The sequence below is a fragment of the Candidatus Venteria ishoeyi genome (assembly GCF_030378065.1).
Classification (GTDB): Bacteria; Pseudomonadota; Gammaproteobacteria; order Beggiatoales; family Beggiatoaceae; genus Venteria; species Venteria ishoeyi.
This window is the reverse complement of the sequence record NZ_JAUCGJ010000037.1, coordinates 1-45365: the sequence shown is the minus strand read 5'-3', so window position 1 is coordinate 45365 and position 45365 is coordinate 1. Positions and strand designations below refer to the sequence as shown.

At 44.7% G+C, this 45365-nt stretch carries 31 protein-coding genes and 1 tRNA gene; 14 read left to right on the top strand and 18 right to left on the bottom strand.

What is annotated here, in order from left to right:
- Positions 1-242 precede the first annotated feature (242 nt).
- From QUF61_RS12760 to QUF61_RS12745, 4 genes are all read left to right on the top strand, one after another.
- On the top strand, positions 243-6074 hold the full coding sequence (locus QUF61_RS12760) for a transporter substrate-binding domain-containing protein (RefSeq protein ID WP_289682021.1): 5832 nt from the start codon (positions 243-245) through the stop codon (positions 6072-6074).
- Positions 6075-6263: 189 nt separating this feature from the next.
- Positions 6264-10547, top strand: a complete 4284-nt coding sequence (locus QUF61_RS12755; protein WP_289682020.1) for an ABC transporter substrate-binding protein — start codon at positions 6264-6266, stop codon at positions 10545-10547.
- A 2-nt stretch (positions 10548-10549) separates the two neighbouring features.
- Positions 10550-12796 (top strand): response regulator, encoded by a 2247-nt coding sequence (locus tag QUF61_RS12750; protein ID WP_103919530.1) that lies wholly within the window; start codon positions 10550-10552, stop codon positions 12794-12796.
- 228 nt (positions 12797-13024) lie between these two features.
- Complete coding sequence (locus QUF61_RS12745) at positions 13025-14623, top strand: ATP-binding response regulator (RefSeq protein WP_289682019.1); 1599 nt, start codon at positions 13025-13027, stop codon at positions 14621-14623.
- 496 nt (positions 14624-15119) lie between these two features.
- Here the strand turns inward: QUF61_RS12745 and QUF61_RS12740 are convergent, their stop codons facing one another.
- The 3 genes from QUF61_RS12740 to QUF61_RS12730 all read right to left on the bottom strand — a co-directional run bounded on the left by QUF61_RS12740 (position 15120) and on the right by QUF61_RS12730 (position 18010).
- Positions 15120-16817 carry a right-handed parallel beta-helix repeat-containing protein gene (locus QUF61_RS12740; RefSeq protein ID WP_103921145.1) on the bottom strand — a complete coding sequence of 566 codons (1698 nt, stop codon included), beginning with the start codon at positions 16815-16817 and terminating at the stop codon, positions 15120-15122.
- Positions 16818-16938: 121 nt separating this feature from the next.
- The gene (gene recX, locus QUF61_RS12735) at positions 16939-17394 is read right to left on the bottom strand and encodes a recombination regulator RecX (RefSeq protein WP_289682017.1); all 456 of its coding nucleotides are present in this window, start codon (positions 17392-17394) and stop codon (positions 16939-16941) included.
- Complete coding sequence (locus QUF61_RS12730; protein WP_103921147.1) at positions 17387-18010, bottom strand: pentapeptide repeat-containing protein; 624 nt, start codon at positions 18008-18010, stop codon at positions 17387-17389. The genes recX and QUF61_RS12730 overlap by 8 nt, the downstream gene beginning before the upstream one ends.
- 322 nt (positions 18011-18332) lie before the next feature.
- On the opposite strand from QUF61_RS12730, the gene QUF61_RS12725 reads away from it, so the two are divergent.
- Together QUF61_RS12725 and QUF61_RS12720 are read left to right on the top strand one after the other, a co-directional pair.
- Complete coding sequence (locus QUF61_RS12725; RefSeq protein WP_103921148.1) at positions 18333-19319, top strand: stage II sporulation protein M; 987 nt, start codon at positions 18333-18335, stop codon at positions 19317-19319.
- The gene (locus tag QUF61_RS12720) at positions 19306-20073 is read left to right on the top strand and encodes a hypothetical protein (RefSeq protein ID WP_289682016.1); all 768 of its coding nucleotides are present in this window, start codon (positions 19306-19308) and stop codon (positions 20071-20073) included. Before QUF61_RS12725 ends, QUF61_RS12720 begins: the two co-directional genes overlap by 14 nt.
- Before the next feature lie 1084 nt (positions 20074-21157).
- Here QUF61_RS12720 and QUF61_RS12715 read toward each other — a convergent pair.
- From QUF61_RS12715 to QUF61_RS12705, 3 genes are read right to left on the bottom strand one after another with little or no spacing between them, the layout of a single operon-like run.
- Positions 21158-21856, bottom strand: coding sequence for a tetratricopeptide repeat protein (locus tag QUF61_RS12715; protein WP_289682015.1), 699 nt, complete (start codon positions 21854-21856; stop codon positions 21158-21160).
- Positions 21790-23736 carry a tetratricopeptide repeat protein gene (locus QUF61_RS12710; RefSeq protein ID WP_289682012.1) on the bottom strand — a complete coding sequence of 649 codons (1947 nt, stop codon included), beginning with the start codon at positions 23734-23736 and terminating at the stop codon, positions 21790-21792. The genes QUF61_RS12715 and QUF61_RS12710 overlap by 67 nt, the downstream gene beginning before the upstream one ends.
- A gap of 2 nt (positions 23737-23738) precedes the next feature.
- On the bottom strand, positions 23739-24191 hold the full coding sequence (locus QUF61_RS12705) for a hypothetical protein (protein ID WP_289682011.1): 453 nt from the start codon (positions 24189-24191) through the stop codon (positions 23739-23741).
- Positions 24192-24771: 580 nt separating this feature from the next.
- Here QUF61_RS12705 and QUF61_RS12700 point away from each other — a divergent pair.
- From QUF61_RS12700 to QUF61_RS12690, 3 genes are all read left to right on the top strand, one after another.
- A tRNA-Asn gene (locus tag QUF61_RS12700) sits at positions 24772-24847 on the top strand.
- A gap of 139 nt (positions 24848-24986) precedes the next feature.
- Complete coding sequence (locus QUF61_RS12695) at positions 24987-25364, top strand: hypothetical protein (protein WP_103921153.1); 378 nt, start codon at positions 24987-24989, stop codon at positions 25362-25364.
- A 17-nt stretch (positions 25365-25381) separates the two neighbouring features.
- On the top strand, positions 25382-26641 hold the full coding sequence (locus tag QUF61_RS12690) for a 6-phosphofructokinase (RefSeq protein WP_103921154.1): 1260 nt from the start codon (positions 25382-25384) through the stop codon (positions 26639-26641).
- 148 nt (positions 26642-26789) lie between these two features.
- Here QUF61_RS12690 and QUF61_RS12685 read toward each other — a convergent pair whose 3' ends face one another.
- From QUF61_RS12685 to glgB, 12 genes are all read right to left on the bottom strand, one after another.
- The gene (locus tag QUF61_RS12685; protein WP_289682010.1) at positions 26790-27251 is read right to left on the bottom strand and encodes a hypothetical protein; all 462 of its coding nucleotides are present in this window, start codon (positions 27249-27251) and stop codon (positions 26790-26792) included.
- Positions 27252-27317: 66 nt separating this feature from the next.
- Positions 27318-27557: a type II toxin-antitoxin system RelE family toxin gene (locus QUF61_RS12680; protein WP_289682009.1), complete on the bottom strand. Its 240-nt coding sequence runs from the start codon at positions 27555-27557 to the stop codon at positions 27318-27320.
- Positions 27554-27775 (bottom strand): hypothetical protein, encoded by a 222-nt coding sequence (locus QUF61_RS12675; protein ID WP_146066728.1) that lies wholly within the window; start codon positions 27773-27775, stop codon positions 27554-27556. The genes QUF61_RS12680 and QUF61_RS12675 overlap by 4 nt, the downstream gene beginning before the upstream one ends.
- A gap of 195 nt (positions 27776-27970) precedes the next feature.
- Positions 27971-28666 carry a GlcG/HbpS family heme-binding protein gene (locus QUF61_RS12670; protein WP_289682023.1) on the bottom strand — a complete coding sequence of 232 codons (696 nt, stop codon included), beginning with the start codon at positions 28664-28666 and terminating at the stop codon, positions 27971-27973.
- Positions 28667-28701: 35 nt separating this feature from the next.
- Positions 28702-29862 (bottom strand): PQQ-dependent sugar dehydrogenase, encoded by a 1161-nt coding sequence (locus QUF61_RS12665; RefSeq protein WP_289682008.1) that lies wholly within the window; start codon positions 29860-29862, stop codon positions 28702-28704.
- A 34-nt stretch (positions 29863-29896) separates the two neighbouring features.
- Positions 29897-31723, bottom strand: coding sequence for an excinuclease ABC subunit UvrC (gene uvrC / locus QUF61_RS12660; protein WP_289682007.1), 1827 nt, complete (start codon positions 31721-31723; stop codon positions 29897-29899).
- A 207-nt stretch (positions 31724-31930) separates the two neighbouring features.
- A complete protein-coding gene (locus QUF61_RS12655) occupies positions 31931-32614 on the bottom strand; it encodes a YiaD family glycine zipper/OmpA-like lipoprotein (protein WP_103920161.1) in 684 nt (227 codons plus the stop codon).
- Between the two features lie 73 nt (positions 32615-32687).
- Positions 32688-33449, bottom strand: a complete 762-nt coding sequence (locus tag QUF61_RS12650) for a class II glutamine amidotransferase (RefSeq protein WP_103920160.1) — start codon at positions 33447-33449, stop codon at positions 32688-32690.
- Between the two features lie 247 nt (positions 33450-33696).
- Complete coding sequence (locus QUF61_RS12645) at positions 33697-34656, bottom strand: ankyrin repeat domain-containing protein (protein WP_289682006.1); 960 nt, start codon at positions 34654-34656, stop codon at positions 33697-33699.
- A gap of 50 nt (positions 34657-34706) precedes the next feature.
- A complete protein-coding gene (locus QUF61_RS12640) occupies positions 34707-35555 on the bottom strand; it encodes a c-type cytochrome (RefSeq protein ID WP_289682004.1) in 849 nt (282 codons plus the stop codon).
- 133 nt (positions 35556-35688) lie between these two features.
- Positions 35689-37656: a cytochrome C gene (locus tag QUF61_RS12635; protein ID WP_103920158.1), complete on the bottom strand. Its 1968-nt coding sequence runs from the start codon at positions 37654-37656 to the stop codon at positions 35689-35691.
- 802 nt (positions 37657-38458) lie between these two features.
- Positions 38459-40627, bottom strand: coding sequence for a 1,4-alpha-glucan branching protein GlgB (gene glgB, locus QUF61_RS12630; RefSeq protein ID WP_289682003.1), 2169 nt, complete (start codon positions 40625-40627; stop codon positions 38459-38461).
- A gap of 266 nt (positions 40628-40893) precedes the next feature.
- Here glgB and QUF61_RS12625 point away from each other — a divergent pair, with 266 nt between their 5' ends.
- The 5 genes from QUF61_RS12625 to QUF61_RS12605 all read left to right on the top strand — a co-directional run bounded on the left by QUF61_RS12625 (position 40894) and on the right by QUF61_RS12605 (position 45343).
- Entirely contained in the window at positions 40894-42051 is a 1158-nt protein-coding gene (locus QUF61_RS12625) for a GGDEF domain-containing protein (RefSeq protein ID WP_289682001.1), read from the top strand.
- 89 nt (positions 42052-42140) lie between these two features.
- Positions 42141-43022, top strand: coding sequence for a protease HtpX (gene htpX / locus QUF61_RS12620; RefSeq protein ID WP_177428442.1), 882 nt, complete (start codon positions 42141-42143; stop codon positions 43020-43022).
- Positions 43019-43717: a 2-C-methyl-D-erythritol 4-phosphate cytidylyltransferase gene (gene ispD, locus QUF61_RS12615; protein ID WP_289682000.1), complete on the top strand. Its 699-nt coding sequence runs from the start codon at positions 43019-43021 to the stop codon at positions 43715-43717. The genes htpX and ispD overlap by 4 nt, the downstream gene beginning before the upstream one ends.
- Positions 43718-44034: 317 nt before the next feature.
- Positions 44035-44457 (top strand): DUF6524 family protein, encoded by a 423-nt coding sequence (locus tag QUF61_RS12610; RefSeq protein WP_289682022.1) that lies wholly within the window; start codon positions 44035-44037, stop codon positions 44455-44457.
- A gap of 214 nt (positions 44458-44671) precedes the next feature.
- Positions 44672-45343: a tubulin-like doman-containing protein gene (locus QUF61_RS12605; RefSeq protein ID WP_289681998.1), complete on the top strand. Its 672-nt coding sequence runs from the start codon at positions 44672-44674 to the stop codon at positions 45341-45343.
- The last annotated feature ends 22 nt before the right edge of the window (positions 45344-45365 follow it).

Below are 45365 nucleotides of genomic sequence, written 5' to 3'. Positions count from 1 at the left end.
GCTATATTAAAATACCCCTTTGGGGTGTTAGCGCTAAAACCCATATTTTAAGTTTTACCGTTAAACATTAGAGATAAATCTGTTCGCCTGAAAGGCGAAGGTTTTAACCTTGTGCATGGAAAATAAATGCTGCCTGATTATTAACTCATAGCGAAAATATCGAGGTTGTTTCATGCGTATTCCTAAGCCTATTACAGTTTTTATTTCCCTCTCATTTTATTGAAGGCATTGTTAAAAACTTTATGTTTATACGCATTATTTTTTCTTTACTTATTTTATTGCTAAGTGCTGCGCTTAAGGCACAAGAGCCACCTTTGCATAAAGTTACCATGCAACTGCAATGGAAGCACCAATTCGAGTTCGCTGGATTTTACGCTGCAATTGCGCAGGGTTTTTATGCACAACGTGGTTTACAGGTGGAATTGCGAGAATATCAAACGGGCATGAATCTTACCGAAGAGGTTCTGTCTGGACGGGCGCAATACGCCACAACCAACAGCAGTATCGTGCGCTCACGGCTGGAGGGTAAGCCAGTCAAGTTGTTAGCAAACTATTTCAAACGGATGCCAATGGTGATTTTGTCTTCACCAGAAATCACTAAATTAGATGATTTACGTGGCAAACGTCTCATGTTATCCCAAAAAGATCTCCAATCCCCACTGCTAAGACTGGTGTTTGAGCATAAGGATTTGAGGCCAGAAGAAAATATCGAAATTATCCCGCATAGCTTCAATGCTGATCCCTTTATAAACGGCGAAGTCGATGCAATGAGTGCATTTATCACCAATGAGCCGTTTTATCTGGAACAACAGGGCATTGATTTCAATGTTCTCGAACTCGCCGACTATATGCGTAGTATCGGTGATGTCTATCTGTTTACCAGTAATGCGCAGGCTGAGCAATACCCACAACAAACCCAAGCATTCATTGATGCCAGCAATGAGGGTTGGCGTTACGCGCTGGATCATCCACAAGAGATCATTGACCTGATTCTTAGTCATTACTCTCAGCGCAAAAGTCGGGAGGCATTATTGTATGAGGCGGAAAAAACCCACGATATGATCATGCCGCTACCGCTGCCCATTGGTGCTGCGTATGAACCCTTAATTGATAAGGTCGCAGCTTTGATTATGCGTCAGGATGGGGTTGGAAACAAAAGTTATTTGCAGGATTTTTTATTTGATACTAAAGAGCAAAAACAGCTTATGCAAACACCTGCTATCGAATTAACGACAGCAGAACGTGCCTGGCTCAAAGCACAGCCGAAAATCAGCATGGCGATTGCCACCAATTATCCCCGCTCCTATTATGGCAAGTCCGGCAAACTGCAAGGAGTGGATGTGGATTATATTGCGCTACTTGAGAAAAAACTGGGGATTCAATTTGAGCACATCACATCGAACTGGCACACGGCATTAGATCGGGCGATGAAGCATGAAGTGGATACCATTCTCAATGCAGATAAAATGGAATACCGAGAGCAGTACCTCAATTTTACCAAAGTCTATTTTGCCGTGCCGCAGGTAGTTATCGCGCCAGAGAATGAAGCGGCGATTTCAGACCTAAATGAATTATGTGGACGCAAGATTGCGGTACACAAAGGTTCTTCTTACTCAGCATTTCTGCAACAGCATCACCCCTGCCTCAAATTGCTGGAAGTGATAGACAAAAAAGAAATTCTCGCCACAATTATTACCGGGCAGGCAGCAGCCGGTTTTGGTGCTTTTGATAACATTATGGGTAATCTTCAGGAAATGGCTCTTCCCGGTCTCAAGGTTATCTATTTAAAATACCAGCAGCCTACTGGTTTTGCCCGGATTGGTGTACGAAAAGACCAGCCCTTACTTCTATCTATCCTGGATAAAGGTATTGCTGCCATCAGTCAAGAAGAAAAAAGCCGCATTGCAAGCAAGTGGTTGGGGGTGGAAATGCCCACAATGGTTGATGAGAATCCCAATATTACGCTATCTGATGAGGAGATCCAGTTTACCAGGCAGCAACCTGTACTAAAAATAGGTGCTGATAACAATTGGAAGCCAATGGACTTTATTAATGAAAAAGGTGAGGCCGACGGTTTTAATGCAGACCTTGTTGAGTTACTAAACAGAAAGCTGAAGCCTTTTAATTTTCAGATTCAGATAGTTTCCGGGCAATGGCAAGATATTCAGGAGCGAGCAAAATCTGGTGAACTGGATGGTTTGATAGGTACATCGAGCGCGTCTTTACGGGGGGAGTACCTGGATTTCTCACCAAAATATATTGAAACTGGAACAGTGGTTATTACTCGCAAGGGTCTTCCCGATATTGGCTCACTTGCAGAGCTGGCAACAAAAAAATTAGCACTTAAAAGAGGTAACTCAGCTACACAGCAGTTTGTACATTTCCACCAACCCAGCAGATTAGAATATTTTGATACGACACTTGAAGCACTTGAAGCAGTCATCATAGGTACTCAGGACTATACCATCGGCTCATTGGTTGAAGTAAGCTACCTAACCAAATCCCACTTGCTAGGCAATCTGAAAATTGCTTTTTCCACCTCGGAATACGCTACTGGTAAACATGTTGGAATACGCAAAGAGATTCCTCAGGCCCTTTCAATTGTCAACAAGGCACTGGCTGAACTCAGCTCTGAAGAGTTTAACCGTCTTAAAACAAAATGGATTAACTTCAAGCCCAAACCATCATTACAACTTACTGATAATGAAAAAGCCTGGATTGAAGCACATCCAACTATTCGTCTTGCCTCGGATGCCAATATGCCACCCTATGAGAGTATTACGAATGAAAAGTATCAAGGCGTTGCAGCGGACTATATCCGGTTGATTGGACAGCGGCTTGGTATTGAGTTTCAACGCTCACCGGTAAAACCCTGGCCTGAAATTATACAAATGGTCAAACAGCGAAAACTTGATATGCTCTCTTTTGCCATGAAAACGGAGCAGCGCAAGGGCTATGCACACTTCACCAAACCCTATATTTCACACCCGATGATGATTATCACCAGTGACAAAGTTGGGTTTGTTGATGGTCTGGATGGACTCAAAGGCAAAATCCTGGCAGTCGAAAAAGGCTATGCTTCCGCAGAGCTGCTTTCTGACCAATATCCTAGCATTGCCGTGCAAACCTATTCTAATTCTGTATCGGCAATGCTGGCCGTTTCCAAAGGAGAAGCTTTTGCCTATATTGGTGATATCGCCATTATGAGTTATATAGCTCGTCATCATGGCATCACCAATCTCAAAGTATCGGGAGAGCTGCAACACCGCTTTGAGATGGGATTTGGTGTGCGCAGTGATTGGCCGGAACTGGTGCCTATCCTGCAAAAAGCACTTGATTCCATTAGTGAGGAAGAAAAGAACAGTATTTTGCAAAAATGGTTTAGCATGGAAGTCACGCCACAAATTGACTACACCCTGTTGCGATATGTACTGGGAATGGCATTATTGATCTTGGGATTGATGTTGCATTGGAACCAGAAGCTGCGCCATGAAATTCTGGCTCGAAAGCAGGCTCAACACTCACACCATGAAAGTGAAGAAAAATACCGACTTTTGTTTGAACATTCTGATGACCCCATGTGGCTTATCCGTGATAGCCTGTTTGTACTTGCCAATGCGGCGGCGGCACGGATTCTCGGCTGCAAATCAGTAGATGAGTTATCGAACCTGCATCCGGCAACACTTTCTCCCCCGTTTCAAGCGACTGGACAAGCTTCCGAGCAATTAGCCGATCAAATGATGCAGTTGGCCTACCGCCAGGGGCATCACCATTTTGAGTGGTTGCATCAAAAGCGTAATGGCACAGTGTTTCCGGTCGAGGTGAGCCTGACTCGTATCCCTTACGAGGGACAGAGCGCCCTGTTTTGTATCTGGCGTGATATTAGTGAACGTAAGCAATCTGAGCAGGCTTTGCAACAAAGTAAAGCCCAATATGATGAATTGGTGCAACGTGTGCCGGTTGGCCTTTTTACAATTCGCAGCATGGCAAAAGGTGAGGGAAAGGTTGATTATATCAGCCCCCGTGCCACACAAATGCTAGGTATCAGACTCACTGATGCATGGCAAACACTGTCAGTGGTCGTTAGCAATATCCATCCTGATGATAGAGCAGATTTCTTCGCAAAAAATACAGCGAATATTGCAGCTAAAACAGATTTTTTCTGGGAAGGCCGTTTTATCGTGACAGGAAAAACCCGCTGGTGTCGTATCGAATCCAATGCGACTTTGCAAGAGGATGAAACTTGTGTATGGCAAGGGGTGATCACCGATATTACCGCACAGAAAGAAATGCGACAGAATTTGCATATGCTGAATTTGGCTGTTACCCAAATTGCTGAAGGGATTGCTATCGCTGATATGGATGGCAATAATCAATTTGTAAACAAAGCTTGGGCAGACATGCATGGTTATACACAAGAAGAGTTATCAGGAACGCACTTAAGTCTCTTTCATTCAAAAGAGCAAATAGAAAAAGAAGTTCAACCATTCTTCGAGCAGCTTATGCAAACCGGGCATCTTGAGGGAGAAGATACACATATAAAAAAAGATGGCACAATTTTTAATACCTGGATGTCGGTAAATGTAGTAAAAGATGATAGGGAAAATCCTGTAGCCTTTGTCGGTGCCTGTCGTGATATTACTGAGCGTATAAAAGCTCAGCAAGTCTTACAAAAAGCTAAAGAAGAGGCTGAGGCTGCCAATCGAGCTAAATCCATATTTTTGGCAAATATGAGCCACGAATTACGCACTCCACTCAATGCAATTATGGGCTTTGCACAAATTCTGGCACAATCTCCACGCTTAGCTGACTCAGACAAGCAACAGGCAAACAGCATTTATCGCGGTGGAGAATACTTGCTGACCTTAATTAACGACATTCTGGATCTAGCCAAAGTTGAGGCAGGGCGTATTGAACTGTTTCCAACCGCAATCAATATTCAGTTGTTTGTTCAGGAACTGGCAGATATGTTTAGGTTACGAGCCAGGAAAAAAAATATTAGTTTCAAATACCACACCGACACCTCACTACCTGCTGGCATTCATGCAGATGCAACGCGCCTGCGTCAAGTATTGGTTAATCTGTTGGGAAATGCGGTGAAATTTACCGAACAAGGCCATGTTTGCTTACAGATAAGCTATGATAACGAGGTTCTACATATCCACGTCGAAGATACAGGAATTGGTATTGCTCCAGAACAACACGAAGAAATTTTCCAACCCTTTTCACAAACCAGCGAGAATCGTTACAAGGCACAGGGTACCGGGTTGGGACTGTCGATTACTCGGAAAATTGTTGAACTGATGGGGGGGACTCTCAGCCTTGAAAGTCATTTAGGACAAGGCAGTTGTTTTTATGTACAGGTTCCGGTTAAAGCGGTTCTCAAAAGCTTTAGCAGCCCCCAGAAGACACTTTCTCAAAATACAATTATCAACTATCACCGCCGCCAGGGAGAAGCCCCCTTACGTATTTTGATCACTGATGATGTTGCCGACAATCGGGAAGTGGTGTGCAAAATATTGCGTTCGCTGAATTTCGACACACAGGAAGCTGATAATGGTGAAAATTGCTTACAACTCATACCAACTTATCATCCACATCTGGTGCTAATGGATTTGCGTATGCCGGGTTTAGATGGTTTGGAAACCACCCGACGCTTGCATGAACTACCAGGGTTTGAAAAACTGCCTGTCATCGTAATATCCGCCGGTGCTTATGGAAAAGATGAGAAAAACAGCCGTGCTGCTGGTTGTGTGGATTATCTGGCCAAACCCATAGAACGAACATTATTATTACAAACATTGCAAAAATATCTGCCATTGCAATGGATCTATGCTGAACAGCAGGCAACTTCCACAGCCAGCGCAGACCCTGCTATAAAAGTAAATCTCTCTACAGAATGGCTGGAGGCGTTGGAGCAGGCAGTCGTTGAGGCTAACCTGAAGCAAGCAAACAGTCTGCTGGAAAAAATCAAGGCAGAAGATACTGGACTGGTTGCTCAGTTAACAGAATGGCTTGAAACTTATGAATATCAACAACTATTAGATTGGATTGAAACACATAAACAGGTTTAATAATGGACAATATCCAAAGCTCATAGCGGAGATATCGAGGTTGTTTAATGCGTATTCCTAAGCCTATTACAGTTTTTATTTCCCTCTCATTTTATTGGAAGCATTGTTAAAAGCTTTATGTTTATACGTGTTATTTTTTCTCTACTTATTTTATTGCTAAGTGCTGTGCTTAAAGCACAAGAGCTACCTTTGCATAAAATCACCCTGCAACTGCAATGGAAGCACCAATTCGAGTTCGCTGGGTTTTACGCTGCAATTGCGCAGGGTTTTTATGCACAACGTGGTTTGCAGGTGGAATTGCGAGAATACCAGACCGACATGGACATTATCGAAGAGGTTCTGTCTGGACGGGTGCAATACGCCACAACCAACAGCAGTATCGTGCGCTCACGGCTGGAGGGTAAGCCGGTCAAGTTGTTGGCAAACTATTTCAAACGGATGCCAATGGTGATTTTGTCTTCACCAGAAATTACCAAATTAGATGATTTACGTGGCAAACGTCTAATGTTATCCCAAAAAGATCTCCAATCTCCATTACTGAAACTGGTATTTGAGCGTAAAGATCTGAAGCCTGGAGAAAATATTGAGATTATTCCTCATAGCTTCAATGCAGATCCCTTCATAAATGGTGAAGTTGATGCAATGAGTGCATTTATCACCAATGAGCCGTTTTATCTGGAGCAACATGGTATAAAATTTAATGTTCTCGAACTCGCTGACTATATGCGTAGTATTGGTGATGTCTATCTATTTACCAGCGATACACAAACTGAGCAATATCCACAACAGACCAAGGATTTTATCGAAGCAAGCAATGAAGGCTGGCGTTATGCACTGGATCATCCACAAGAAATTATTGAGCTGATTCTTAGTGATTATTCCCAGCGCAAAAGTCGGGAGGCATTAGTATATGAGGCGGAAAAGACTCACGATATGATCATGCCCTTACCATTGCCTATCGGGGTTGCTTTTGAACCATTGATTGATGAGGTCGCCGCAATGATTATGCGTCAGGATGGGATTGGCGATAAAAACTATTTACAGCGTTTTTTATTTGATACTGAAGAGAAAAAGCAGCTTGAGCGAACACCTGTTATCAAATTAACGACAGCAGAACGCGCCTGGCTGGATGCTCATCCAAAAATTGTATTAGGTTATACCAATCAGTTTCAGCCGGATATCATTCGTAACCCAGACGGTACTTACTCTGGTACACTCATAGAACATATTAATCTGATTAATCAGTACCTGGATAATCGTCTTCATCTACATATAGAAAATACATGGGCTGTGGTGACGGATAAGGCTGTCAAACTTGAAATTGATGGTTTGGCGGCATCCACTCCCAACTCAGTATGGGATCAGCATTTTATTTATGCGGAACCCTATACCTTCTCTTATTTTTATCTCTATACCCACGCCAGCGAACCCAACCCCCCTCTTACACTGGGCGAACTGGAAGGTAAATCCGTAGGCTATCTAAGTGGGGTGAAAAAAATTGAACAATTGTTGCGTACTTTACCGGATATTCAACTGAAGGGGTTCAATAGCAATGAAGCGATGGCGAATGCTTTGCTCAATAATCAAGTTGCAGCACTGGTCAGTTCTTCCAATTTAGAATGGTGGCGCACCCAACACAATAATTTTTCTTTCAAAATCAGTGGTCTTATAGAAGAAAGTCGGTTTCCGGTAGTTATGTCCATCCGTAAAGATTGGCCACTGCTTAAAAGTATTGTGGATAAGGCGTTGAAAATAATTCCCATCGCAGAATTCGAGCGTATTCAGCAAAGCTGGCAGGGACACCATCAAGAAACAAAAAAAACCGGCTTATCTCTAACCCCGGAACAGCGAGTTTGGCTCAAGCAACACCCCAGCTTACGTTATTGTTTCAATCCGCTCTGGAAGCCATACGATTTCTTTGAAAATGATCAACATCAAGGGGTTTTTGCTGATTATCTGCACCTGCTTACGAACAAGCTAGGTGTAGAATTTATACCTGTTCCTACCATTGTGCAGGGAGATGCTGGTAAAAGCTGGAAAAAAGCCCTGGATTTTACTCGCCAAAGGCACTGTGATTTTATTTCCGGTGCGGTAAAAACCACTGAACGGGAAGCTTATCTGGGTTTTACTCAGCCTTATTTCAACATCACCCAAGTGTTTATTGCTAAACCTGACAAACCCTTTGCCAGCGGACTCGAAGTATTTCATGATGAAACCATTGGTGTGTTGGCTCATTCTGCGCTAAAAAGTTTTTTGCAGCACGATTACCCCAACCTCAAGCTGCTTAGCCTCAATATCAATGAAATGGTGGTACGCCTGGAAGCGGATGAGATTTATGCCTTTGCTGTTCCTTTAGAACATGCGACTCAATTGCTGCAAGAACGGGTACATAACCTTAAAATCATCAGCAAGCTGGATTACTCCTACCCCATTTCTATCGCAGTACGTAATGATTGGCCCATACTGGCAGACATCATGAATCAAGCTGTGGCCTCCTTGAGTCAGCTAGAGCATACTCAAGTCCAGCGTAAATGGACCACTCATACTCTTAAAGAAACGCTAGACTATACTTTATTGTGGCAAGTTTTGGGGACTGCATTACTGATTCTGGTATTGATGCTGTATTGGAATCATAAGCTACGGCATGAAATCCTAGAGCGTAAAAAGGCCGAGTATTCTCTCTATGAAAGTGAGGAAAAATATAGACGATTGTTTGAATTGTCTGATGATCCTATGTGGCTTATTTGTGACCATCAACTTATACTTGCCAATACCGCAGCCGTAAGGATTCTCGGTTACAATTCAGCACTAGAATTATCAAACCAGCATCCCGCAGCCCACTCCCCTCCTTATCAACACAGTGGGCAAGCTTCCAAGCAATTAGCTGATAAAATGATGCAGTTGGCCTATCACCATGGGCATCACCATTTTGAGTGGTTGCATCAAAAGCGCAATGGTAGCGTATTCCCAGTTGAGGTCAGTTTAACCCGTATTCCTTACGAGGGTGAAAATGCCCTGTTTTGTATTTGGCGTGATATTACTGATCGCATAAAAACTCAGCACGCCTTACAAAAAGCTAAAGAAGAGGCTGAGGCCGCCAACCGTGCCAAATCCGCATTTCTGGCAAATATGAGCCACGAATTACGCACCCCACTTAATGCAATTATGGGCTTTGCGCAAATTCTGGCACAATCTCCACGATTAGGCGATTCAGACAAGCGACAAGTAAATAGTATTTATCGTGGTGGAGAATACTTGCTGATCTTAATTAACGATATTCTGGATCTAGCCAAAGTTGAGGCAGGACGTATCGAACTGTTTCCAACAGCAATCAATATTCAGTTGTTTGTTCAGGAACTGGTAGATATGTTTAGGTTACGAGCCAAGAAAAAAAATATTAACTTCAAATACCACACCGACATCTCACTACCAAATGGAATTTATGCAGATGCAACGCGCCTGCGTCAAATATTGGTAAATCTGCTGGGAAATGCGGTGAAATTTACCGAACAAGGCCATGTTTGCTTGCAGATAAGCTATGATGACGATACTCTACATATCCACGTCGAAGATACAGGAATTGGTATTGCTCCAGAACAACACGAAGAAATTTTTCAACCCTTTTCACAAACCAGCGAGAATCGTTACAAAGCGCAAGGTACTGGATTAGGACTGTCAATTACCCGACAGATTATTGAACTGATGGGAGGGACTCTCAGCCTTGAAAGTCAGTTGGGACAAGGCAGTTGTTTTTATGTACAGGTTCCGGCTAAAGCCATTCTCAAAAGCTTTAGCAGCTCCCAGAAAAAACTGCCTCAAGAAACAATTATAGGTTATCACCACCGCAAGGGAGAAGCCCCCTTACGTATTTTGGTCACTGATGATATTGCCGACAATCGGGAAGTGTTGTGCCAAATATTGCGTCCACTAAATTTTGATACTCAGGAAGCGGATAGTGGTGAAAATTGTTTACAACTCATAGCAGCTTATCGTCCGCATCTGGTGCTGATGGATTTGCGTATGCCGGGTTTAGATGGTTTGGAAACCACCCGACGCTTGCATGAACTACCAGGGTTTGAAAAACTGCCTGTCATCGTAATATCCGCCGGTGCTTATGGAAAAGATGAGAAAAACAGCCGTGCTGCTGGTTGTGTGGATTATCTGGCCAAACCCATAGAACGAACATTATTATTACAAACATTGCAAAAATATCTGCCATTGCAATGGATCTATGATAAGCAGCAGACAACTTCCACAGTCAGCACGGACTCCGGTACAATAGTGGAACTCTCTGCAAAATGGCTGGAGGCGTTAGAGCAGGCAGTAATTGAGGCCAACCTGAAGCAAGTAAAGAGTCTGCTAGAAGAAATCAAGGCAGAGGATAGTAAATTGGCTGCACAGTTGACAGATTGGCTAGAAGCTTATGAATACCAACAACTGTTAGATTGGATTGAAACACATAAACAGGTTTAATAATGGACAATATCCAAGCCCCAAATATCCTGGTGGTAGATGACACCCCGGAAAACTTGAATGTTTTAACCAATATTCTTATCACCAAATCCTATGAAATTCGCCCGGTTCCAAGCGGTGCTCTGGCACTGCAAGCCGCTTTTGCCAGACCACCGGATTTGGTATTGCTTGATATCATGATGCCAGATATGGATGGCTATGAGGTATGTACGCAACTTAAAGCCGATCCGCGCACCCGTGATATACCCGTCATTTTTATCAGTGCTCTGGAGGAAATTGAGGACAAAATACGTGCCTTCGAAGTAGGCGGCGTAGATTACCTGACCAAACCTTTTCAAGCCGAGGAAGTGCTGGCACGGGTTGCTGCTCATTTGGCACTGGTACGCACACAACAAGAACTACATAACAGTCGCCTACAACTGCAAGCAGTCATCAATAATGCCGCTGTGTGTATCGGTATGCTGGATGTTAATGGCTATTATCAACAAGTCAACGGCAAATGCGCTGAAATTTTTGGTTATCCGCAAGCAGAGTTAATTGGCATGCGCTGCCTGGAACTCAATCACCCAGATTATCGGCCTCCAACTGAGAAAGCTTTGCAAGCACTGCGTGCCGGAGAGCTGGATACTTTCCAGATGGACAAACAGTTTATCCGCAAGGACGGCAGCCTGATTTGGGCTAGTCACTGGCTAAATCCCTTATCCAATGCGGATGGTGTATGTGAGGGTTTTGTTTGTGTTATCGTTGACCTGACAGAACGTAAACAGGCTGAAGAAACCGTGCGTAAATTGTCCCGTGCCGTGGAACAAAGCCATAATACCATCGTGATTACAAACACCCGCGGTATGATAGAATTTACCAATCCGGCCTTTAGCCACATTACCGGTTATAGTGCCGAGGAAGCGCTTGGGAAAACCCCGAGTATCCTCAAGTCTGGAAAACAAGATTCCGATGTGTACAAAGCCTTATGGGACACCTTGAAACAGGGAAACACCTGGAACGGTGAAATGTGCAACAAACGTAAGGATGGTTCTTTGTATTGGGAACAAGCCTGTATTACCCCGGTCAAGGACGAACAAGGTAAAACCACCAGTTATATTGCTATCAAGGAAGACATCACTGCACGCAAGGCAGCGGAAGATGCACTGAAGGAAAAAAATGAAGCACTTGTACAGCTCAACCAGGAAAAAAATGAATTTCTTGGCATGGCCGCCCATGATTTAAAAAATCCACTGGCCAGTATTCGGGGCATAGCGCAGTTAATTAAAATAAAAGCAGGCGCGGACACAACTAGAAACATACCTATCAGGCACTATGCCGATGAAATTGAAACCAGCGCACAAAAAATGTTTACCTTGATTACCAATCTGCTGGATGTAAATGCCATTGAATCAGGAAAACTGGCAATCAACTTTGAACATATAGAATGCACTGAAGTATTACAAGCTATCACCGAACACTACAAGTTGCCCGCTGCCGATAAAAATACTCACTTGCACCTTACCATGCCGCCTCAGCCGCCCCCGGTATTGAGCAATGCCGATACACTCCGACAAGTTTTAGACAACCTGATTTCCAATGCAGTGAAATATTCACCACCAGACTCACAAGTTAATATCAGTCTGCATGTCAAGCCGGACAAGCTCCAAATCCATGTCCAGGATCAAGGGCCGGGATTCACGCAAGCGGACAAAGCTAAATTATTCGGCAAATTTTCCCGTCTCAGCGCTCAGCCTACTGGCGGCGAACACTCCACCGGCTTGGGTTTGTTTATTGTTAAAAAATTGACGGAGGCGCTGAATGCTAAGGTTTGGTGTGAGAGCGAAGCAGGTCAGGGGGCGTGTTTCATCCTCGAATTACCCGTTGTTAAATCCAAGCGGCATACACTGGATCCTAATCTGCGTATTCTGCTTGCTGAAGATAATCTGGTCAATCAAAAAATCGGGTTAATTATTTTAAAAAAACTGGGTTTACAGGCGGATGTGGCAGCTACCGGGCAAGAGGTTCTGGAAGCACTGACCCGGCAAAGTTACGACATTATATTGATGGATATTCAAATGCCCGATATGGATGGCATACAGGCCACTGCTGCCATCCATCGTCAATATGGTACGCAACGCCCCCGTATCATTGCTCTCACCGCTAATGCCACCGGGCGTGAAGAATGCCTGAATGCAGGCATGGACGGCTACTTGCTCAAACCTTTTAACATGGAAAATCTGGTACAGGCTTTGACGGGCGTGATTTGACTAAGGAGCGAGGATGAAATAAGTGCAGGAACTGGGCGCAGGATTTTTATTCATTTTCAAGGCGTGAAAACAGGCGCATAGCAAGCTATGTAACTGCCTAAGTCCAAACAGGCATAACGCAGAAAATGGAGAAAAAGACCAGCTCAATTTCTGAAGTTATAAAATTCTTGCTCCTAACCCCGTAGAGTAAACCTTAGATTGGATTGAAACACATAAACAGGTTTAATAATGGACAAAACCCAAACCCAAGCCCAAGATATTCTGGTAGTAGATGATACACTGGAAAATTTGTATGTTTTAAGCAATATCCTCATTACCGAATCCTATCTAGTCCGTCCGGTTCCAAATGGCAGTCTGGCACTGCGCGCAGCTTTTGCCAAACCACCTAATCTGGTGTTGCTCGACATCATGATGCCGGATATGGACGGCTATGAAGTATGCACGCGACTTAAAGCCGATCCACGCACCTGCGATATACCGGTGATTTTTATCAGCGCCTTGACAGAAACTGAGGACAAAATACGAGCTTTTGCTGCGGGTGGTGTGGATTATGTCACCAAACCCTTCCAAACAGAAGAAGTGCTTGCCCGCGTACGTACCCACCTTGCCCTGCGTGACTTGCAAAAAAAGCTGGAGTATCGCACTGTACAAGCCGAAGCTGCCAACCACGCCAAAAGCGCATTTCTTGCCAACATGAGTCATGAGTTGCGCACCCCGCTGAATGCGATTCTGGGTTTTGCACAAATTCTGCAATACTCCCCCCAATTGACAGAAGAAGATAAAGAATCGGTAGAAAGTATCTACAAAGGTGGGCATTATTTGTTGACGCTCATCAACGATATTCTTGATTTAGCCAAAGTAGAGGCCGGTCACATTGAACTATTCCCGGAAGAAGTAGATATCCAGTCATTTTTCTGGGAAGTGGTAAAGATATTTCGTTTTCGTGCAGAAAAAAAATGTGTTGCTTTCAACTATCAAGCTGAAAAATCCTTGCCTGACTATATATCCATCGATCCTAAACGCTTGCACCAGGTTGTCATAAATCTGCTGGGTAATGCAGTGAAGTTCACCGAGCAAGGGCATGTGAGCTTAACTGTAAATTACCACGATGCCCAATTGCATATCCGCATAACAGATACCGGCCCTGGCATAGCACCCGAACAATACGAAGAAATTTTTCAACCCTTCTCACAGATTGGCGACAGGCAACATAAACGCCAGGGTACTGGCCTGGGCTTGTCGATTACCCGCAGGATTATCGAGTTGATGGGGGGACACATTGAACTTGAAAGTCAATTGGGGGAAGGCAGTTGTTTTCATGCACGAATTCCCGTTGCAGTGCTTTTTAAAAATACATCCACACAACAACAGACATTGAAAGTACAAAAAAAGATCATCGGCTACCATAGAACTGCCAGTCCTCAAAATACTGACAATCCTGAGCCATTTCGCATTTTGATTGTTGATGACATCCTCCTCAACTGTGCAGTGCTGCGCCTGATGCTGCAACCCTTGAACTTTACAATACAGGAAACCAACAGCAGTGAAGCCTGTTTGCAAGTTGCTCCGGACTGGCGACCACATTTGGTGCTAATGGATTTGCGTTTGCCAGGTGATTTGGACGGCCTGGAAATTACACGGCAATTACACGCTCTACCAGGATTTGAAAAATTGCCTGTTATTGCCATATCTGCCAGCGCATATGAGGATGTTCAGAAAAATGCTTATGATGCAGGCTGCATAGATTTTTTAAGCAAACCCATAGAACGTAATCTTTTACTGCAAACCTTACAAAAACATTTACCACTGGAATGGGAATATAATTAGGCCACTGCACCACAAGAACTTCAAATACAGGACATTAGGTAACTCACAGCGAATAACATCCCCTATTTCGCTGGTCTTTTTACCCGTTTTCCGCATTGTAAAAACCGTTACATAGCTTACTATGTGCTGGTTTTCACGCCTTGAAAACGGATAAAAATCCTGCGTGCTACGGGGGGGTATTTCTTGCAAGTTACCTAAGCTGTTTTCTATTATTAATGCACTGAAATCAGGATTAAGATAGACCACATCGATGGGGGGATAAATTCCTGGTTTCCCGTTCATTCCAACGCTCAGGGTATTGTCGTTTTGCTTAGGAGTGAGAATTTTATAACTTCAGCAACTTGGCTGGTCTTTTTCTCCATTTTCTACGTTGTGCCTGTTTGGACTTAGGCAGTTACATAGCTTGCTATGCGCCTGTTTTCACGCCTTGAAAATGAATAAAAATCCTGCACCCAGTTTCTGCATTTATTTCATCCTCACTCCTTAGCAATATTTTTTAGCGCACCTGCCCATCAAAATCATCTACCGGTACGGTTGCCGCGCTACCCTGAGCAATGGCAGGACTACCCGCCTGCAAGCGCAAATCAAGCTGATTGGCATTGACGAACAAGGGATCGGCGAGGATAAAGTTATCCCCGTGCATTTCACCATTGCTGCTGGTTTTATCCTCATGGCTGAATAAATTATGCTCTACAGTTAAACGACTGGCATCACGCAGCTTTTGCAATTGCACATCATCGCTGGCCATCAGGTTATTGCGTACCACCACCTGATTCGCTTCACTGTTGCGCAGTACAATCGAACCGCCATAGACATTGCCCGGCCCATTATCATAAAAAGTATTATTATAAATCTGAATATTCTCCATGGGTGAAGTATAACCATTACCCAGATGCAGACCGTAATTATTCTGATAAATCAGATTATTATAAATAGAGATATTGCTCACTGTGCCGCCACGCTCGCCTGCCAGGGCAATGCCGTGATAATGACAGTCATGCAGACGATTCTGGTAAATCGAGATATTGTCCACCAGCGCATTCCAGGCATCCAGATAAAGACAACTGTTATTGGGGATGTCGGTAATTTCATTATGATGTATGAGGCCATTACGGCTGCCATCTTTAATGGATAAAGCATTATGACCGCGCACACCGCCGCCTTCATGAATTTTGTTATAGCGAATCTCAAAATCCTGCGCATCTTCACCAATGGATATATTTTCCTGCTCGGTGCCGCTGCCATTGTTTGCCAATTGGACTTCATTACCGTCAACACTAAAATTCTGACTGCGCCATACGGCAATGCCCGCATCGTGGCTGTCATACACATAATTGTCTTGTAGCAGAATATTGTTGCTGTTATAGACCAGAATGCCAGCATCCTGGGAGCCTTGCACTTTTAACCCCATCAGCCAGATATGACTTAAGTTATTAACCAGTATCAGACTGGAAAATGGCGCACCTGGCCCTTTCACCAGATTAACGCTATTGCCATTAAATACCGCTGTTTCCCCTGGGTGTGAGGCAAAAATAATCGGATAGGCTGCGTTGCCGCTGTTGACTGGCGTTAGCTGGCTGCGATAAGTGCCGCCGCGAAACAATATTAAGTCCCCTGCCTGCGCGGTTTGTGCGGCCTTTTCCGGGCTGCGCCAGGGCTGCGCCAGCGTACCAGGATGATTATCATCCCCTTGTGGTGAGACATAAAAAATTCTTTGCAGCGCCTGAATGTTCATTTCCAGGGTGCTAAAACGCAACGAACCACTGAGTTGACCATCCGCTTCGGTATCCAGGCCAAAGTATAAGCGGAAATCCCCGGCTGGCAAGGACAAGGGTATTAAAGGCGTGCGGGGAAAACTCTGTAATGGGGTTTGTGCCAGTGCATGTACGCCTTCACGCCAGTAGAACTGTTGTAATTGCGTATCAAACTGATAAGAAAAGAGCAGTTCTCCCACTTGTGCCACCAGCCACCAGTCAACAGGAACCCCGCTTTGTGTATTGGCTTCAACTTTTACATTCAGCGTGAAGTTTTGAAATGCATAACCCTGAATGCGCTCATAGCGACCATCGACATCCATTTGCAGTGTTGGCAACGGCGTGTAATGGTGAGCGCCAATATCCACAGCCCATGTCACAGGGCTGTGCAAGAAAATAAAACATAAAAATAACAGGTGAAATGGTTTCATGGTTTTCATATAACGTCCTACCGCGTGATGAAAAGTGATAATGGATATGAAGAGATAATAAGATTGGGGTTGGTTTGGGTTTAATAAAACATGACCAATGGTGGAAAAAACCTTGTCAACGTATCAGGCTTTAGTCTTCTGACAAAACAGCGCGAATTTGCTCACTGCTAAAACCCCGATAACTTAAAAAGCGCATTTGCTTGGCCCGCTGTTTCATCGACTCTGGCAGTTGCTGCCCAAAGCGTTTTTCCCGGACTTGATGTGCTTGCTGCCACCAGTCTACTGTCTGCTGCTCAAGTGCTGTTGTTATCAAGTCTTCATCAATACCACGATGGCGTAATTCCTGGCGTATTCTTTGTGGGCCATAACCCTGGTTACAGCGGGTTTGAATAAAGTTTTCGACAAAGCGGGATTCATCCAGATAATGCTGTTCCTGAAGTTTTTCTAAGGCATTGGTGATAGCTTCTGCCGCTAAGCCTTTAGCCGCCAGTTTACGCTGCAATTCCACCTTAGCGTAATCACGGCGGCTCAGTGCAGCAAGTCCGGCATTATAAGCGGCCTTATATGCGACTTCATCATCACTCATTGCGTTTAACTTTACTCAGATCGGCATTGGTAAAATCGGTTTCAACGATATTGGCATTAATTAAAATGGCGCTGGTCAGATCGGCCCCGGTGAAATTAGCCTTAAATAAATCGGCATTAGACAAATACACTTCAATAAGATTGGCATCAGTCAGATTGGCCTTAAATAAATTCGATCCTGTCATATTGGCACGAAACATATCCGATTCAAACAAATTGGCGCGAAACAGATTCGCCTCGCTGAGATTAACGCCAGAGAGAAAGCAGCGTATCAAATAGGCTTTGGATAAGTTAGCCTCGCTCAGCGTAGCATCTGTCAGGGTGGTATCTGACATATAGGCCTCACTGAGATTGGCTTCATTAAGGTTTGCGCGGGTCAGGTTGGCTTTAGACAAGTTAGCTTCAGTTAGGTTTGCGCCATTGAGGTTGGCACCGCTCAGGTTTGCCTTGGTTAAATCAACCCGGGACAAGTTCGCTCTGAAAAACTCACCCTTAGATAAATTTAGGCCCGACAAATCGCTCCCGGACAAGTCGGCCCAGGTCGAGGCGTTCTCTCTCCAACTGTTCCAAGCTTTGATGCCTTGCATTAACACCGCCAAGTGTTCTGAATCGGCCATAATTGTTCTTTATTTTGGGCTGGGTTGCAAAAAATACTCATAGCATACCATTGGAAGCCTTCTGAACAAACCTGATTCATTACTGATTTACGCTGGAAACAGGGAAATTTTAAGATTAGGCTATTTTCCCGTATCATTTATTCTGGTTTTTAGAACGATAAAGGTGTACAGATATGTCAGATTGCCGTTCAACCTCCTGCACCTCGGACACTTCTTCCAAGCGGCATAGATGTCCCGTTAATGGCAAAGCATACAAAGTCTGTGAAACGCAAAACCCATCAGGCAAATATTGTTTGAAAGACTTTCCTAAGTGTGATCAAATATGAAACAACAACAATTTGAACAAATGCATCAGCAGCAATGGAAGCAACTGGAGCGTTGGCTAAATGAGCAAGATAAACCGATGCGTCAACGCCTGCCTGACATGAAAGGTCTTATACAAAACTTCCCCACCCTCTATCGCCAGGTGTGTCAACATCTGGCGCTGGCACGGGAACGGCATTATTCCCCCTATTTACAAAACCGCTTAAACCAACTGGTATTACGCGGACAACAGCAGTTATACCAACCGGCAGACGGATTCTGGCGCAATCTCTGGGAATTTCTCAGCACAGGCCTTCCACAACGGGTACGCAGCGAAAAACGCCTGTTTTTAGCCGCTTCCTTATTGTTTTACGGGCCGCTGCTGGCCTTCTGGATGCTGGCGCAATGGCAGGAAGATTTAATTTATGATGTGATGGGCAGCGAACAAGTCGCGGAATATGAAGCCATGTACGAACCCTCATTCTCGCGTATCGGGCGCGAGCGGGAATCTGACACCGATATGATGATGTTTGGTTTTTATATTCAAAATAATATCAGTATTGGCTTTAAAACCTTTGCCACAGGTCTGCTGCTGGGGCTTGGCAGCTTATTTTTTCTCATCTATAACGGCATGGTCATTGGCATTATCGCCGGACACATGTTTAAGGTGGGTTACAGCGAAACCTTTTACACCTTTGTTGCCGGACACAGCGCCTTTGAACTCACTGGTATTGTGCTGTCAGGCGCGGCAGGCTTAAAATTGGGTATTGCTCTAATCGCACCGGGACGCTATTCGCGTAAAGCCTCCCTGCGCCGTGCCGCTGCTCAAGCCATGCCGCTGGTTTATGGCATGATATTATTACTGGCGCTGGCGGCAGTGGTGGAAGCATTCTGGTCATCCAACGCGCTGATACCCGCACCGATTAAATATAGCGTTGGCTTGTTTTTCTGGTTGTTTATTGCCGCTTATTTCATCCGCGCAGGACGTACTCATGCAACTGGATAAAATTCGTGCGATTGTACGTCCACGCGCACCCTGGGAAGCCATCGATCTGGGGCTGGTTTTAATCCAGCACGATGCGCTCAAACTCTATCGATTCTGGTTATTGTTATTCCTGCCATCGGGCCTGCTGGTTTATTTCTTCCTGGCACAATGGCCTTATCTGGCAGCGCTGGTAGTCTGGTTACTCAAACCCCTATGGGATATTTTATTATTACATTTTTTCAGTCACGCCTTATTCGGTGAATACCCCGCGATTTTGCCCAGCCTGCGCGCTTTTATACATGCCATCTTTAAAAAAGGTTTATGGTTGGGCGTGTTTTTATTACGTTTATCCCTCTCACGTAGTTTTCGCCTACCCATCTGGCAATTGGAAAACCTGGGTTTTAGGCTACGCCACAAACGTCAGCGATTATTACTCAAAAACCAAATGGGTATTGCACGTTCTTTAAGCATTGCCTGCTTTTTATTTGAATGGGTGATTTATGGCTCTCTCATTCTATTATTTTTATTTTTTCTACCGGAAAGCGCAGACTATTGGGCTGATGAAATATTATCCGCGACTGTGCATGATGAATATGCCGATACTTGGGCTTACTGGCTGCTTGCCAGTTTTAACCTGCTTGCCATTGCTGTGATTGAACCCTTTTATATCGCGGGTGGTTTCAGTTTATACCTGAATCGCCGCACCCATCTGGAAGCTTGGGATATTGAACTGCGTTTTCGGCATATGGGGAAGCGCCTGCAAGCAGATATGTAATAAACCCCGTCTAAGCTGAAAACCACAGTTTTTGTCATTCCCGTGTAGACGGGAATCTAGTACAGCGAACACTAAGTTCACATAATAACTTTGAGCGTAGGACTGGCAGTCCTTTAAGGACTGCCAGTCCTGAAGTTATTATTTCCCTTGTTACCAAGCTCCAGCTTAGTAACGCTTGCCGAAATGGATACGGGAAGCTGGAGCTTCCAGGTCTGCATTCCCAACGAGGACGTTGGGAACGAGGGAAAGAGTGGTTGATGTTTAAGATAATTTCCCTTGTTACCAAGCTCCAGCTTGGTAACGCCTGCCTTGCAAGCTCCAGCTTGGTAACGCCTGCCTTGCAAGCTCCAGCTTGCCGAAATGAATACGGGAAGCTGGAGCTTCCAGGTCTGCATTCCCAACGAGGACGTTGGGAACAAGGGAATTTGAGTATGAATTTTTAGACAAAATTTCAGTGATTGAAATCAATATGTATTGCTCAAGATTGATTCAAGATTGATTCAAAATGTATTGGTCAATGGCTTATTCAAAATGTATCATTCAATATATATTAAGTAACTTGCACGGATAAAAATCCTGCGTGCTATGGGGATGTTATTTCTTGCGAGTTACCTTAGCAACCTTTAAACGGCGAAACGCCGCACAGTCCAAGTAGTTTCCCGACCATTGGAGTGCACAGCGTTTCATTTTCTAATCTGCTTCATTAGAGGAGTTAATTATGAAGCGAAAAAAGTCATCTGGCAATAAGTGGATGTTAAGTTTATATCTAAACATCAAAGAGTGGTTGATGTTTAAGATAATCTTCAAAAAACTGAAGTAATAAACGGAAAGCCCACTAAATAGTGGGCTTATTTTTTTGCGTGGGAAAGCCGCAGTGCCAAAACCCCCACACCCTGCCTGGGAATCTGTTTAAAGGGTTATGTGGCGGCCTGGAATTCTATTTCTTGCTTTGAAAGCCCCGTTTACTCAGTGTTCTTCTCTTAGTTAAACACCGAGGCAACCCGAAAAAGCTGCGGGGGGCGTGCTGGGCGCGGCGGGGGCTGGGGCTTGGTTTTGAGGTTGCTGGGACTTAACGCTGGCGCGTTTAGTTGGTTTGTTTGCTGGGGTTATTGGTATCGAGGTCTTTGAGCCATTGCCGTACTGTTTCGGCAGTGGGAGATTTGATTTCCTCAAAAATTTGCAGGGATTGTTGCCAGAGCTCCCGTGCTTTCTCAACCTGGCCCAGGTCGCTGTAGGCGTTGCCCAGGTTGCCCAATGTATTGCCTTCTAGTTGTTTATTCCCAATCTCCCGGCTGATAAGCAAAGCCTGTTCATGATAGTCGATGGCTTTCTCAACCTGGCCCAGGTCGCTGTAGGCTAAGCCCAGGTTGCCCAATGTATTGCCTATTCCCTGCTTGTTTCCAATTTCTCGCTTAATAGCCAAAGCCTGTTCATAATAGTCGATGGCTTTCTCAACCTGGCCCAGGTTGCTGTAGGCTAAGCCCAGGTTGCCCAACTGGTTGCCTTCGCTGTTTCTGTTACCAATCTCCCGGCTGATAAGCAAAGCCTGTTCATGATAGGCTATGGCTTTCTCAACCTGGCCTAGGGCGCTGTAGGCTAAGCCCAAGTTGCCCAACTGGTTGCCTTCACTGTTTCTGTTACCAATCTCCCGGCTGATAAGCAAAGCCTGTTCATGATAGGCTATGGCTTTCTCAACCTGGCCCAGGGCGCGGTAGGCTAAGCCCAGGTTGCCCAACTGGTTGCCTTCACTGCTTCTGTTACCAATCTCCCGGCTGATAAGCAAAGCCTGTTCTCATGATAGTCGATGGCTTTCTCAACCTGGCCCAGGGCGCTGTAGGCGTTGCCCAGGTTGCCCAAGTCTGCACCTTCTCCTGATTTATCCCCAATCTCCCGGCTGATAAGCAAAGCCTGTTCATGATAGTCGATGGCTTTCTCAACCTGGCCCAGGGCGCTGTAGGCGTTGCCCAGGTTGCCCAAGTCTGCACCTTCTCCTGATTTATCCCCAATCTCCCGGCTGATAAGCAAAGCCTGTTCATGATAGGCTATGGCTTTCTCAACCTGGCCCAGGGCGCTGTAGGCGTTGCCCAGGTTGCCTAGCCATGCCCCTTCGTTGCGCCTGTCCCCAATCTCCCGGCTGATAAGCAAAGCCTGTTCATGATAGGCTATGGCTTTCTCAACCTGGCCCAGGACGTAGTAGGCGTTGCCCAGGTTGCCCAACTGGTTGCCTTCATTACTTTTATCCCCAATCTCCCGGCTGATAAGCAAAGCCTGTTCTTGATAGGCTATGGCTTTCTCAACCTGGCCCAGGGCGCGGTAGGTGTTGCCCAGGTTGCCCAGCCATACCCCTTCGTTGCGCTTGTTTTCCAGTTTGCAGGCCGCTTCCAGTCCTGTTTGCTGGACGATAATCAACTCTGCCCAGTAGCCTTGAATATCCAGGTAATTTTCTATTGCCCTGCTGATATTTTCAGCCAGTTGCCAGGCTTGACGCTGCATACAGTTGTCCAGCAAATACAACAAATGCGGGCGTTCCGGGTGCAGTCCTTGATAACCTGCTAGTCCTTTGGCGCTTTCGGTTTTAGCGAAGTCGATATACCAGTTCACCAGGTTTTCAAACACGGCATCGGCAAGTGGCAGGGATTCGCGGGTGTAGGTGTGGATTAAAGCATGGCTGACCTGGTAGCGACCATCTTCACGTTGCAGCAGGCCGTAGCCGATTAAATCCCGCATGGCCTTGCGTAAATCACCCTCAGATAGTTGCAGACTGTGGCGGATGATTTCCTGATCGAATGGCGACATGGCAAGTAAACCCACCAGCGCCAACACATCCCGCGCAGTTTCACTGACTTGCGCCAGACTGCGCTCCAGTAAATACGGCACCGAGGCATGACGGTGGTGTTCGTTGTCAGGATCAAGGGCTTCCAGGGGCATTTTTTCCAGCCATGCCAGGTATTCCGTGCTGGTTTCTTCGGTTTCGTTAAGATAGCGCCCCACCAGGCGTACCGCCAGCGGCAGGCCGCCGAGCAGTTGGCAAATCTGTTGCGCTGTTTGTTCGTTGTCTATTTGACGATCTGCCCATTCATGCAGCAGTTTAAGCGCATCTTTTTGTTTCAAGGGCTGCATATCCTGACGCTGGTCGATAGCATCTTGACGTTTGCGACTGGTGACCAGCACCCCGCAGTTTCCCGCTACGCTTTGAACCTTGCGTAAATCATCGGCATCTTCGGCACCGTCCAGCACCAGCAGGGCATGACGACCACTCAGGGCGTGACGCGCCGCCTGTTCCGCCATGCCTTGTGAATCCACATCATAAGCACGGGCTATCCATTCCAGCGCCACGTCCGCTGAGGGTTCGTTGTAAAAGCTGTGGAAGAAAATGCCGTCAGGGAATAATTCAGGGGCTTTATTATCCGGTGCCAGTGTCCAGATGGCTTCGGTGGCCAGCGCGGTTTTGCCGATGCCGCCGGGGCCGCACAGGGTAGCTGTGTTGCCGGGGCGGAGGTCTTGCAGTAGTTTTGCTAAAGCTTCTACCCGGTCGGTAAAATGTGCCGCTCTTGGTGGGCGGTGGAGAGGGATAGCGCGTTCTGTTGTAACGCCATTAACAGTAGATTTTATGTAAACTGTAGCACCACGAAAATCACCCGGTAAATCCATTTTATCGCCCATAGTCATACTCCGGTGATTTTACCGACAACAGCCACAATCTGTGTAGCGACTTTCAAGGCTGTGGGCATAATGTCTGCCACGGCTTTGCTGGCTTCCAACAGTCCCTTGCCAGTAATCTCCAACAGGGTTTTATTCGGCTTTTCCGCCGCGCTGGTCTGTACCAGAACTTCAGCGGTTTTTGCCACTGCCTCGGCTGCTTCAGCTTTTTCTGCGGGTGCTTGTTGCAGAGTATCATTGAGTTGCTGGATTAGCTTACTCAGTTCTTCTTTGAGGGAATCATCTGCATTAGACAGTGCGCCAATTGTTTGCGTAACATTATTCAAGGTGGATTTGATATTAACATTGGCCCCGCGAAAATCACCGGACATGTTGAAGGTATCGCCTTCATTCCTGGTTTCATTGACAATATTATTTTGAGTACCTACATGCTGGTTGGTTTGGTTAAATACGCTCATTGTTGATTCCTTAAGCTTTTGTTTGTCAGTGTTTATGCCATCAGTTTACTATGAAGCAATACAAATTCCAGGGTTGTTTTATGTTCCGGGGTGATGAGCCACCTACATGATCGTTAGCTGGAAATGGTAGCCTTTTTCCAGAAAGAAGCCTTTGCGTAACACCCGTTAGGTAATAAACAGAAAAACCAGCGTGAAGCAAAGGCGGTTTTTTTATATTTCAAAACTTCAAAACCTGTGAAAAAGAAGCCTTTGCGTAACACCCGTTAGGTAATAAACAGAAAAATCAGCGTGAAGCAAAGGCGGTTTTTTTACATTTCAAATACTTCAAAACCTGTGAAAAAGAAGCCTTTGTGTAACACCAGTTAGGTAATAAACAGAAAAACCAGCGTGAAGCAAAGGCGGTTTTTTTATATTTCAAAACTTCAAAACCTGTGAAAAAGAAGCCTTTGCGTAACACCAAACTAAATATTTTTAATTTCCCGCTTGACAAAGTGTCTGTTTTTGTCTAGTATTCGCGGGCTGATTTTATTTAGCGGAGGCAATAAATAAGGATTTATTGTTCTCTGTTTATTTAGCATTTTCCCCGATAGCTCAGCAGGTAGAGCAAGTGACTGTTAATCACTGGGTCGGCGGTTCGAATCCGTCTCGGGGAGCCATTTCTCAAATCATATACTGAATCAATGTCCCGCATTTATTCAGCTCATAGTCAAAAGCGCCAATAGCGCCAATAACAATCCCCCCGATTGTTTTTTAAAAACCAGGCACTTCGCTTGACTTACCAATACAGACTTTAATATGTCCGATTCAATAGCAGATTTCGGTAACTCAGAACTCTGGGTTATCCAAAGTACCCTGAAAGAGCGTTATAACCGCGATATTCCCTTTGAAATCGGTGACAGCGAAATTCGTTTGTTACCCAGCGACAGAACGCTGACACCATGCCCGGTGATTTATTGGAATGTCGAAAACGTAAATTTTGTTATTTTTAAAACCGGCGCGGAGCGTTATCGCTGCCAGTTTTATTATCGTCTTTACCAACAGTATGGGACGAATAAATTCGAATTTGATAATATTGGTGATTGCGTCATTACGCTGCTGCAAACCCAGGCAGATTATGCAACCCAGGAAAAACAAAACCAGGAAAAGCAGGACCAGGAAAATACTCAGACCTAAACAAGGAGAATAAAGCTATGCCTAAAAATGCCTTTTATGCACAATCAGGTGGTGTTACCGCTGTTATTAACGCATCCGCTTGTGGCGTGATCGAAACAGCGCGTCAGCATGGTGATAAAATTGGAACGGTTTACGCCGGTCAAAATGGCATTATCGGTGCCTTAACAGAAGATTTGATCGACACCAGCAAAGAATCCGCGCAAGCGATTGCCGCACTGCGCCACACCCCTTCTGGCGGCTTTGGTTCCTGCCGTTACAAAATGAAAAGCCTGGAAGATAACAAACGCGAATATGAGCGTTTGATCGAAGTATTTAAAGCCCACGATATTGGTTACTTTTTCTATAATGGCGGCGGCGATTCCGCAGACACCTGCCTGAAAGTGTCCCAGTTATCTGAAAAAATGGGTTTCCCGATTCAAGCGATCCATATACCTAAAACTGTAGATAACGATCTGCCAATTACCGATAACTGCCCAGGCTTTGGTTCCGTTGCCAAATATATTGCAGTTTCCACCATGGAAGCAAGCTTTGACGTGCGTTCTATGGCAAAAACTTCAACCAAAATTTTTGTTTTGGAAGTGATGGGTCGTCATGCGGGCTGGATTGCCGCCGCAGGTGGTTTAGCCTCATCTAATGGCACGGAAATTCCTACTGTAATTCTGTTCCCGGAAGTTGAATTTGATCAGGAAAAATTCCTGGCTAAAGTTCAAGCCAATGTGGAAGAACATGGTTATTGCACCATCGTGGTTTCTGAAGGCACCAAATGGCCTGATGGTCGTTTCTTAGCCGAGCAAGGCACCCGTGATGACTTTGGTCATGCGCAATTGGGTGGCGCTGCCCCTGTGGTTGCCAACATGATTAAAGATGCTCTGGGTTATAAATACCATTGGGCAGTTGCTGATTATCTGCAACGTGCAGCACGTCATCTGGCCTCTAAAACTGACGTTGAGCAAGCTTACGCAATGGGTAAAGCCGGTGTTGAACTGGCACTGGAAGGTAAAAACTCCGTCATGCCAGCGATTGTGCGAGAATCCTCCACGCCTTACAAATGGAGCATCGGCAGCGCGCAGTTGTCTGATGTGGCAAACGTTGAAAAAATGATGCCGATGGAATTTATTTCCGAAGACGGTCTGGATATTACCGAAGCCTGCCGTGAATATCTGGTACCGCTAATTCAAGGTGAAGACTATCCGCCTTATAAAGACGGTATGCCTGAGTACGTCACCCTTAAAAATGAAAAGGCTGGCAAAAAATTAGGTGAGTTTGAAGTTAAATAGAAAATTTCTGCTGGAAATTTTCTAAGTTAAAATAAGTTAAAAAAAGCGTAAAATCTTTGATGATTTTATGCTTTTTTTATGGGGATGGGATAAGCCTTCTAAGCCAGACAGATAAGTGCCTCGTTACCATGCTCTACCAGCTAAGGAATTAGTATCTCCTCCTAAACAAGCGGATAAAACTTTTGATTAGACCTGTTTTCTCTTTTTCTGCTATAGGAGGATAAGCCTTTAACCCAGCTTTCATAGCACCTTCAACTGTCCCGTTTAGATGCTCCATTCCTATAGGGGGATAAGCCTTAAGCCCAGCTTTCATAGCGCCTTCAACCGTCCCGTTTAGATATTCCGTTCCTGGAAATAACCAGTCATCAGGATCATATTTTTCTGTACTATATTTGTAAATTGCAAAATCCCAGTTATCTATTTCACCTTGATATTTCAATCGACATACCGGATCTGAAGCACCTGAATAGCTCCGACCAAGATACAAGTAGCCACCACGGTAACGAACATTATAGAAGTTTTCCGGGTTTTTAATTATATTTTGGTTAAACGTATCAACAATACGTTGTACTTCATTTTTGATATCTGTAGGGATGGTTTTCTTTGCCATTTTTTATCCAAAATACATAAATACATAAATACATGTTTGTGTGTTTTCAACAAAGTCATATATTGGTTATTTATAAATATCACCTCTGGTATCTACTTTTAGTATCTTAACCTCTCCGCTCTTCATTTGAAACAAGATTCTGTACTTGGATACTCTTAGTCTGTAAATAACAGGAATATTATTTCCCACCATTTGTTTCACATCGCCTTCTGGTAACGCCTGAATTGCATCAAATATTTTTTTCTGTAATTTCTGATCATATTTTGAAAATTTTTTCTCAAACGTCCTGGAATAATAAAACCTCATAAACCAAACTTCTTTTTAAACTCATCCTCTGATGAAAAGTTATTTTCTGCCAAAATCTCCAATACTTCTTGTTCATCTTCGGCTTCCAGCAACAAATTGACCTGTTTATCATTCTTATCAAGATAATCCGTCAGGCTCTCTCTGACTATTTGAGCGATTGATTTTTTTTCTATAGCACTGAAATCCTGTGCTTTTTTATATAATGACTCATCAATCATTAAACTTAACCTGTGCATAATATTTTCCTTTTACTCAGTAATAAACCGTATAAGGCATTATCATATAATCCTTCAGTGGCACGAACTTGTTTCTTATCAACACTCATACATCTTTTGCATCAGGCTGTTGCAAAAACAGGAAGAAATGCTTCCTCCTTCACTCCCAATCGGGTAATTGGGAGCAGGACTTATCATTTAGCCATTCGAGCGAACGGGATGGGTTTTGCTAAAGTCTTTTGCAATAGCCGTTGCCTCAGGTGAACATACAGGATGCCCCCAACCACTTGGACTTGTGCCATCAACAATATCATTGACGATATTGTCATCCTTATTGGGACTGACTCCTGCTGGTATGTAATCCATATTCAGCGCATGACGCACTTTCCATGCAATATTATGATCTGCACAAGAGCTATCACCACTCAGCCCAATTGCCCCAAGAATTTTGCCATCTTCATTATATAAGGCTAAGCCACCACCAAAAACATTAACCCCCCCGATTTTCTTGCCAGCCATCGGGTCATTTTCAGTACCGATGTCATTGCATGAGCCACCATAAGCAACACTGGTATCAACCGGGTTACTGTGCTGTAAGCCATACAAACTGCCACCGGGCTGTACTGCTGAAAAAAGGTTTGCTGTTGATAATGATAAACCTGGAAGGCTGAAAGCATTTGCTGTATTTGCTTTTTGTGCTGAAATAACACGGCTCCCCGGCCATTGATCGCCTCTATCCTCACCTGAGAACGCAACAGCCTTTACAACGCCATCCCTGTCAACGACTGTTGCCCACATATTTAAGCCAAATCCACCATTTTTTTCCTGCACAACAGCCTTAAGAACGCTCTGAAGTTCAGCGTGTGTCAGTGCGTCAATTAATTTAATTGGCATAATCAATTTCTCCTGTATTTTTTAAAAAAATCATTTTAATGCACTTTTGGTTTAAGCCTTAATATAGAACCATTATCAGTGGATAAATACAACCATCCCTCAGGGCTTTCAATCACTGCGCGGATACGCTTTTTTAAACTTTCAAGTAGGCGTTCTTCTACCACCGCCTTACCGGTTTCATCCAGCGTAATCCGGTTTAAGTGCCTAAGGCTCAAAGCCCCTGCGAACAAGTTACCTTGCCAGGCAGGAAAAGCCTTGCCGGAATACAGCATTAAGCTGCCGGGGGCAATGGAAGGAATATACACCTTAACTGCCTGTTCCATGCCTTTTTTATGCGTGCCTTCGCCCACCTGAAATGGCCCCCAGTATTCCTTGCCGTGCGAAATCACCGCCCAGCCATAATTGCGTCCGGGACGTATCAAATTGATTTCATCGCCGCCGCGTGGGCCATGTTCAATGGCCCAGAGGCGTTGCTTATTTTTGTCAAAAACAAGCCCCTGCGGGTTGCGATGACCATAACTCCAGATTTCAGGCAAGGCATGGTCTTGTTTTACAAAAGGGTTATCCGCAGGCACGCTGCCATCTAACAAAAGCCGTAAAATTGAACCGGCATGGGTGGATAAATCCTGACCATTGGGGCGCACGCCTCTATCCCCCACGCTGAAAAATACATGCCCTGCCGAATCAAAAGCGATGCGGCTGCCAAAATGCTGCCTGGTGTCTGTGACTGAGCGGGTAATTAACAAATCCTGCCAATCCAGCAATTGCTGCCCTGTGTGCCGTGCCCGTGCCAGCGTGGTAGCACCACCGCCCTTTTGCGGTTTGCTGTAGGTAAAATAAATCCAGCCACCAGGTTTGTAATCAGGTGCAACCGCCACATCCAGCAAACCGCCCTGTCCAGTGTGCAATACCTTGGGGCCGCCTGTAACGGGTTTGAGCGCACCGGTTTGTGGGTTTAATATTTGTAATTTGCCATTACGCTGCGTGATCAGTATTTCCTTGGCATTAACAAAAGCCATGCCCCAGGGAACCCCTAAACCTTGCGCGACCACTTCCACCTGAAATACTATGCCTGCGCTGTGGCTCTGTAATAAGGGCTGTGCTGCAACCAGGGGTATTGCGCAGCAAAGCGTGAGTAAGCTAAGCCACATCTTAAACCGCAATGAATGATGATACAGACTGCCTGATAATTTCATACTTTGCTCACACCAAAAATATAATAAAGTAGAATTAATGGAAGGCATCATAAATTTTCTGTGCCAGGGCTTGATTGATACCGGTAATCTGAGCCAAATCCTCCACGCCCGCACGTTGCACACCTTGTAAACCACCAAAATAATTAATCAGGTTTTGCCTGCGTTTTGCGCCAATGCCTTCAATCTGTTCCAGTACCGAGATTTTGCGTTGTTTGGCGCGGCGCTGGCGATGCCCACTGATGGCGAAGCGATGGGATTCGTCACGGATATGCTGGATTAAATGCAAAGCGGGATTGTCCTTGCTTAAAATCAGGCTGTCGCGTTCATCCGGTAACAGCAACTGCTCCAGGCCGGGTTTGCGGGTGCGCCCCTTAGCCACGCCCAGCAGACGGATTTCTGGAAGCTGTAATTCTTCCATCACCGCTATCGCCTGTTTTAACTGGCCTTTGCCACCATCAACCACCACAATATCCGGCAATTGGGCTTCCGTTTTCTTCAGCCGCGAATAACGCCGGGTCAATACTTGTTTCATTGCTGCGTAATCATCGCCAGCAGTGACATCTTTAATATTAAAGCGCCGATAATCGTTATAGATGGGGCCATCCATGCCAAATACCACGCAGGAAGCAACCGTGGCTTCGCCCTGCGTGTGGCTGATGTCAAAACATTCCAGGCGGCTGGGCAGCTCTTCCATTTGCAGCAGCACTGCCAGCGCGCTCAAGCGTTCGCGGTGTTGGGTGGGTTTGTGCTGATCCAGACTGGCCCAGGCATTTTGCAGCGCCATTGCCTGCCACTTGGCGCGCGCCCCGCGCACCTTATGATGAATTTTAATTTTTTTCTCATGCTGTGAGAATATCGCCTGTTGTAATATGGCTAAACTGGGAATTATTGGATCAATAATGATTTCTTCCGGTAAATCCCGGCCTGCACTCAGATAATACTGGGTTAAAAATGGTGCTAAAATATCCGGGCTGGCAACATCACGGGTGTGCTTGGGAAACCAGGAACGGCTGCCGAGGTTGCGCCCGTCGCGTATGCTCAGCAATTGTACACAACCCACGCCATCACGCGCCACGCACGCCAGCACGTCGATATTCACGCTGGCTTCGGTTTCCATATATTGATGTTCCTGCAATTGTCGCAGCCGCGCAATCTGATCCCGGTATACCGCAGCCCGTTCATAAGCCTGTTGCCTGGCAGCCTGCTGCATATTATCCACCAGTTGTTCAATCACATGCTGGCTTTTGCCTTCCAGAAACAACACCGCATGTTGCACGTCAATCTGGTATTGGGTTTTATCAATTTCACCCACGCAAGGCGCGGTACAGCGTTTTATCTGGTATTGCAGACAGGGACGGGAGCGGTTGCGAAAAAAACTGTCACGACATTGGCGCACGGGAAACAGTTTTTGCAGCAGTTTCAGGCTTTCATGTACGCTGCGAATGCTGGGATACGGCCCAAAATAACGCCCTTTATCACGTTTTGTGCCGCGATGAAAACTCAGCCGGGGAAAATCACCCGCAGACAGATAAATAAATGGGTAGCTTTTATCATCCCGCAGCAAAATATTATACGGCGGCTGATGACGCTTAATCAGGTTGTTTTCCAGCAGCAGCGCTTCGGTTTCGGTGTGGGTGATGGTGACATCAATGCGGGCAATGCGTGCTACCAAGGCGCGGGTTTTTGGCGTTTGTCCGGCGGGACTGCGAAAATAACTGGAGAGGCGGTTTTTCAGGTTTTTGGCTTTACCGACATAAAGAATCTTGTTGGTGGCATCCCACATCTGATACACGCCGGGTTTTTGACTGACGGTACTCAGAAAGGGTTTGGCATCAAAAGAAAGGGGGCTGCTTGTCTCCATGAAATCTATTATAAGCTGAATTCGATATGAATTTTACGCAACACTCAGGCTGCTGAATAAAGCGGATATCTTACGCTAATATGCGGTATTAAAAATGCCGATAAAGCGCTTGATTTTTAAATGAATTTAATGAATTTTATGTGTAGATGCTTGATCAAAGCATCTTTCAGTCTTATAGGGGCCAAAAGATGCTTTCTGCAAATACGGTTAATTATATGGTGTGCCTTGTGGTACGCCTGTTTGTGGCACTCGTTTGGGATCAACTGAAATTTTAATTTCAACGCGACGATTTTGTGCCTTGCCTGATGCCGTTGCGTTAGAAGCAATTGGGCGGCTTTCACCATAACCCACTGAAGTCAGACGAGCAATATTAAGATTTTTGTGTCGTAAATACCGCTCAATTGCAGCAGCGCGTTGTTCTGACAGCTTTTGATTATAAGCATCACTGCCATCACTGTCAGTATGTCCTTCCAAAGTAATAATATTTTCAGGATATTTAGTGAACACATTAGCCAATTCATCTAATTTCACAGCTTCAATTGCTTTTACTTGTGCCTTGTCATAATCAAATAAAATTCTTAACGTGGCCTCAATCGTTTGCTGTTGCTCGTCATAATTGACATTATCCACACCAGGCACCTGTTTTAATTCTTCCTGTTGTTGGGTCAGACGCTTCCCGATAATGGCACCTAACACACTGCCCACCACCACGCCAACCGCTGCGTCACGGGTACGATTATCACTACCGGTTGCGCCACCAATGGCACTGCCCAAGACACCGCCAATCACTGCGCCACTACCGCCACCAATAGCACTACCCCGTTGTTCTGCGGTCATCGCGCAACCCCCTAAGAGAGATAAAATCGCTAAAACTGAGATAATTTTTTTCATGTTGATATTCCTTGTTGTAAAAAGTACCGAACAGCATAGAACAAAGACAGTAGCGAGGAAAGGCTGGATTTGGTCAGATTAATTCACCTTGTTTTGCGACCAGGATTTCTCCCAGAGCCAATGCGTGCCAGGGTTCATTATTTAAGGGCACGCTGGCAAACAGAATCACTTGCTGTTTTGTGTCCTGTTCACTAAGGCATTGACGTTGCAGGCAATATAAACCGGGTGCATTGAGTGGGCCGTCCAGGACTAAGGAACGTTGGTGACCGTGGGCGAATAAATACTCACCATCGGTGTAAATAAAATTTGCTGAACCCATGTCACGCAGACGCGCAGCAAAGTGCTGTACGATGTCTAGTCGTGTTGCCAGCAGAGGTGGCTTTTGATTTTGCCAGCAGTTTTGTAATTCCCCTAACAACTGGCAAAACGCTTGTTCTGAATCCGTATTGCCTATCGCGTGAAAACAGTTTGCGGCATTGCCTGCCTGCTTGTTGATGTCGGGCAAGTCACCATTATGGATAAATACATGCCGTCTGCCACCAAGTTCACGGCTAAAAGGTTGGGTATTGCGCAGTGCCAGTTGGCCGATGCTGGCACGGCGGATATGGGCCAGTACCAGGTGGCTGCGTAATTGGTTGTGTTGAATGAAAGGGGTATAAATACTCTGTCCGGCTGCTGTGGTATCACGGATTAACTGCACATCATAGTCATCATAAAAAGCGATACCCCAACCGTCTTTATGAATATCTGTGAGGCCGCCATGTTTGGCAAACTCTGCCAGAGAGTCAGAAACCGTCGCTGGATAGCGACCAGACATTGCAAATAACTCACACATGAATCGAACCTGAATATAGCAGTTTTCCCCTTAGGAGTGAGGATGAAATAAGTGCAGAAACTGGGCGCAGGATTTTTATTTATTTTCAAGGCGTGAAAACAGGCGCATAGCAAGCTATGTAACTGTTTTCACAACGCAGAAAATGGAGAAAAAGACCAGCCAAGTTGCTGAAGTTATAAAATTCTCGCTCCTTAGGTAACTCGCAAGAGATAACGCCCCCATAGATGGAAAACTGCTATAACAGTGGCTATTTTTGAGCGGCCTCTTGGCCTAGCAGTTTGGCAACGGCTGTTTTTTTGTTGTCTTGTGCAAGTTGCAGCGCTGTTTTGCCCATTGCAGTTTTAATCGATTTATCCGCATTGTTTGCTAACAGGTAGGATACCACTTCGACATTACCGGCTCTTGCTGCATAAATAAGCGGTGAAGCACTATCTTCATCGGTCATATTAATATTAGCCGCGTGTTCAAGCAAATACTTAACGACAGCAAGATTGCCTTTTTCCGCAGCGTAATGTAGCGCGGCGGCACCGAAATTATCCTGGAAATTGATATTTTTCACTCTTGGCAAGATGATGTCTATAATTTCCTTGTTGCCCTTGTTCACGGCTGCCATCAGCGGGGTGATACCGGCATTATTGGGGACGCATGGTGCAACTTTGTTGCTATACCTGAAAAGGTTTTTAATGACATTGATATGCCCCAGATTGATGGCATAAATGAGTGCTGAATTACCTTTCCTGTCGGATGAGCGGACATCAGCGCCAGATTCCAGCAACTGCGCGGCGATAATATCATTCCCTGCTTTTGCCGCAGTCATCAGCGGATCAACACCGCTTCTGGTGCGATCATGAACATTAGCGCCAAACTCAATGAGTAAAGCGGTGACTTCCGCATGACCATGTTCCACGGCGAGAAGTAACGCAGTTTCTCCCGTTTTGGTTCTGGCGTTAATTTCTGCGCCATAAGTTAATAGCGCCACGATAATATCTGTATTGCCGGATTCTGCGGCAAACATCAGTGGCCTTTTTCCATATTTTCCAGGTGCATCAATATTTGCACCTTTCTCAATCAGGGTTTGTAACTGCTCTACTGTTCCGCCTGATGCGACATCACGAATTCGTTGATCCAGCACACTATCTGCCCACACAGCAGGACATAGCGTCAGGTAGAAGAAAAGTATTGTTAGCAGCCGCGTAAGGTTTGACATGTTGATTCCTTTGTATGCTCATTTAACTATGATTAATAGTTATATTTGTATTATCTATAGCGATCTACTGCTCTTGGTGCAGTCATAAAACCCGGTCTGAAATCAGGGTTTCGCCAATCGTGTGTTTCGGCAACCAGACTTTTGTCAGGTCTTAAACGAGAAACGTAATCCGCAATAATGAAAAGTTGATCATAGCTAAATTTTTTTATTTGCTTGGTCATTTTCTTATCGGCATTACGGCGTCTACCCTCTTTTATCCATTGTAATTGCCGCAGTACATAGTCGAAATGCTGTCCGTGAATGCGTGGATAAAATTTTTCAGCCTCGCCTTCGCCGTTATCACCATGACATTTTTTGCAATTATCAGCATAGAGTTGTTTGCCTTCTTCAAGCCGCATACCTCTACCAATACTATTGTGCGGTACCATTGGCAGTTGCGTGATATAAGCACTTATATCGGTTAATGCCTGGGTGCCTCTGGCAAAGAGGGAGTTGGTAAACGGTATCATGGTGGGGTTATCACGATTCCCCATGCGAATATCCGCTAACTGTTTTAGTAACACAGTTTGATGTTGCCCTGCAATTTGTGGAAAGCGTCCTGAAGGTGATCCCCAGCCTTCCGGTGTGTGACAAGCAGCACAATTTCGGTATAAGGCTTTTCCTTTTTCAAGATCAGGGGTGCCATTAAGTGCCTCATTAACGAGGTTATCTATTTTATCTGACTCAGCTTCAGATTCTGCCTGTGCAGTATTAGATTCTGCCTGTGCAGTATTAGATTCTGCCTGTGCAGCATTAGATTCTGCCTGTGCAGCATTTGAGACAAAAAAAACCATACTTAAACAAAGTAAATTTAAGATAGATTTGGTTTTATTGATTTTTAGAAATAATAAATAGTTCATATTAAATACTTCCTTTTAAATACTTCCTTTTTTGGGGATTATTATGGCAATTATTACGCCGGAAATACGCTAAGCGCATTTCCGACGCAATATTGGTTTAAAGGCAAAGCAGGCTTTGCCTCATGCCAGGATATTATGACATCGTAGTATAACCAATCAAGACCAAGGTTAAGAGGGTTAATCCTGCAAAAATCAGAATTGTGCCCAATAAATTTGATCCTGTTGCCATTGCCTTAGAAGGTTTACTGATCAGGTATTTCTCCAGTTCACCACTGGCTTGCAGACGCTCATACTCAAGCTTATGCTCATGTTTGAATTCGTCAAGCGGTATAGCACCAGTGAAAATCGTCGTGCTCATGGGGAACTTGTCCGGACGGAAATGCGCATTAAAGAAATGCACTGTAAACAGGAACACGGTTGCCAATAGCGCTTCTTCTGCATGGACAATCGTTGCAATGTTAAACACAAAGCCCGGCAAAATGATGGCGGTCTTGGTGGGGAAGAACAGCATAACGCCACTCAAACCAATCACGCCAGCACCCCAGAATGGTGCCCAGTAATCAAATTTCTGCCAGTAAGACCAGCGATCAAAATTAGGACGCTCCGCTCTACCAAAGAACCAGGCGAACATGGCTTTAATATCATCCCAATCCTGCCAGGTTGGCAGCATGGAGGTAGGACCGAACCAGCGGAAGGTTTTGCGCTTGGCAATAAATACCGTATAACTGGCAATCATGATATGGGCAAAGAATACCGATAACCAGATAGTTGCCGCCGTGCGGTGAACAATTGCCTCAATTTGTGGGCCACCCAGCATTTTCATGACAAATACTGCCCACTCGGTATGTGAGAACAACAAGGTTGATCCGGTTAATACCAGCGTCATGGTACTGACGGCAAATAATAAGTGGATAATACGCCAAGCTACACTAAAGCGGCGGAAGTAAACCATATCTTCCTTACTTGGGGGTGGCGGCATATAACCTTTACCTGCTCTGCGATCCTGGAATTCACGATAGAACCACAACAGAACATGCGTCCAGAAGAACAGGAATACAATAATAATCAGTGCATTCATGAACTTGGTAGTAATCCAGATCCACGGATAACGTTCAAAGTCATTGGCGTTGCCATGCGCATGAAAGCTCAAGAAACCTTCTGGTGCATCTTCGTGGCATTGTTGACAGGTTTCCAGACGGTTATCTAGATGAACTTTAGAGGCGGGATCATCAACTTTTTTCAAATCATGGCTGCCGTGACAATCAAAACATTTCGCCGTATTGGTATAACCTAAGCGATTGACTTGACCGTGATAGGATGCAAGATAGGTTTTTTGTGATTCTTCATGACAAGTGCCACAATTTTTAGTTACAGTTAATTTTACTGAGTCTTTATCGGGAGAATCAATATTGTGGCTGGTATGACAATCAGAACAGACTGCGGCTTCAATATTATTTTTTTCCATGACTTCTTTGCCATGAATTGAAGTCATATAATCATGCTCTTGTTTTTCATGGCATTCGCCGCAGACTTCTGCATTTTTTGAGCGAAATTCAGCGCGTTGGGTGCTGCCAATGGTACCGATATTGTGTGCATCATGGCAATCATGACAGGTAGCATTGGTTTTGGATTGATCAGCCATATTGGGACGGGCATGAACTGAGTCCATATAGCTGTCAATTTGCTCCATGACCACTTTCAGACGTTTATGCTTGGGATCGGTACTGTCTTTTTGTTCTTCCCAGGTTTCTTTGTGGCACTGGATACAGCCTACGGTAATGGGGAGTTTTTCATCATGCTCGCCTCTGCTTAAGCTCACATTGGTATGGCAATCCACGCAGTATTGCTCACCATGCACGCTATGCTCAAATTTATCAGGGTCTACATAGATGAATTTCTCTGTACCATCATCATATTCCCAGACTTTTTCATCTTCATCATCATGGCATTTATTACATTTTTTGTTAGGTATAACTTTTTTTGCGGTAGCTTGCGATGCTTCTGCATCGGTTTCGGCATGAACTAATGCTGCATACCCCCCCATTCCTGTCAGGGTGATTGCGACGATTAGCCACGTTTTTATAAGGTCACGTATTATCATATGCGCTCCTATTCTCCTTGTCGTTATGAGTTATCATATTTATTGTTTTACTGAGCAGCTTTTACTAAGGAACAAGGATTTTATAATTCCCAAAACCAAGCTGGCTTTTTTCTCCATTTTCTGCGTTATGAAAACCGTGACATAAGCTGCTTATGCACCTGTTTTCATGCCTTGAAAATGAACAAAAATCCTGCGCCCAGTTTCTGTATTTATTTTATCCTCACGCCTAAGGAGCGAGAATTTTATAATTCCCAAAACCAAGCTGGCTTTTTTCTCCATTTTCTGCGTTATGAAAACCGTGACATAAGCTGCTTATGCGCCTGTTTTCATGCCTTGAAAATGAATAAAAATCCTGCACCCGGTTTCGGTTCTTATTTCATCCTCGTTCCTAAACCTGTTGTGCTTGATATGCAAATGCATGCTCAATAAACAATCAGGCTGAAAAACCTTATCGAGTCTACTATAACTTATCTTTATAGTAAAATTGTAAGATACAATACTAAAATTGTAAGAAATAGTTTTGTATAGACAAAGTGATTGTTCCACCTGGACTTGGTGAAGACAGGGGAAAACCTAATGCGTACTATAATAAGGAGTGAGAATTTTATAACTTCAGCAACCTGGCTGGTCTTTTTCTCCATTTTCTGCGTTGTGAAAACAGTTACATAACTTGCTATGCGCCTGTTTTCACGCCTTGAAAATGAACAAAAATCCTGTGCCCAGTTTCTGTATTTATTTCATCCTCACTCCTAAAGCAAAACATGTTCAGCCTCCTGGCAACTGAACATGTCTGCCTCAAAGCTTAAATCCGCCGTAAAATAATACCTGCCAGCGGTGGTAAAGTTAAACATAAAGAATGCGGGTGATCAGCCCAGGCAACCGCTTCTGTTTCCAGAATATGCTGACCATTACCCATATTGCTGCCACTGTAATATTCAGAATCAGAATTAAAAATTTCCTGATAACGTGCGCCTTCTTCTAAGCCTAAGCGGTAGGCTTCACGGGGTTCTGGGGTCATATTAAGAATAACCAGAAAAGATTCTTCATCATTTTTACGCAGATAACTGAGCACTGATTGTTCCGCATCGTGACAATTAACCCAGTCAAAACCCTGCCATTCAAATTCAAACTGATGCAACGCAGGCGTATTGTGATAAAGATGATTAAGATCTTTCACCAGAGATTTAACGCCTTGGTGCAAGGGATAATCCAGTACATACCAGTCCAATGCTGCCGCAGCATTCCATTCCTGACCCTGGGCAAATTCTGTCCCCATAAAAAGTAATTTTTTACCGGGGTGGGTGAACATATAGGTATACAGCAAGCGCAGGTTGGCAAAACGCTGCCATTCATCACCGGGCATTTTATTGAGCATGGAACCTTTGCCATGTACCACTTCATCATGGGAGAAAGGCAGCAGGAAGTTTTCAGTAAAAGCATATAACATGCTAAATGTCAGCATTTCATGATGGTATTTACGGTAAACCGGATTATTGTTCATATAACTGAGGGTGTCATTCATCCACCCCATGTTCCATTTCATGCTGAAACCCAGTCCACCAAGATAGGTCGGGCGGGTCACTTGTGGCCAGGAAGTGGATTCTTCTGCCATAATTAAGGTGCCGGGGTGCTCACCATGAGAGACCGTGTTGAGTTCACGCATAAACTCAATGGCTTCCAGGTTTTCCCTGCCACCAAATTTGTTGGGAATCCAATCTTCGCGCGAGTAATCCAGATAGAGCATGGAAGCCACGGCATCCACCCGCAAACCATCCAAATGAAATTCTTCCAGCCAGAAAAAAGCATTGGATAATAAAAAGTTTTTAACTTCATTGCGGCTGTAGTTATAAATCAAGGTTGACCAATCCAGGTGTTCACCCTGGCGTGGATCGGCGTGCTCATATAAAGCCGTACCATCAAAACGCGCCAAACCATGCGCATCTTTAGGGAAATGTGCAGGCACCCAGTCGAGAAATACCCCAATCTCATGCTGGTGACAGTAGTCAACAAAATAACGGAAGTCTTCCGGCGTACCGTAACGACTCGTCGGTGCGTAATAACCTGTAGTCTGATAGCCCCAGGAACCATCAAACGGATGTTCCGTAATTGGCAGTAATTCAATGTGACTGAATCCCATGTCCTTGACATAATCCACCAAACGGTGGGCCAATTCCCGGTAGTTTAGAAACGTACCATTCTCACCCTGTTGCCAAGAGCCTAAATGTACTTCATAAATGGACATAGGCGCATGCAACCAATCCCGAGCTTTACGCTTTTGTAACCATTTTGTATCCTGCCATTGATAACCACTTCCATCGGTGACAATAGAAGCGGTATTAGGCCGCATTTCACAGTGCTGGGCATAAGGATCAGCCTTCAGCAAAATTTCGCCACTGTCGCGGTTGCGGATTTCATATTTATATAATGTACCAATTGTCAGCGCAGGAATAAATAACTCCCAAACCCCGCCATCACGCATGCGCATGGGGTAGTAGCGTCCATCCCACTGATTGAAATCACCTACCACGCTAACCCGTTCGGCATTCGGTGCCCATACGGAAAATAATACGCCATCAATACCATCGGCCTGACAGGAATGCGCGCCCAAAAAACGGTAAGCGTGCCAATGCTTGCCTTCCGCAAATAAATGTCTGTCAAAATCTGTTAATTGTGGTGGGAAGCAATAGGGATCGTAATGGGTATGTTGCTGCCCCTGTACATCAGTCCAATGCACCTGATAGCGTGCTGGCAGGGTACTGCTGCGACCTTTCCACTCAAAAAAATCACTGCCTGGCAAGCGTTTCATGATTTGTTTATTTTCAACTAACATCACCGTTTCCGCATTTGGTAGCCAAACACGCACCACATCCCGGTTTTTACCTTCACGGTGACGCCCTAATATGGAAAAAGGATCATGGTGACGGGCTTCGGTAATTCTCTGTAATCCGGTTTTCAATTCTGAACGGTTCATAAGGGACGTCCTTGTTAAAGGCAATGTAATTGATTTATCATTGCAGAGTTGGATACAAAATAACAATAATTCTTTAACCTTATAATTAAGGAATAAGGATTTTATAATTTCCGAAACTGGACGGGGCTTTGCCTCCATTTTCTGCGTTATGAAAATAGTGACATAGCTCGCTATGCGCCTATTTTCATGCCTTGAAAATGAATAAAAATCCTGTACCTGGTTTCAGCGTTTATTTCATTCTTGTTCCTAGAGTTATGTATATTGCCATGTTCGATTTACGCGGTTCACAAAATATTTATTTACTGGATATTTTTGGTGATTTATACCAAAAATATCTTCATCACATCCTGCTGGCGCGTACAACGATGCTTTTATTTCTTGGTATCTGGGTATTGTCAGGCACCCGTAATCTCCAGGATTTTCTGTATTATTCCAGTTTACTCAGCTTGATGCTGGGTCTGGGTCTGGCTTATTTTCTATTTCGAGACGCTACTAATCGATTTCGCTGGAATCCATTATATGCTTTGATCGCGTTGGATGCACTGTTACTCGCGGTGATTTTATTATATCGCCCTTATGCAACAGAACCTTTGCTGGTTCATCTCAATGGTCAGGCATTTTTATATTACTTTGCCTTGCTGGGTTGGAGCGTACTCAGTTACTCGCCGGTTATCACGGCCTGGGCAACACTTTGCAGTGTATTTTTCTGGAATCTAGGTGTCGCTTTATTTCTCTCCGCACCGTATGTGGTTACGCTGGTGCCAGTTGGCGCAGAGCATGACATGATGATGGCAAGCAACAGCGGTTATTGGAACGTCGGCTTACAACAAAGCATATTAATGCTGGCTATCGGCGGCATGTTAAGTTTTGCACTATGGCAGTTACGCGAACAATTAGGCCGACAAATTATCAGTGAGCGTGAATTCCATGAAATTTTGTTGCAAGAAAATAAACAAATACAGCACGAGCAAGAACATCAATCAGAAACGCCCCGGTCACTGGGTGATTATATCGACACAGTAACCGGACTGGGTACACGACTGGCTTTTCAACGTGACAGTGAACAATTTACCAAGGTGTTTGCAGAAGGCCGCCTGATTGATTTAACCATTGCCTTTATTAATCTGGAAGGTGCGGAAAAGTTGCTGCAAGAGCGCGGACAGGAAAGCTATGATGAAATGATACGGGCTTTTGCCATTGCCGCGCGCAAACAATTTCGTTCTTCAGACATGGCATACCGCTTAAAAACCGATCAGTTTGCCTTGCTTGCACCGGGTGCAACACGTGCAAACAGTGTGCGCTTACAGACTTTATTAGAAAATATCATGAAATATGTCAGCGCCCAGGGCTTTCCTGAAATTCAAGGAAAAATGGGTTTATCCACGCTGGAAGAAGCTGAACAAAAAGCAGCGGATGCACCTTAAATAAATGTTAATATTTCTTGAAGCCATAGGCATTGGTTAGCATATCGCATGACTCTAATTTATAAAATTTAAATAAAGGCATTGTACTGATGAAACGTATCTTGTTGTTTCTTGTAACGAACCTCGCCATCATTTTGGTTTTAGGTGTCGTATTAAATATTATATTCTCAGTGTTCGGCATCTCCAGTCGTAGCATGGGGGGATTGTTGATACTGGCTTTAATCTTCGGCATGGGCGGCTCTTTTATTTCCCTGGCTATCTCCAAATGGATTGCCAAACGCTCCACGGGTGCTGAAGTCATTGATGAACCGCAGGATGAAGCCGAGCGTTGGTTATTGAAAACCGTAGAACGCCAAGCCAAACAAGCCGGTATCGGAATGCCAGAAGTGGCAATTTATGAATCAGCGGACATCAATGCCTTTGCCACCGGCATGAACCGTAACAATGCGCTGGTCGCAGTCAGTAGCGGTTTGCTGGACAACATGACAGAAGATGAAGCTGAAGCGGTATTAGGTCATGAAGTCAGCCATGTGGCCAATGGCGATATGATTACCCTGGCTTTGATTCAAGGTGTGGTGAACACTTTTGTGATACTCCTGGCGCGGGTGATTGGTGGCATTATTGACTCTGCCATATCCGGTGATGAAGAAGGCGAAGGCGGTGGCGGTTTAGCCTATTTTGCAATTGTCATGGTTTTAGAACTCATTTTAGGCGTGCTGGCAAGTACCATTGTAATGTGGTTCAGCCGTTACCGCGAATTCCATGCCGACAGCGGTGGCGCACGACTGGCCGGGCGTGAGAAGATGATAGCAGCGCTGCAACGTTTGCAGCAGATGCACGAACCTTCACACCTATCCAGTGAAATGGTAGCCTTTGGTATTTCCGGCAAGGGCAGTCTGGCTTCTTTGTTCAGCTCGCACCCACCACTGGAAGATCGCATTGCAGCTTTGCAGAGCCAGCGTCAGGCATGAAACAGCCCCGTTATTGGGCAGTTGTTCCGGCTGCCGGTATTGGCAAGCGTATGGGGGCAGATCGCCCCAAACAATACCTGCCACTGCTGGAACAACCAGTTATCGCGCATACCCTGGCGCGTTTGTGCGCTGTGGAAAAAATAACTCAGGTTGTGGTGGCGGTGGCCCCCGGCGATCCCTGGTGGTCAAAGCTGTCTTTACCAGAAAAAGTACATGCCGTTGATGGCGGCGCGGAGCGTTGTTTTTCAGTATTAAATGCCTTGGATGCCTTGCAAGAGCGAGCGGCAGCAGATGACTGGGTGCTGGTACATGATGCCGCCCGCCCTTGTATCCGCCATGCTGATATTGAACATTTAATCAACCGCCTCGCTGATCATCCCGTAGGTGGCCTGCTGGCAATGCCGGTACGCGATACCATGAAACGTGGCGATGCAGAAAACCAGGTAACAGCAACTGTCAACCGGGAAAACCTGTGGCACGCCTTAACCCCGCAGATGTTTCGTTTTGCCGCTTTGCGCCATGCCTTGTCTCATGCGCTGGATAATCAGCAACTGGTTACCGATGAAGCGCAAGCAATGGAGCTGGTACAGGCGACACCTGTGCTGGTTCAGGGACACAGCGACAATCTTAAAATCACCCACCCGCAAGATCTTCCCCTAGCCGCCTGGTATTTATCTCAGCAGGCTAAAATTTGAACTGGCATATTGCAGTAATCATTAAACTTGCGTATTCTCATTGTCAGTATCGTTTCCAAAAAGCAGGGTAAAGCTTGGTTTTTAAAAACTAAATGCCTTATTAATCAATCGATTCTGGCTTATGTGGTTTACTCTGGGATTTAAAAAAGATACGTTTTTCAGATAAATAACTCCCGAAAACCTGATAGGTCTCTAAGACCTATCAGGTTTAGCATGAAAATTTAATTATCTGAAAAACTATAAGCCTGCATACTTTTAACTATAGTTTGTCATTTACCATATAAAAATATAAGTCCAAGGAGCTTCCCTTGAAAGTCATGACGCGCTCATCATTCCCTTGGAGGGAATACCTTTTTAGGATATTTTTAGCCTTTTTTTTGGTCTTTGTTACCTATAATCCACTTGGCTTTTCCTATTTTCATTGGTTATACACAGAAACTTTCCATGTTTCGACCTTCAAGATATTTATTGGTATTAGTTTGCTCATTGCCTGGGTTGCCTTTGTGTATGCAACGGCGCGTTCATTAGGGAAGTGGGGGATTTTACTGGCTTTAATCTTTTTTATTGTACTGGTAATGCTGTTTGTTGGCGACATTAATACACTTGCTCAAAATCCATTAATATTGCAATATACTATTATTCTAGTTACCTCCTTATTATTAGGGACTGGCGTTGCTTGGAATATTATTTGGCGTTGGTTTTCTGGTATGTATGAAAAACACGACAATTTAGTTGAATAAATACCTTAGCTTAGACTATTACTAAGCTGAACATGATAGAAAACAGGGTTAGATGCAGTGAGTGCAAAAACTAAGGGATACATAACGTTTATCACTACGTGCTCCTCTTTTTTATATTGATTGCAACGCAATAAAAGCATGAAAAACAAATCATTTTATGCTTTTGAATATATTAATCGATTGGTTATAAAAATCAAAACAAGGAATCAACCACATGAGTAATCACTTAATCATAGGACTGGGTGGAACCGGCGGTAAAATTATTCGAGCTTTACGTAAAATTATTTTTCAGGAATTTCGTGAAGCAGACCCTGAAGCACTTGATATTGGTTACCTTTATATTGATTCTGATCGCAGTATGATGAAAGCTAATGATCCAAGCTGGAAAATATTGGGAAACCAGGTGCAGTTAGGTAAAAATAGCCAGGTATCCATAGAGGGCGCGGATCTTCAAAATTATCTTGACAATATTAATGAATATCCCGGCATTAAAGATTGGATAGGAGACAAGGAGCAATGGCACCATATCCTGCGCAGCTTTGCAAATGGGGCTGTTGTTGGTAGTCAAAAGCGTCGCTTGGGGCGTTTTTTACTTGCCTGCAACATCAAAAAATTTATTAACTCTTTGCAGTTACAGGTTAATCAACTCCGCCATTCAGGTAATGCTGATGTGACTTTTCATATCTGCTGTGGTTTAGCTGGTGGTACAGGTAGTGGCAGTATTATTGATATACTGACCCAGATTCGTAAATTATACCCCTCAACAGGTACAAGTTATAAAGTAACCGTTCAGACCCCCAAAGAAAATATTGTGTATCAGAACAATTTATGTAACAGTATAAAGCATAATCATTCAGGTTCTCACATAGCATATGACTCTCAGTGACAACGATTTACAGCAGATAAAC

What these genes read in the sequence shown, in the direction of transcription:
- QUF61_RS12690 (WP_103921154.1), top strand. Translation starts at nt 25,382, where the DNA reads ATGCCTAAAAATGCCTTTTATGCACAATCAGGTGGTGTTACCGCTGTT.
- QUF61_RS12640 (WP_289682004.1), bottom strand. Translation starts at nt 35,555, where the DNA reads ATGAACTATTTATTATTTCTAAAAATCAATAAAACCAAATCTATCTTA.
- QUF61_RS12645 (WP_289682006.1), bottom strand. Translation starts at nt 34,656, where the DNA reads ATGTCAAACCTTACGCGGCTGCTAACAATACTTTTCTTCTACCTGACG.
- QUF61_RS12665 (WP_289682008.1), bottom strand. Translation starts at nt 29,862, where the DNA reads ATGAAATTATCAGGCAGTCTGTATCATCATTCATTGCGGTTTAAGATG.
- QUF61_RS12720 (WP_289682016.1), top strand. Translation starts at nt 19,306, where the DNA reads ATGCAACTGGATAAAATTCGTGCGATTGTACGTCCACGCGCACCCTGG.
- QUF61_RS12680 (WP_289682009.1), bottom strand. Translation starts at nt 27,557, where the DNA reads ATGAGGTTTTATTATTCCAGGACGTTTGAGAAAAAATTTTCAAAATAT.
- QUF61_RS12750 (WP_103919530.1), top strand. Translation starts at nt 10,550, where the DNA reads ATGGACAATATCCAAGCCCCAAATATCCTGGTGGTAGATGACACCCCG.
- QUF61_RS12650 (WP_103920160.1), bottom strand. Translation starts at nt 33,449, where the DNA reads ATGTGTGAGTTATTTGCAATGTCTGGTCGCTATCCAGCGACGGTTTCT.
- QUF61_RS12685 (WP_289682010.1), bottom strand. Translation starts at nt 27,251, where the DNA reads ATGGCAAAGAAAACCATCCCTACAGATATCAAAAATGAAGTACAACGT.
- QUF61_RS12705 (WP_289682011.1), bottom strand. Translation starts at nt 24,191, where the DNA reads ATGAGCGTATTTAACCAAACCAACCAGCATGTAGGTACTCAAAATAAT.
- QUF61_RS12625 (WP_289682001.1), top strand. Translation starts at nt 40,894, where the DNA reads ATGTTCGATTTACGCGGTTCACAAAATATTTATTTACTGGATATTTTT.
- QUF61_RS12725 (WP_103921148.1), top strand. Translation starts at nt 18,333, where the DNA reads ATGAAACAACAACAATTTGAACAAATGCATCAGCAGCAATGGAAGCAA.
- QUF61_RS12670 (WP_289682023.1), bottom strand. Translation starts at nt 28,666, where the DNA reads ATGCCAATTAAATTAATTGACGCACTGACACACGCTGAACTTCAGAGC.
- htpX (WP_177428442.1), top strand. Translation starts at nt 42,141, where the DNA reads ATGAAACGTATCTTGTTGTTTCTTGTAACGAACCTCGCCATCATTTTG.
- QUF61_RS12730 (WP_103921147.1), bottom strand. Translation starts at nt 18,010, where the DNA reads ATGGCCGATTCAGAACACTTGGCGGTGTTAATGCAAGGCATCAAAGCT.
- QUF61_RS12745 (WP_289682019.1), top strand. Translation starts at nt 13,025, where the DNA reads ATGGACAAAACCCAAACCCAAGCCCAAGATATTCTGGTAGTAGATGAT.
- QUF61_RS12610 (WP_289682022.1), top strand. Translation starts at nt 44,035, where the DNA reads ATGACGCGCTCATCATTCCCTTGGAGGGAATACCTTTTTAGGATATTT.
- QUF61_RS12760 (WP_289682021.1), top strand. Translation starts at nt 243, where the DNA reads ATGTTTATACGCATTATTTTTTCTTTACTTATTTTATTGCTAAGTGCT.
- QUF61_RS12635 (WP_103920158.1), bottom strand. Translation starts at nt 37,656, where the DNA reads ATGATAATACGTGACCTTATAAAAACGTGGCTAATCGTCGCAATCACC.
- ispD (WP_289682000.1), top strand. Translation starts at nt 43,019, where the DNA reads ATGAAACAGCCCCGTTATTGGGCAGTTGTTCCGGCTGCCGGTATTGGC.
- uvrC (WP_289682007.1), bottom strand. Translation starts at nt 31,723, where the DNA reads ATGGAGACAAGCAGCCCCCTTTCTTTTGATGCCAAACCCTTTCTGAGT.
- QUF61_RS12710 (WP_289682012.1), bottom strand. Translation starts at nt 23,736, where the DNA reads ATGGGCGATAAAATGGATTTACCGGGTGATTTTCGTGGTGCTACAGTT.
- QUF61_RS12675 (WP_146066728.1), bottom strand. Translation starts at nt 27,775, where the DNA reads ATGATTGATGAGTCATTATATAAAAAAGCACAGGATTTCAGTGCTATA.
- glgB (WP_289682003.1), bottom strand. Translation starts at nt 40,627, where the DNA reads ATGAACCGTTCAGAATTGAAAACCGGATTACAGAGAATTACCGAAGCC.
- recX (WP_289682017.1), bottom strand. Translation starts at nt 17,394, where the DNA reads ATGAGTGATGATGAAGTCGCATATAAGGCCGCTTATAATGCCGGACTT.
- QUF61_RS12695 (WP_103921153.1), top strand. Translation starts at nt 24,987, where the DNA reads ATGTCCGATTCAATAGCAGATTTCGGTAACTCAGAACTCTGGGTTATC.
- QUF61_RS12605 (WP_289681998.1), top strand. Translation starts at nt 44,672, where the DNA reads ATGAGTAATCACTTAATCATAGGACTGGGTGGAACCGGCGGTAAAATT.
- QUF61_RS12740 (WP_103921145.1), bottom strand. Translation starts at nt 16,817, where the DNA reads ATGAAAACCATGAAACCATTTCACCTGTTATTTTTATGTTTTATTTTC.
- QUF61_RS12655 (WP_103920161.1), bottom strand. Translation starts at nt 32,614, where the DNA reads ATGAAAAAAATTATCTCAGTTTTAGCGATTTTATCTCTCTTAGGGGGT.